This is a genomic window from Labrys sp. Lb11, from assembly GCF_057554225.1.
The window spans coordinates 227,430-285,100 of the sequence record NZ_BAAJOT010000007.1; the positions used below are offsets into that span (position 1 = coordinate 227,430).

General features: G+C 69.4%; 41 protein-coding genes and 3 pseudogenes (2 of these 44 cut by a window edge). 21 read left to right on the plus strand and 23 right to left on the minus strand.

The genetic code is table 11. From position 1 onward, the window contains the following. Positions 1–690, minus strand: partial view of an alpha/beta hydrolase-fold protein gene (locus tag AC27L4_RS26100; protein ID WP_487145461.1) — the 5' portion only. 420 nt of this gene lie to the left of the window's left edge; only the first 690 of its 1,110 coding nucleotides appear in the window; its start codon is at positions 688–690; its stop codon lies beyond the left edge, outside the window. Positions 691–1,220: 530 nt separating this feature from the next. On the opposite strand from AC27L4_RS26100, the gene AC27L4_RS26105 reads away from it, so the two are divergent. After that, positions 1,221–9,854, plus strand: a complete 8,634-nt coding sequence (locus AC27L4_RS26105; protein ID WP_487145462.1) for an Ig-like domain-containing protein — start codon at positions 1,221–1,223, stop codon at positions 9,852–9,854. A 259-nt stretch (positions 9,855–10,113) separates the two neighbouring features. Next, entirely contained in the window at positions 10,114–11,040 is a 927-nt protein-coding gene (locus AC27L4_RS26110; RefSeq protein ID WP_487145464.1) for a class I SAM-dependent methyltransferase, read from the plus strand. A gap of 192 nt (positions 11,041–11,232) precedes the next feature. On the opposite strand, the gene AC27L4_RS26115 is transcribed toward AC27L4_RS26110, so the two are convergent. From AC27L4_RS26115 to AC27L4_RS26135, 5 genes are all read right to left on the minus strand, one after another. Beyond that, on the minus strand, positions 11,233–12,654 hold the full coding sequence (locus AC27L4_RS26115; protein ID WP_487145465.1) for a MaoC/PaaZ C-terminal domain-containing protein: 1,422 nt from the start codon (positions 12,652–12,654) through the stop codon (positions 11,233–11,235). Positions 12,655–12,667: 13 nt separating this feature from the next. Further along, positions 12,668–13,765 carry a WcbI family polysaccharide biosynthesis putative acetyltransferase gene (locus AC27L4_RS26120; protein ID WP_487145466.1) on the minus strand — a complete coding sequence of 366 codons (1,098 nt, stop codon included), beginning with the start codon at positions 13,763–13,765 and terminating at the stop codon, positions 12,668–12,670. A gap of 198 nt (positions 13,766–13,963) precedes the next feature. Next, positions 13,964–14,215, minus strand: coding sequence for an acyl carrier protein (locus AC27L4_RS26125; protein WP_487145468.1), 252 nt, complete (start codon positions 14,213–14,215; stop codon positions 13,964–13,966). Further along, positions 14,208–16,052, minus strand: a complete 1,845-nt coding sequence (locus AC27L4_RS26130; protein ID WP_487145469.1) for an HAD-IIIC family phosphatase — start codon at positions 16,050–16,052, stop codon at positions 14,208–14,210. Before AC27L4_RS26130 ends, AC27L4_RS26125 begins: the two co-directional genes overlap by 8 nt. Positions 16,053–16,422: 370 nt before the next feature. After that, positions 16,423–17,316: a LysR family transcriptional regulator gene (locus tag AC27L4_RS26135; RefSeq protein WP_487145470.1), complete on the minus strand. Its 894-nt coding sequence runs from the start codon at positions 17,314–17,316 to the stop codon at positions 16,423–16,425. A 97-nt stretch (positions 17,317–17,413) separates the two neighbouring features. Between AC27L4_RS26135 and AC27L4_RS26140 the strand changes: the two genes are divergently transcribed. Further along, the gene (locus AC27L4_RS26140) at positions 17,414–18,421 is read left to right on the plus strand and encodes an NAD(P)H-binding protein (RefSeq protein WP_487145472.1); all 1,008 of its coding nucleotides are present in this window, start codon (positions 17,414–17,416) and stop codon (positions 18,419–18,421) included. Between the two features lie 49 nt (positions 18,422–18,470). Here the strand turns inward: AC27L4_RS26140 and AC27L4_RS26145 are convergent, their stop codons facing one another. Continuing rightward, on the minus strand, positions 18,471–18,731 hold the full coding sequence (locus AC27L4_RS26145; protein ID WP_487145473.1) for a PepSY domain-containing protein: 261 nt from the start codon (positions 18,729–18,731) through the stop codon (positions 18,471–18,473). Between the two features lie 244 nt (positions 18,732–18,975). On the opposite strand from AC27L4_RS26145, the gene AC27L4_RS26150 reads away from it, so the two are divergent. Both AC27L4_RS26150 and AC27L4_RS26155 read left to right on the plus strand, forming a co-directional pair. Then, the gene (locus AC27L4_RS26150) at positions 18,976–20,160 is read left to right on the plus strand and encodes an NADH-quinone oxidoreductase subunit D (RefSeq protein ID WP_487145474.1); all 1,185 of its coding nucleotides are present in this window, start codon (positions 18,976–18,978) and stop codon (positions 20,158–20,160) included. After that, the gene (locus AC27L4_RS26155) at positions 20,157–20,582 is read left to right on the plus strand and encodes a hypothetical protein (RefSeq protein WP_487145475.1); all 426 of its coding nucleotides are present in this window, start codon (positions 20,157–20,159) and stop codon (positions 20,580–20,582) included. The genes AC27L4_RS26150 and AC27L4_RS26155 overlap by 4 nt, the downstream gene beginning before the upstream one ends. Here AC27L4_RS26155 and AC27L4_RS26160 read toward each other — a convergent pair. The 4 genes from AC27L4_RS26160 to AC27L4_RS26175 form a co-directional block, all read right to left on the minus strand. Further along, entirely contained in the window at positions 20,579–21,235 is a 657-nt protein-coding gene (locus AC27L4_RS26160; protein ID WP_487145674.1) for an amino acid ABC transporter permease, read from the minus strand. The two genes, AC27L4_RS26155 and AC27L4_RS26160, sit on opposite strands and share 4 nt — an antisense overlap. Beyond that, positions 21,232–21,897 carry an amino acid ABC transporter permease gene (locus tag AC27L4_RS26165; protein WP_487145476.1) on the minus strand — a complete coding sequence of 222 codons (666 nt, stop codon included), beginning with the start codon at positions 21,895–21,897 and terminating at the stop codon, positions 21,232–21,234. The genes AC27L4_RS26160 and AC27L4_RS26165 overlap by 4 nt, the downstream gene beginning before the upstream one ends. Positions 21,898–21,901: 4 nt before the next feature. Beyond that, positions 21,902–22,660 carry a transporter substrate-binding domain-containing protein gene (locus AC27L4_RS26170; protein ID WP_487145675.1) on the minus strand — a complete coding sequence of 253 codons (759 nt, stop codon included), beginning with the start codon at positions 22,658–22,660 and terminating at the stop codon, positions 21,902–21,904. Between the two features lie 232 nt (positions 22,661–22,892). Next, positions 22,893–23,750, minus strand: coding sequence for a LysR substrate-binding domain-containing protein (locus tag AC27L4_RS26175; protein ID WP_487145477.1), 858 nt, complete (start codon positions 23,748–23,750; stop codon positions 22,893–22,895). Between the two features lie 182 nt (positions 23,751–23,932). Between AC27L4_RS26175 and AC27L4_RS26180 the strand changes: the two genes are divergently transcribed. Continuing rightward, on the plus strand, positions 23,933–24,604 hold the full coding sequence (locus AC27L4_RS26180; RefSeq protein ID WP_487145478.1) for a response regulator: 672 nt from the start codon (positions 23,933–23,935) through the stop codon (positions 24,602–24,604). Then, on the plus strand, positions 24,597–25,976 hold the full coding sequence (locus AC27L4_RS26185; protein ID WP_487145480.1) for a sensor histidine kinase: 1,380 nt from the start codon (positions 24,597–24,599) through the stop codon (positions 25,974–25,976). The genes AC27L4_RS26180 and AC27L4_RS26185 overlap by 8 nt, the downstream gene beginning before the upstream one ends. Before the next feature lie 248 nt (positions 25,977–26,224). Here the strand turns inward: AC27L4_RS26185 and AC27L4_RS26190 are convergent, their stop codons facing one another. The 3 genes from AC27L4_RS26190 to AC27L4_RS26200 all read right to left on the minus strand — a co-directional run bounded on the left by AC27L4_RS26190 (position 26,225) and on the right by AC27L4_RS26200 (position 29,260). After that, positions 26,225–27,100: an ABC transporter permease gene (locus AC27L4_RS26190; RefSeq protein ID WP_487145481.1), complete on the minus strand. Its 876-nt coding sequence runs from the start codon at positions 27,098–27,100 to the stop codon at positions 26,225–26,227. 11 nt (positions 27,101–27,111) lie between these two features. Beyond that, positions 27,112–27,936 (minus strand): ABC transporter ATP-binding protein, encoded by an 825-nt coding sequence (locus AC27L4_RS26195; protein ID WP_487145483.1) that lies wholly within the window; start codon positions 27,934–27,936, stop codon positions 27,112–27,114. A 325-nt stretch (positions 27,937–28,261) separates the two neighbouring features. Then, positions 28,262–29,260 (minus strand): ABC transporter substrate-binding protein, encoded by a 999-nt coding sequence (locus tag AC27L4_RS26200; RefSeq protein ID WP_487145484.1) that lies wholly within the window; start codon positions 29,258–29,260, stop codon positions 28,262–28,264. A gap of 240 nt (positions 29,261–29,500) precedes the next feature. Here AC27L4_RS26200 and AC27L4_RS26205 point away from each other — a divergent pair, with 240 nt between their 5' ends. The 3 genes from AC27L4_RS26205 to AC27L4_RS26215 all read left to right on the plus strand — a co-directional run bounded on the left by AC27L4_RS26205 (position 29,501) and on the right by AC27L4_RS26215 (position 31,815). Next, positions 29,501–30,022, plus strand: a complete 522-nt coding sequence (locus tag AC27L4_RS26205; protein WP_487145485.1) for an L-2-amino-thiazoline-4-carboxylic acid hydrolase — start codon at positions 29,501–29,503, stop codon at positions 30,020–30,022. A 328-nt stretch (positions 30,023–30,350) separates the two neighbouring features. Next, the gene (locus AC27L4_RS26210) at positions 30,351–31,100 is read left to right on the plus strand and encodes a carbonic anhydrase (RefSeq protein ID WP_487145487.1); all 750 of its coding nucleotides are present in this window, start codon (positions 30,351–30,353) and stop codon (positions 31,098–31,100) included. Positions 31,101–31,353: 253 nt separating this feature from the next. Then, positions 31,354–31,815 carry a hypothetical protein gene (locus AC27L4_RS26215; protein ID WP_487145488.1) on the plus strand — a complete coding sequence of 154 codons (462 nt, stop codon included), beginning with the start codon at positions 31,354–31,356 and terminating at the stop codon, positions 31,813–31,815. Positions 31,816–32,184: 369 nt separating this feature from the next. On the opposite strand, the gene AC27L4_RS26220 is transcribed toward AC27L4_RS26215, so the two are convergent. Further along, a complete protein-coding gene (locus tag AC27L4_RS26220; RefSeq protein WP_487145489.1) occupies positions 32,185–34,230 on the minus strand; it encodes a transcriptional regulator in 2,046 nt (681 codons plus the stop codon). A 272-nt stretch (positions 34,231–34,502) separates the two neighbouring features. Here AC27L4_RS26220 and AC27L4_RS26225 point away from each other — a divergent pair, with 272 nt between their 5' ends. The 5 genes and pseudogenes from AC27L4_RS26225 to AC27L4_RS26245 all read left to right on the plus strand — a co-directional run. Further along, entirely contained in the window at positions 34,503–36,560 is a 2,058-nt protein-coding gene (locus tag AC27L4_RS26225; RefSeq protein ID WP_487145490.1) for a calcium-binding protein, read from the plus strand. Positions 36,561–36,956: 396 nt separating this feature from the next. After that, positions 36,957–38,036: a Dyp-type peroxidase gene (locus AC27L4_RS26230; RefSeq protein WP_487145491.1), complete on the plus strand. Its 1,080-nt coding sequence runs from the start codon at positions 36,957–36,959 to the stop codon at positions 38,034–38,036. Next, positions 38,029–38,835 (plus strand): family 1 encapsulin nanocompartment shell protein, encoded by an 807-nt coding sequence (locus AC27L4_RS26235; RefSeq protein ID WP_487145492.1) that lies wholly within the window; start codon positions 38,029–38,031, stop codon positions 38,833–38,835. The genes AC27L4_RS26230 and AC27L4_RS26235 overlap by 8 nt, the downstream gene beginning before the upstream one ends. Positions 38,836–39,438: 603 nt before the next feature. Then, positions 39,439–39,657, plus strand: a pseudogene (locus AC27L4_RS26240) (Dyp-type peroxidase domain-containing protein); the annotation flags it as partial. A gap of 944 nt (positions 39,658–40,601) precedes the next feature. Then, positions 40,602–40,934, plus strand: a pseudogene (locus AC27L4_RS26245) (Dyp-type peroxidase domain-containing protein); the annotation flags it as partial. Between the two features lie 777 nt (positions 40,935–41,711). Here AC27L4_RS26245 and AC27L4_RS26250 read toward each other — a convergent pair. Both AC27L4_RS26250 and AC27L4_RS26255 read right to left on the minus strand, forming a co-directional pair. After that, on the minus strand, positions 41,712–43,244 hold the full coding sequence (locus tag AC27L4_RS26250; RefSeq protein ID WP_487145493.1) for a transglycosylase SLT domain-containing protein: 1,533 nt from the start codon (positions 43,242–43,244) through the stop codon (positions 41,712–41,714). A gap of 131 nt (positions 43,245–43,375) precedes the next feature. Beyond that, the gene (locus AC27L4_RS26255) at positions 43,376–45,097 is read right to left on the minus strand and encodes a heparinase II/III domain-containing protein (RefSeq protein ID WP_487145494.1); all 1,722 of its coding nucleotides are present in this window, start codon (positions 45,095–45,097) and stop codon (positions 43,376–43,378) included. Positions 45,098–45,372: 275 nt separating this feature from the next. On the opposite strand from AC27L4_RS26255, the gene AC27L4_RS26260 reads away from it, so the two are divergent. Then, on the plus strand, positions 45,373–47,082 hold the full coding sequence (locus AC27L4_RS26260) for a caspase family protein (RefSeq protein ID WP_487145495.1): 1,710 nt from the start codon (positions 45,373–45,375) through the stop codon (positions 47,080–47,082). A gap of 192 nt (positions 47,083–47,274) precedes the next feature. Then, a pseudogene (locus AC27L4_RS26265) lies at positions 47,275–48,025 on the plus strand (uracil-DNA glycosylase family protein). 51 nt (positions 48,026–48,076) lie between these two features. Here AC27L4_RS26265 and AC27L4_RS26270 read toward each other — a convergent pair. Further along, on the minus strand, positions 48,077–49,207 hold the full coding sequence (locus AC27L4_RS26270) for a hypothetical protein (protein ID WP_487145496.1): 1,131 nt from the start codon (positions 49,205–49,207) through the stop codon (positions 48,077–48,079). Between the two features lie 151 nt (positions 49,208–49,358). On the opposite strand from AC27L4_RS26270, the gene AC27L4_RS26275 reads away from it, so the two are divergent. Continuing rightward, positions 49,359–50,468 carry a radical SAM/SPASM domain-containing protein gene (locus tag AC27L4_RS26275; RefSeq protein ID WP_487145498.1) on the plus strand — a complete coding sequence of 370 codons (1,110 nt, stop codon included), beginning with the start codon at positions 49,359–49,361 and terminating at the stop codon, positions 50,466–50,468. Positions 50,469–50,626: 158 nt separating this feature from the next. Here the strand turns inward: AC27L4_RS26275 and AC27L4_RS26280 are convergent, their stop codons facing one another. The 3 genes from AC27L4_RS26280 to AC27L4_RS26290 all read right to left on the minus strand — a co-directional run bounded on the left by AC27L4_RS26280 (position 50,627) and on the right by AC27L4_RS26290 (position 54,533). Further along, on the minus strand, positions 50,627–50,842 hold the full coding sequence (locus AC27L4_RS26280) for a hypothetical protein (RefSeq protein ID WP_487145499.1): 216 nt from the start codon (positions 50,840–50,842) through the stop codon (positions 50,627–50,629). 335 nt (positions 50,843–51,177) lie between these two features. After that, the gene (locus tag AC27L4_RS26285) at positions 51,178–53,463 is read right to left on the minus strand and encodes a heavy metal translocating P-type ATPase (RefSeq protein WP_487145500.1); all 2,286 of its coding nucleotides are present in this window, start codon (positions 53,461–53,463) and stop codon (positions 51,178–51,180) included. An 89-nt stretch (positions 53,464–53,552) separates the two neighbouring features. Continuing rightward, positions 53,553–54,533: an arsenic resistance protein gene (locus tag AC27L4_RS26290; RefSeq protein WP_487145502.1), complete on the minus strand. Its 981-nt coding sequence runs from the start codon at positions 54,531–54,533 to the stop codon at positions 53,553–53,555. Between the two features lie 131 nt (positions 54,534–54,664). Here AC27L4_RS26290 and AC27L4_RS26295 point away from each other — a divergent pair, with 131 nt between their 5' ends. Continuing rightward, positions 54,665–55,090: a MerR family transcriptional regulator gene (locus tag AC27L4_RS26295; protein WP_487145504.1), complete on the plus strand. Its 426-nt coding sequence runs from the start codon at positions 54,665–54,667 to the stop codon at positions 55,088–55,090. Positions 55,091–55,237: 147 nt separating this feature from the next. Here AC27L4_RS26295 and AC27L4_RS26300 read toward each other — a convergent pair whose 3' ends face one another. Further along, positions 55,238–55,681, minus strand: coding sequence for a DUF3597 domain-containing protein (locus tag AC27L4_RS26300; RefSeq protein WP_487145505.1), 444 nt, complete (start codon positions 55,679–55,681; stop codon positions 55,238–55,240). A gap of 370 nt (positions 55,682–56,051) precedes the next feature. On the opposite strand from AC27L4_RS26300, the gene AC27L4_RS26305 reads away from it, so the two are divergent. Then, positions 56,052–56,885, plus strand: a complete 834-nt coding sequence (locus tag AC27L4_RS26305; RefSeq protein WP_487145506.1) for a PhzF family phenazine biosynthesis protein — start codon at positions 56,052–56,054, stop codon at positions 56,883–56,885. A 10-nt stretch (positions 56,886–56,895) separates the two neighbouring features. Here the strand turns inward: AC27L4_RS26305 and AC27L4_RS26310 are convergent, their stop codons facing one another. Continuing rightward, positions 56,896–57,264, minus strand: a complete 369-nt coding sequence (locus AC27L4_RS26310) for an antibiotic biosynthesis monooxygenase family protein (RefSeq protein WP_487145508.1) — start codon at positions 57,262–57,264, stop codon at positions 56,896–56,898. Positions 57,265–57,369: 105 nt separating this feature from the next. Between AC27L4_RS26310 and AC27L4_RS26315 the strand changes: the two genes are divergently transcribed. Further along, a protein-coding gene (locus AC27L4_RS26315) for a MarR family winged helix-turn-helix transcriptional regulator (protein WP_487145510.1) crosses the window boundary here: on the plus strand, positions 57,370–57,671 show its 5' portion. The gene runs 187 nt beyond the window's last position; only the first 302 of its 489 coding nucleotides appear in the window; the start codon lies at positions 57,370–57,372; its stop codon lies beyond the right edge, outside the window.

Below are 57,671 nucleotides of genomic sequence, written 5' to 3' on the forward strand. Positions count from 1 at the left end.
TTCGCGGTCCACGGCGATCGCGTTCGGCCCGAAGAACAGGCGCCGCCGGTCCTCCGGGGCGAAATCCTCCGGGATCAGGCCGGGCATGTCGGCTTCGGCGCCGGGCATCACCACGACCATCGGCACGATGCGCTCCTCCGCCAGGAGGTTGTCGAGAATCTGGGGAGCCCGCCCCTGCCTGACCCAGCTCTCCACGGTGTCGCCGAAGCCGTGATAGAGGAACAGCACCGGCAGGGGCGCGGCGGCCTCCTCGTAGCCCGGCGGCGTGTAGACCAGGATCGTCCGCTCCGATCCGAGCGCGGCCGAGTGCAATGCCAGGCTGCGCACCTGCCCGTGCGCCACCGCGCGCTCGTCCAGGATGCCGCCCGGCACCAGGATCAGGCTGGTCTCGACATGGCGCTGCGGCTTGACCAGCGCGCGGCCGGTGTCGATGCTGCGAAAGCCGTCGACGTCGAACCAGTACTCGTAGAGATCCGGCGCAACCGGGCCCACCGTGACTCCCCACGCCCCGTCCCCATCCCGCGCCATGGCCGTGAACCCGTCGCCCGAGCGGTTCGCCGCCGGGAAGAACACCGCAACCCGTCGTGCCGACGGCGCATGCAGGCGGAAATGGACGCGCCCTTCTCCATCCACCCAGGTATAGGCGCGGCTCGACGGCGGAAGGGGCGAGGAGGAAAAGGTTGGGGCCAAGGGCATCGTTCCGGTGATGTCGGAGCCTAAGCAGCTTCCGCCGGCTTCCGCCATGCTTGATTTGCATCTTGCGACCCGAGATCGACGCGGCCCGAACCGGCAGGCCCGGGCGGAGCCGGGGAACCGTCTCGCCGCCCGGCGAAGCTCCGCGGCCGAAGAGTGCCTCCTGATCTTCGCCACTCCACGGCATGGCGAGAATGGCCGAGGACGTCGAACGCCGGGTGCGGGTGCCTTCCCATCACCCGGGCCACGTCGTGAATACATGGCGGCTTGGCCGGACGTGCCGGGTCTCGGCGACTGCATCATCCAAATGAAGGAGGTGCATGGCGCCGCTCCGATCTATCATGGAACGCTACGTCAATACGGGGCGCAGCACGCGACGGGGCCACCGTCTGCCGTCTTGGCCGAGCCAAGGGCGGGACGCATCGGGAAATTTGCGCGACACGAGAAAGCCATGTCCGATCTCGCGAGGATCGAAGGACAGTGGCGAACTCCAATGGATAATGACTCTGACGGATCGGGGGGTTCGAATGGCCAATTCTCCAGATCATATCGTGGTCGTGTTTGAAGAAAACCACGGATACTCGGAAATAATCGGAAATCCTGACGCACCATACATCAATGCCCTGGCCCTTCAGGGTACGTCATTCACCAATTTTCACGCCATTGCCCACCCGAGTCAGCCGAATTACTTTGCCGTATTCACGGGCTCGACGCAAGGCGTCACGACGGACGGCACCTTCTTCTTTCCGACAGTGACAACGCTGGGAGGCGAGCTGGCACAAGCGGGGCGCAGCTTTCTCGGCTATGCCGAATTCGAACGGGATCGCGATCATGATCCCTGGGAGAGCTTTGGCGACTCGCAGAACATGGGGCGGGATTTCAGCCAGTTCCCGACCGATTTCAGCACGCTGCCGACCGTCTCCTTCGTCGTCCCCAATGTCGACAACGACATGCACAACGGCACCATTGCCCAGGGGGATCAATGGCTCAGCGCCAATATCAGCGCCTATGCAAATTGGGCGACGACCCATAACAGCATTCTGGTCCTCACCTTCGACGAAGACGGCGGCACGACCAGCAATCACATCACGACGGTCGTCTTCGGCGCGGGCGTCGGGGCGGGACAGAACAGCCAGCTCCTCGACCTCTACAGCCTGCTGCATACGATCGAAACCATGTACAACCTGCCGGCCCTGGGCTCGAGCGGCACCGCGCCGATCATGACCTTCGCGCCGGTGAGCGGCGCGCCGATGGCGATCACGACGGCCGCGGACGACGTGGGGCCTGTCATCGGGGACGTGGCGAGCGGCGGCGTGACCGACGACACCCGGCCGACGGTGCGCATCAGCCTGGCCGGGACCGATGCCGCGGACGGTTCCACCGTGCAGCTATACAACGGCGGCTCAGCACTCGGAAATCCGCTGACCCTGACGGCCGCCGACATCAGCAACGGTTTCGTCGATATCACCACGCCCGCGCTCAGCAACGGGGTGACCTATAGCCTGAGCGCGACGTTGACGAGCGCGGGAGGAACCACCGGCGGCTCCTCGATCTATGTGGTCACCATCGACACCGTGGCGAACGCGCCGACCAACCTCGATCTCGCGGCGGAAGACGACACCGGCGTGAGCCCGACCGACAACGTCACCTCGAAGAGCTCCGGGCTGACGATCAGCGGCAGCGCCGAGACCGGCGCGACCGTGACGCTATTCGACGACGCCAACGACAACGGCGTGCGCGACGGCGCCGAGGCGATCCTCGGCACCGCCGTCGCGGCCGGCGGCGCCTTCACCACGGACATCGCGCTCGCGGTGGGCCTGCACCATGTGCGCGCCGTCCAGACCGACCGTGCCGGCAATGTCAGCGCCGCCTCGGCGGCCTTGGACCTGACGATCGAGGCGGCGCCGACGCAGGTCGACGTGCGGGTGTCGGCCGGTTCGGACGACGCCGAGGAGCAGCGCTCGACCGGCCAGATGTATCTGGGCAGCAGCGACCTGGAGCTGACCAACGATGTCGACTATTGGGGCGTGCAGACGGTCGGCGTGCGCTTCGCCGGCCTCGACATCCCGCCCGGCGCGGTCATCACGGCGGCGTGGATCCAGTTCACCGCCCATGAGCGCCAATCCGACGCCACCACGCTGACCATCAAGGCGCAGGCCTCGCTCAACGCCGCGACCTTCACGTCGACGACCGGCAACGTCTCGAGCCGGCCGACCACGGCCAGCACGGTGACCTGGTCGCCGGACGCATGGACGGTGGTCGGAGAGAGCGGGCTGGTGGAAAGGACCGCCGACCTGTCGCAACTCGTGCAGGAAGTGGTGTCGCAGACCGGCTGGTCCGCCGGCAATGCGCTCGCCTTCATCATCGCAGGCGATGGCCACCGCACCGCGAATGCCTTCGAGTCGGGCGCGGCGACGGCGCCGCTGCTGCATATCGAGTACACGCTGCCCGGCGCCAGCGCTCCGACCAGCCTGGATCTGGCGGCGGCCGACGACACGGGCGTGAGCCAGATCGACAATGTGACGTCGCAGACGTCCGGCCTGACGATCAGCGGCATTGCGCAGACCGGCGCGACGGTGACGCTGTTCGACGACGCCAACAACAACGGCGTGCGCGACGGCGCCGAGGTGGTCCTCGGCACCGTCATCGCGGCCGGCGGCGCCTTCGCCACGGATATCGCCCTGGCGGAGGGCCTGCACCATGTCCGCGCCGTCCAGACCGATACGGGAGGCCATGTCAGCAGCGCCTCGACGGCGCTGGACATCACCATCGACACGACGCCGCCCGCGGCGCCGGCGGCCCTCGTCCTCGCCGCGGCCGACGACACGGGCGCCAGCCAGACCGACCACATCACCAGGACCACGACCGGGCTGACGATCAGCGGCAGCGCCGAGACCGGCGCGACGGTGACGCTGTTCGACGACGCCAACGACAACGGCGTGCGCGACGGCGCCGAGGCGACCCTCGGGACGGTTGTCGCGGCCGGCGGCGCCTTCACCACGGACATCACCCTGGCGGAGGGCCTGCACCATGTCCGCGCCGTCCAGACCGATACGGCCGGCAATGTCGGCACCGCCTCGGCGACGCTGGACATCACCATCGACACGACGCCCCCCGCGGCGCCGGCGGCCCTCGACCTCGCGGCGGAGGACGACACCGGCGCGAGCAACACCGACAACGTCACCGCGCAGACCTCCGGGCTGACGATCAGCGGCAGCGCCGAGACCGGCGCGACGGTGACGCTGTTCGACGACGCCAACGACAACGGCGTGCGCGACGGCGCCGAGGCGATCCTCGGGATGGTTGTCGCAGCCGGCGGCGCCTTCACCACCGACATCGCCCTGGCGGAGGGCCTGCACCATGTCCGCGCCTTCGCAACCGATCTCGCCGGCAATGTGGGCAGCGCCTCGGCGGCGCTGGATGTGACAATCGTCGCAAGTCCCGTGGCGGCGCCGACCAACCTCGATCTCGCCGCGGCCGACGACACGGGCGCGAGCCAGACCGACAATGTGACGTCGCAAACGTCCGGCTTGACGATCGGCGGCAGCGCGCAGACCGACGCGACGGTGACGCTGTTCGACGACGCCAACGACAACGGCGTGCGCGACGGCGCCGAGGCGGTCCTCGGGACGGTTGTCGCAGCCGGCGGCGCCTTCACCACGGACATCGCCCTGGCGGAGGGACTGCACCATGTCCGCGCCTTCCAGACCGATACGGCGGGCAATGTCAGCAGCGCCTCGACGGCGCTGGACATCACCATCGACACCGTGGCGAACGCGCCGACCAACCTCGATCTCGCGGCGGAAGACGACACCGGCGTGAGCCCGAGCGACAACGTCACCTCGAAGACCTCCGGGCTGACGATCAGCGGCAGCGCCGAGACCGGCGCGACCGTGACGCTGTTCGACGACGCCAACGACAACGGCGCGCGCGACGGCGCCGAGGCGATCCTCGGCACCGCCGTCGCGGCCGGCGGCGCCTTCACCACGGACATCGCGCTCGCGGTGGGCCTGCACCATGTGCGCGCCGTCCAGACCGACCGTGCCGGCAATGTCAGCGCCGCCTCGGCGGCGCTGGACCTGACGATCGAGGCGGCGCCGACGCAGGTCGACGTGCGGGTGTCGGCCGGTTCGGACGACGCCGAGGAGCAGCGCTCGACCGGCCAGATGTATCTGGGCAGCAGCGACCTGGAGCTGACCAACGATGTCGACTATTGGGGCGTGCAGACGGTCGGCGTGCGCTTCGCCGGCCTCGACATCCCGCCCGGCGCGGTCATCACGGCGGCGTGGATCCAGTTCACCGCCCATGAGCGCCAATCCGACGCCACCACGCTGACCATCAAGGCGCAGGCCTCGCTCAACGCCGCGACCTTCACGTCGACGACCGGCAACGTCTCGAGCCGGCCGACCACGGCCAGCACGGTGACCTGGTCGCCGGACGCATGGACGGTGGTCGGAGAGAGCGGGCTGGTGGAAAGGACCGCCGACCTGTCGCAACTCGTGCAGGAAGTGGTGTCGCAGACCGGCTGGTCCGCCGGCAATGCGCTCGCCTTCATCATCGCAGGCGATGGCCACCGCACCGCGAATGCCTTCGAGTCGGGCGCGGCGACGGCGCCGCTGCTGCATATCGAGTACACGCTGCCCGGCGCCAGCGCTCCGACCAGCCTGGATCTGGCGGCGGCCGACGACACGGGCGTGAGCCAGATCGACAATGTGACGTCGCAGACGTCCGGCCTGACGATCAGCGGCATTGCGCAGACCGGCGCGACGGTGACGCTGTTCGACGACGCCAACAACAACGGCGTGCGCGACGGCGCCGAGGTGGTCCTCGGCACCGTCATCGCGGCCGGCGGCGCCTTCGCCACGGATATCGCCCTGGCGGAGGGCCTGCACCATGTCCGTGCCGTCCAGACCGATACGGGAGGCCATGTCAGCAGCGCCTCGACGGCGCTGGACATCACCATCGACACGACGCCGCCCGCGGCGCCGGCGGCCCTCGTCCTCGCCGCGGCCGACGACACGGGCGTCAGCCAGACCGACCACATCACCAGGACCACGACCGGGCTGACGATCAGCGGCAGCGTCGAGACCGGCGCGACGGTGACGCTGTTCGACGACGCCAACGACAATGGCGTGCGCGACGGCGCCGAGGCGGTCCTCGGGACGGTTGTCGCGGCCGGCGGCGCCTTCACCACGGATATCGCCCTGGCGGAGGGCCTGCACCACGTCCGCGCCGTCCAGACCGATACGGCCGGCAATGTCGGCACCGCCTCGGCGGCGCTGGACATCACCATCGACACGACGCCGCCCGCGGCGCCGGCAGCCCTCGACCTCGCGGCGGAGGACGACACCGGCGCGAGCAACACCGACAACATCACCAGGGCTACGACCGGCCTGACGATCAGCGGCAGCGCCGAGACCGGCGCGACGGTGACGCTGTTCGACGACGCCAACGACAATGGCGTGCGCGACGGCGCCGAGGCGATCCTCGGGACGGTTGTCGCGGCCGGCGGCGCCTTCACCACGGACATCGCCCTGGCGGAGGGCCTGCACCACGTCCGCGCCGTCCAGACCGATACGGCCGGCAATGTCGGCACCGCCTCGGCGGCGGTGGACATCACCATCGACACGACGCCCCCCGCGGCGCCGGCGGCCCTCGACCTCGCGGCGGAGGACGACACCGGCGCGAGCAACACCGACAACGTCACCGCGCAGACCTCCGGGCTGACGATCAGCGGCAGCGCCGAGACCGGCGCGACGGTGACGCTGTTCGACGACGCCAACGACAACGGCGTGCGCGACGGCGCCGAGGCGGTCCTCGGGACGGTTATCGCAGCCGGCGGCGCCTTCACCACGGACATCGCCCTGGCGGAGGGCCTGCACCACGTCCGCGCCTTCGCAACCGATCTCGCCGGCAATGTCGGCACCGCCTCGGCGGCGCTGGACATCACCATCGACACGACGCCGCCCGCGGCGCCGGCAGCCCTCGACCTCGCGGCGGAGGACGACACCGGCGCGAGCAACACCGACAACATCACCAGGGCTACGACCGGCCTGACGATCAGCGGCAGCGCCGAGACCGGTGCGACGGTGACGCTGTTCGACGACGCCAACGACAACGGCGTGCGCGACGGCGCCGAGGCGATCCTCGGGACGGTTGTCGCGGCCGGCGGCGCCTTCACCACGGACATCGCCCTGGCAGAGGGCCTGCACCACGTCCGCGCCGTCCAGACCGATACGGCCGGCAATGTCGGCAGCGCCTCGGCGGCGGTGGACATCACCATCGACACGACGCCGCCCGCGGCGCCGGCAGCCCTCGACCTCGCGGCGGAGGACGACACCGGCGCGAGCAACACCGACAACATCACCAGGGCTACGACCGGCCTGACGATCAGCGGCAGCGCCGAGACCGGCGCGACGGTGACGCTGTTCGACGACGCCAACAACAACGGCGTGCGCGACGGCGCCGAGGTGGTCCTCGGCACCGTCGTCGCGGCCGCCGGCGCCTTCACCACGGACATCGCCCTGGCGGAGGGCCTGCACCATGTCCGCGCCGTCCAGACCGATACGGCCGGCAATGTCGGCACCGCCTCGGCGACGCTGGACATCACCATCGACACGCCGCCGCCCGCGGCGCCGGCGAGCCTCGATCTCGCCGCGGAAGATGACACCGGCGCGAGCAACACCGACAACGTCACCGCGCAGACCTCCGGGCTGACGATCAGTGGAGACGCGGAAAGCGGATCGACCATCACCCTCTTCGACGATGCCAACGACGACGGCGTGCGCGACGGCGCCGAGGCGATCCTCGGCACCGCCGTCGCGGCCGGCGGCGCCTTCACCACGGATATTGCCCTCGCAGAGGGCGTGCATCACGTCCGCGCCTTCGCAACGGATCTCGCCGGCAATGTCAGCGCCGCCTCGGCGGCACTGGATGTGACGATCATCGCAAGTCCTGTGGCGGCGCCGACCAATCTCGCCCTCGCCGCGGAGGATGATACGGGCGCGAGCCAGATCGACAACGTGACCGCACAAACCTCCGGGTTGACGATCAGCGGCGTCGCCGCGACCGGCGCGACTGTCACGCTGTTCGACGATACCAACAACAACGGCCTGCGCGATGGTTCCGAGGCCGTGCTCGGCACCGCCCTTGCGGTGAGCGACGCCTTCACGATCGACGTCGCCCTTGCAGCGGGGCTGCACCATGTCCGCGCCTTCCAGACCGACACGGCGGGCAATGTCAGCGGCACCTCGACGGCGCTGGACCTGACCATCGACACGACGGCCCCCGTGACGCCCGCGAGCCTCGACCTCGCCGCCGCCGACGACACGGGCGCGAGCCAGGTCGACAACATCACCGGGAACACGACCGCGCTGACGATCAGCGGCAGCGGGGAAACCGGCGCAACGATCACCTTGTTCGACGACGCCAACGACAACGGTCTGCGCGACGGCGCCGAGGCGATCCTCGGCATCGCCGTCGCGGCCGGCGGCGCCTTCGCCACGGACATCGCGCTCGGTGAGGGCCTGCATCACGTCCGCGCGTTCGAGATGGATCTCGCCGGCAATATCAGTGGCGTCTCAGCGGCCCTGGACATCACCGTCGACACGACGGCCCCCGCGGCTCCCGCGAGCCTCGACCTCGCCGCCGCCGACGACACGGGCGCGAGCCAGGTCGACAACATCACCGGGAACACGACCGCGCTGACGATCAGCAGCAGCGGGGAAACCGGCGCGACGGTGACGCTGTTCGACGACGCCAACGACAACGGCGTGCGCGACGGCGCCGAGGCGATCCTCGGCACCGCCGTCGCGGCCGGCGGCGCCTTCATCACGGATATCGCCCTCGCAGAGGGCGTGCATCACGTCCGTGCCTTCGCAACCGATCTCGCGGGCAATGCCAGCAACGCCTCCGCGGCGTTGGACATCACGGTCGACACGACGACTCCCGCAGCCCCCGTGAGCCTCGATCTCGCCGCGGCCGACGACACCGGCGCGAGCAACACCGACAACGTCACCAGGAACACGACCGGCCTGACGGTCAGCGGCGGGGCCGAGACCGGCGCGACGGTGACGCTGTTCGACGATGCCAACAACAACGGCGTGCGCAATGGTTCCGAGGCGATCCTCGGCACCGCCGTCGCGGCAGGTGGCGCCTTCACCATGGATATCGCGCTGGCGACGGGTCTGCACCATGTGCGCGCCTTCCAGACCGACCTTGCCGGCAATGTCAGCGCCGCCTCGGCGGCGCTGGACCTGACCATCGACACGACGGCGCCCACGACACCCGCGAGCCTCGATCTCGCCGCCGCCGACGATACGGGCTCAAGCCAGACCGACAACATCACCAGGACCACGACCGCGCTGACGATCAGCGGCAGCGGGGAAACCGGCGCGACGGTCACCTTGTTCGACGACGCCAACAACAACGGCGTGCGCGACGGCGCCGAGGCGATCCTCGGCGCCGCCGTCGCAGCCGGCGGCGCCTTCACCATGGACATCACCCTTGGTGAGGGCCTGCATCACGTCCGCGCCTTCGCAACCGATCTCGCGGGCAATACCGGCGGCAACTCGTCCGCGCTCAACATCACGGTCGATACGACGGCGCCGACGCCGGCCTTCGCCACGGAGTCGATCGACTCACGCAACAGGGTAACCCTGGCCGGGACATCGGAAGCGGCCAGCACCGTGACGATCCGCGACGGCACGACCTCGCTCGGCTCGACAACCGCGAACGGCAGCGGTGCCTTCAGCTTCACCACGGCTGCGCTGGCGAACACGGTCCACGTGTTCCAGGCGACCGCGACCGACGCAGCGGGAAACGCCGGAACGTCGGCGCTCGCCGTCATCGGATCCACCGGCAATGATACGCTGAGCGGCGGCTCGGGCAATGATCTCTATCTCGGACACGGCGGAACCGATACGTTCGCGTTCAACTCCGCCGCCTTCGGCAAGGACACGATCACCGATTTCCAGGCGGCCGGCACGGGCCACGACCTCATCCGGTTCGACCACACCGTCTTCGCCGATTTCAGCCAGGTGCAGAGCCATGCCGCTCAAGTCGGGTCCGACCTGATCATCACGCTCGACCCGAGCGATACGATCAAGCTGACCGGTGTCACATTGGCCAGCCTGACGGCCGGCGACTTCGTGTTCGTGTAGAGAATCGGAGCCGAGAGCCTGACCAAAGGTCGGCCGGTTGAGGGGCGCCCGAGCGAATCCGGTCGCCCCTCGGTCCGGCTCCGGGATTTCGCGCAGCCGGCTGTCGTCGAAGACCGGCACGGCATGGCCCCCCGGCGCAACATGGCGCTGATCGCGGCCGCGACGCCAGCTCCTCACGTTGCGTCCCTTGCGCCAGGGCATTGGGTCATCTACCGTGGCGACTCGGTAGTCATGCGTCCCAATCCATTAGGACAGATCAATGATACCTGATATCAATCAAGATATTGCGCCGAAGCTGTCTCGTCTTCTCGAAGTTCAGCTGTCAGTCACGCCTCAACAGGAAAAATTTCTTCGCCGGCGGTTTGAAAACCTGAGTGAATCCGAGATTGCCAGCCTGGAGTCCCTTGCGGGCCATGTCACAGCCTTGATCGATGGCGACGAGATCCGTCATGCGGAGGACTATGACTGGATCTGCAAGACGATGCTGGAGGAAGAATATCACTTCCGCAGAACCGGCAGCTACCGCGTATCGGCTTTCGATGAGGCCTATCGCGACGTGTACTCCCGCAAGGAGTACATGACCCATTACATGAATGGCCTTCTTCTGACACAGCTATGGTGGAGCAATCACGCCAACAGCATCATCTTTTACCGCGACAACTTCCTTCCCGGCAACAAGGAAGGCTACTCGCATCTCGAAATCGGCCCCGGCCACGGCCTGTTCCTCTACCTGGCGGCATCCGACCCCCGTGCCGGCTCGGTCCGCGGCTGGGAGATCTCGCAGGCTTCGCTCAACATCACCGCCGAGGCCCTTGGCCTGCTCGGCCTGACGCGCCTGCCCAAGCTGGAGCTGCAGAACTTCCTGGACGGCGCCACGGGCCAGTTCGACAGCGTGGTCCTGAGCGAGGTTCTCGAGCATATCGAGGATCCGCACAACGCCCTGAGGATGCTGCGCAAGCTGCTCACGCCGGACGGCCGGCTGTTCCTGCACGTGCCGATCAACAGCCCGGCGCCCGATCACCTGTTCAACCCGGAGACGACGGAGGCCATGGAACGGTTCGTCGTCGACGCCGGCTACAAGATCATCGAGAGCGCCTTCTTCCCGGCGACGAACCAGACGCTGGACGCCGCGCGCCGCAAGAAGCTGACGATCTCCAGCATCTTCATCGCGCAACGGGCCGACTGACGTCTCCGGGCCCCGGCGGCCGGAGCCAGCCTGGAAACGCGCGGGGGTGAGCGGGAGCCCGACCGAAGATCGGTCGGCTCCGAGATGGCGGCGCCTTCGAGAACCGGAGCGCAGCGGACTTGGGGTCCGCGAGCACCGGAAGCACGGAAGGCGCCGTCGGTTCGCCGTCGTGGCAAGGTTCCGGACGAGGTCTCAGGCCGCCGGCTCCAGCGCCCGCATCTCCCGCACCAGCGGCAGCATGACATCGAGCGCCGGCAGCGCCGCGGTGGCCACGACGCTGGCGGTCTGGTCCGTCACCATGCGTGGTAGCCGCCGGCTCAGGACCTGGAGGCCGCCCGCAGGCCGGTTGAGGCGTCGGCACAGGGCCTCGCCTGCGGCCTTGGCCATGGCATATTCGGTGAAATCGGGCGAATCCTCGTCGATGAACACGGTCGAAGGATAGAAGGCGCTCAGGGACCGCCCCTCGGCCGCCAGGTTCCGGCACAACTCGTGGAAGCCATCCACATAGAACGCGACGAATGTCCGGAACAGGCCTGGCTCGTACACCTGCTCCTTGCCCTGGTAGATTCGGCCCGTGGCGAAGTAATAGAGCTGGTTGATGTCCGGCTTGTCCTGAACCTGCGCCTCGAACGGGGCCGTCGCATCATAGCGCAGCGTGTCGCACTGGCCACCGAAGGCTTCGATCTCCGCCGCCAGTCGCAAAGCCTCGGCCTGACCGACGGCATAGGTCACGATCACGCGGCCGCCCCCCGCGGCGATGATCTTGGCCGTGACTTCGCCCAGCCCACGCGATCCGCCGATGATCAGGGCTCGTACGCCGGCGAACTCCCCTGGACTGACCCGCTCGGCCACCGAGGCGAGGCCCGGCTGCGGTACCGGCGGATGCCGCGAGAACGCCTCGACCTCCCCGGCGAGCCCGCCGCCGGCCACCTCCATCCGCACCAGGCGGAACCGCTCGTCGACCGACGTCACCCGGTACGACACCGGCCCACCCCGATCGACGAACGCCACCCGGGCCACGCCGAAGATCGAATGCAGGCCGGGACAATCCATCCCGACCAGGCGCGACAAGGCCGCCAGCGCCTGCACCCGCGCCCCGCCCAGGGCCCCGGCGGCGGCCGGGAAGGCGGCGGCGATCTCGGCCTGCCGCACCGCATGATCGAGGACGCCGCCGAGGCCGGCAAGTTCGCCGAGCGCCAGTTCGCGCGGGGCCGAGGCCGCCGCGATGCGCGCGGGTTCCGCGGCTGCGACCGCGGGCGGCGGCGCCGAGCCGAGCGGGACGCGCACCGTCGCGACGGTCGCCGATCGCGCCACGATCCGGATCTGCGCCTCGGCCTCGGTGCGACGAGCCAGGACGCAGGTGACGGCGTCGCCCACATAGACCGGCTTGGCGAAGCGCACCTGCACGCCGCTCGCCGCCGCCAGCACGGGCTGCCGCGCTTCCAGCGCATCGAGCGCCCACAGCAGGGTGTGGATGCCGTGGACGACCGGCGCCCCCATCTGGGTGCGGCGGGCGGCCACCGGATCCATGTGCATCGGGTTGATGTCGCCGGACAGGCGCGCGAAGCGAGCCTGGTCGTCGGGAGAAAAAATCCGGCTTGCGAACGGGTCCATGCGTCATCCGCCCTCAATTGCCCACTGGGGAAACCTCGTCCTCGTCGACCGTCCGCACCAGCTTCGCCCTCTCCGCCGCAGCCTTGGGGAAGAAGTCGCGCCTGATCCAGTGCGGCATGTACAGATAGCTGACACGGCCGATGAGCGTGTCATGGTCCCCGGATTCGAGCACGAGCACCGGCGTGTCGCCGCGGCTGGCGTCATCTTGCGCCAGCCCGAACACGACACCGTGCTTCCGGACCGGGAAGAGTTGGTCGGCAGAGAGTTTCACGGAGGAACCGCTCACGCCCTTGATGACGGTGTCCGTCGTCGCCTCATAGTAGGAGATTTCCCGGGAACCATAGAAATACAACTTCAGATATTGTCTCAGGGACAGAATGCGACCGTTCTTGAAGATGTTCGTCCGCTGATACTCGCTGTCCCGAAAGCGGAGCCCGAGGGCCCGGCTGGTCCCGGGCAGGATCGGATCCTTGTAGCCGGGCTGCACCTCCTCGGTACGCCAGTAGAACGAGGGGTCGATCCGGATGCCGGTCTGCTCGGCGATCTGGCGGATGATCTCGTGATAGAGGGCGCCGGCCGGATGCATCGTCGTCAGGAACAGCCGGGCATGGCGGTAGTTCTGCTCGATGAACGGCGCGATCTTCACCTGGACCTCGCCGAACTCCTCCGTCCGCGTCGCTACCGCCGTCGAGTTCTCCGCATTGGCCAGGACATTGGCCGGCACGTGCTCCTCGACGATGAAGTCCTCGAAGTCCTCGAACCGCTCGTACTCCGCCGCGACCTTGAACAGCGCTGGATAGTGCCATGTCGACGCGGCGCCGAAGCCGCCCTTGGCTATGCCGGGGAAATATCCCCGCCACTCCGGCAGAGGGAAGCTGATCGTCCTTACGCCGATACCCCTGCAGACTTCGACGAGCTTCTCCGTGTTCCAGCGCGGCCGGGTAAACAGCGGATTGTAGATGACGAAATCATAATTCTTGAGGATTTCGTATGGAAAATCCTTGTCGCTCTGGATCAGCTTGTAGTTGTTGATGAGTTCCGTTTCAATTGGCGGCCCGTACTGGATCAGGACGCGGCGGACCGCGCCGATCTGGCAGGCGCCATAGAACAAGATCTTGACCATCCCCCCTCCGACACTTCGCACGTCCCGAGCCTGCAGACCGTTTGAAAGCCCCGGGGCGGCCGATCCGGCGGGCTGCTCGCGCCCTGGCCGTCATCGATCCTGCCGCCCGCATCGGTGGCCGTCGCCTCGCGCCATGGTGCGCGCCCCGCTCGCCGGCTCCCCGGCGCGGGATTGCCGGACGGACGGCTAGGCGGATGCGCCCTGCTTGTCCTGGATCATCTTCACGAGTTCGCCGACATCGCGGACCGCCTCGACCTCGGACGTCTTGAACTTGACGCCGAAGCGCTTTTCAGCAGCCAGCACGATATTGATGTGATTGAAGGAATCCCAGTCCTCGATGTCCTTGGCGGTCGTGCTCGGCGCGAGGCGAATGTCGTCGTCCCCGAACACGTCGATGAAAATCTCGTTGAGCTGGGCATAGACTTCGGCATCAGTCATGGCTGGCGTCTCCCTGGATGGCCATGTGGACTTGGTGGGGAACGAACGCCTCCAGGCCCAGCTCCGATCGCTGGCCGCCGGCCGGATCTTCCCCCACCACGGAAAAGCCGAGCCGGACATAGTGATCCCTGACCATGGCGTTCTTCGCCGTCGGACGATATTCGCCGACGAGCCGGGTGGCGCCGGCCCGCCGGGCCTCCTCGACCAGCACGTTCAGCATTGCCTCCTCGACCTTGCGGCCGAGGACGCGGCAGCTCATGAGCCAGGTGTCGATGACGCATTCGCCGGGGCGCTGCGGGTCCAGCATGCCGATGGCGACGGCGATCATCCCGTTGTCGCCGAAGCGGTCGGCGAGGCGGAACTGCAGGCCGAAGCAGCGGGGATCGCGCATGATCGCCACGACCTCGTCCTCGGTGTAGCGGCGCGTGGTCAGATTGAACTGGTTGGTCTTGTTGATGAGCTGGACGATGCGCTGCAGCCCGACCGGATCGAACCGGCGCCAGGCGAGCCGCATGTCGAGGGCTCGCAGATAGGCCTCCATGTCCGTCGCCTGTTCCTTCAGCGACTCGCGGGCCAGGTTGGAGCGGTACTGCCCCGTCCGCTCCCGATCCTCCTCGGTGACGGCGAGGGCCTCGAAATAGCCGGCATCGGCCAGGCAGCCCGGGACCAGCCCCGGATCCTCGGGAACCTCCGGAACCCGGACCATCGGCAACTCCTGGCGCACCAGGTTGCGCTCGAACGGGTTGTCGTCGACGAAGACGAGGGACTCCAGGCCGATGTTGAGCTGCCGGGCGATGGCGCGCAGGTTCGTCGCCTTGTCGGTCCAGTTCGCCACGAAGGCCGAGATGTCCTCGCGCCGCAGCACCATTTCCGGGTGGCGCTCGAAGGCCGCAAGCGCGTTCGCCTCGTCGTTCTTCGAGCAGACCGCCAGGATGACGCCGCGCCGCGCCAGTTCCCTGGCATAGGCCTGGACCTCGGCAAAGGCCTCGCCGAGAGCGCTGCCCTGGCCGAGCACGATGCCTTCCAGGCCGTCATCGCCGATCACGCCGCCCCAGATCGTGTTGTCGAGATCGAGGACCAGGCACTTGGCCGACAGGCCGGCGCGGGCGGCAAGGAGCCTGGCGAGCAGCTCGCCATACATGGGCGCCGCCGACGGACTGACTTCCTGCTTGGCGCGATGCCAGAAGACCGGGTCGTGCCAGGCGCCGAGGCCGTCCCGGGCGACCCGGGCGTCGATGGCGAGAATGCTGACACCGGCCGCGTCGGCCCGCCGGCGGATCCCGCCGTTGACCGCGTCGACCAGCGTGGCGCCGGCCCCCGGCAGCCGATGCTCGTTGCTGCCGAGCAGCGGGTTGAACACCGGCAGGAGAGTCTGCTGGTAGACGGGACAGGCGAAGGCCTCCTTCGCCAGGCGCCAGCAGTCGCCGAGGCGGCCGAGCGCCTCCTCGACCACGGCCGATGCCTGGTCGTCCTGGAGCGCCGCATTCGCCGCGCCGAGGAGGTGGCGCGAGTCGAGCGCCAGCAGGACGGCGTTGGGCCGGAAGGCGTGCAGGTTCGAGCTTCGGTCCGCCAGTTCCTGCAGGTACTGGCCGTAATCGGCCTCATAGAGCCCGGCCCACAGCCCCCGGCGCAGGGCCGCCACGCGGATGGAGGGCAGGAGATGCGTCGCCGTCGAGGAGCTCAGGATCGCCAGCGACACGGTGTTGGCGGCGGCGGACGCCGGCGGCCCTCCGGGAAACCGGCGCCGCAGGACGGCATCGAGCCGGTTGACGGTGAGGAAGTCCAGATTGGAGTTCGACAGCCGGCGCAGTTCCAGCCAAGCCTCGTCGTCCGCCAACTCGGCGGCGCGCTTCAGGTCTTCTCGCCACCCAGGGATGCTAGGGAGCCATGGCTGATCGAAAGGGACCATCGGTTCATGCAAATCCTTCGGAGGGCACCGATGCGACGGCGAATCGAACTCGCCCCCGCAGGCGATCCGGATCGAGTCCGGACCGAAGATTATCAACTCGAAAGGCCAATCAATACTTTAGGAAAAACCTTGAACAGAACGGGAAATAACCCACAATGCGATATTCGATCGTGGAATACCCCCCGTACTCCCGTCCGTACATCCTAGACACGCCGCAACGGAACGTCAAGGCACGGGCCGGTGGTGGCGAACATGCCGCGTCGCGGGCCGGTCCGGAGCTCTCCATGCCGCCCTGCCGTCAGCCGTCGACATGGCGGCGCAGGCCGGCGACCAGGGCGTCGAAGACGGCGCGGCAGCGCGGCGTCGAACGCAGATCCTCGTGCATCGCCACCGCGGCCGGCAGCGCCGGGGCGAAGGCTTCCGGCAGCACCCGCACCAGGTCAGGCTCGCGCCGCGCCAATGCGACCTGGCAGATGCCGATGCCGAACCCGGCCCGGATCGCCGCCATCTGGGCAATGTCGCTGTCGGTGCGCAGGGCGAAATGCACCGCCTCGAAGCCGGGCATGCGCCGGCGCATGCTGCGGATCGCCGGGGTCTCGCGGTCGAAGCCGACCAGGCTGTGCCCCGCCAGCGCTGCCAGGTTCGGCGGCACGCCGCAGCGGTCGAGATAGCGCCGATGGGCGTGCAGGCCGAGGGTGACCGTGCCGACCCGCTGCACCAGCAGCGCCTCCTGTGCCGGCTCGGTCATGCGCACGGCGATGTCGGCGTCGCGGCGCAGCAGGTTGTCGACGGCGTTGGAAAGCATGAGCTCGATCTCCAGCGCCGGGTGCCGCTCGCGCAGCTCCGCCAGGATCGGCGGCAGCACTTCGGCGCCGACGATTTCGCTGGCGCTGACCCGCACCGTGCCGCCGACGGCGTGGCCCTGGCCGGAGGCGGTACGCAGCAGCGCCGAGGCCGCCGCCGCCAGCGCCTCGGCATGGGGCTGCAAGGCCAGCGCCGCCTCCGTCGCGACAAGGCCGCGCTGCGAGCGCAGGAACAGCTCGAACCCGATCCTTTCCTCCAGCGCGTCGATATGGCGGCCGACGGTGGGCTGGGTGAGGCCGAGCGCCCGCGCCGCGCCCAGCAGCGATCCCTCCCGCAGCACGGCGAGGAAGCTTCGGTAGAGGTCCCAGCTCGGATCCGGCCTGTTCATCGATTTCAGTATAGCAACCCCAGGAATTTCGACAATTTCGTTTAGCCGGGCCGGCGGGCATGCTCGCGTCATCCTCACTCGCCCAACGGAGCCTCCCATGACAGCCCTGCGCATCGCCCTGGTCCTCGGCGCCACCGGCGGCATCGGCGGCGAAGTCGCCCGCCGCCTCGCATCCCGCGGCTGGACCGTCCGCGCCCTCCACCGCAATCCCGCCGGTCTCGCCGCCGGCCATGCCGGCGCCGGGCTCGCCTGGCTCCGGGGCGACGCCCTGTCGGCGCGCGACGTCGCCGCGGCGGCCGAGGGCGCCGCCGTCATCGTGCATGCGGTCAACCCGCCGGGCTACCGCAACTGGGGCGAGCTGGTGCTGCCGATGCTCGACAACACCATCGCCGCCGCCAGGGCCGGCGGCGCCCGCATCCTGCTGCCCGGCACGGTCTACAATTACGGGCCGGACGCTCTGCCCGACCTCGACGAGGCGTCGCCGCAGAACCCGGCCACCCGTAAGGGCCTTATCCGCGCCGAGATGGAGCGGCGCCTGCGGGCTGCCTCAAACGAAGGCGCCAGGGCGCTGATCGTGCGTGCCGGAGATTTCTTCGGCCCCAGGGCCGGCAACAGCTGGTTCTCGCAGGGCCTCGTCAGGCCGGGACGGCCGGTGGCGGCGGTCAGCGATCCCGGCCGCCCCGGCATCGGCCACCAATGGGCCTATCTGCCGGACGTGGCCGAAACCATGGTGCAATTGCTGGAGCGCGAGGACAGGCTCGCCGCCTTCGCCGCCTTCCACATCGACGGCCACTGGGACGCCGACGGCACCGGCATGATCGCCGCCATCCGGCGCGTGGTCGGCGATCCCGCCCTGAAGCGGCGGACCTTCCCCTGGCCGCTGGTGCGGCTCGCCGCGCCGGTCGTGCCGCTGTTCCGCGAACTCGCGGAGATGCGCTACCTCTGGCAGCAACCGGTGCGCCTGAGCAATGCCCGCCTCCTGGCCGAGCTCGGCACCGAGCCGCACACGCCGCTCGACGAAGCCGTGCGCGCCACCCTGACCGGTCTCGGCTGCCTGCCCGGCGCCCTCCCCGCCGCGAACGGAGGCACGGCGCACGCGGCCTGAGGCTGCGCGGACGGCGACATGAGCAGGCGCTCAGGCCACCGGCCACCGCCTACTTCGCGTTGCCGGAGACCGGATCGATGTTGATCTCGACCTTCGCCTTGTCGGACGTGAAGTAGGTGACCGTGTAGTAGCCGCTCCCGGACCATTCGACATCGCCGACATAGAGGAACTTGTCGCGTCCCTCGACTTTCGCAACGAGCTGCGAGAGCTTCATGGCGTTGCCGGGAGGCGCGGCCGTCGACGTGCTCTGCGCGAAGGCGCCTGCTCCGCTGATCGCGAGGGCGGCGAGTGCCAGGAGGATCGGTCTCATCCTTGGTCTCCAGGAACGTTTCGACGAACGTTTCGACCATCATCCAATCGCCGGCATGGCCGTAGAGTTCCCACGGCCGGCCGCGGGCGGGGATCCCGCCAGTTTCATCGAATGATCACATCCGCAACAGGAGATGGCCGGATTTCGGCACTAGGGTTTCTGAACACGCATTCCCGGCAGGCCGATCGGCCGCCGTAGGGCGGGAGGGCGCTCGCAGCCGGCTCCGCGCATCGGAGGGATTGCCATGGCCGAAGGCGCAATCCGCAACTTCTCCATCAATTTCGGTCCGCAGCATCCGGCGGCGCACGGCGTGCTGCGGCTCATCCTCGAGCTCGACGGCGAGGTGGTCGAGCGGACCGACGCGCATATCGGCCTGCTGCATCGCGGCACCGAGAAGCTGATCGAGGCCAGGACCTACCTGCAAGCCATCCCCTATTTCGATCGGCTCGACTATGTCGCGCCGATGAACCAGGAGCACGCCTACTGCCTGGCGATCGAGCGGCTGCTCGGGCTGGAGGTGCCCAGGCGCGGCCAGCTGATCCGCGTGCTCTATTGCGAGATCGGCCGCCTGCTGTCGCACCTGCTCAACGTCACGACGCAGGCGATGGACGTCGGCGCCCTCACCCCGCCGCTGTGGGGCTTCGAGGAGCGCGAGAAGCTGATGATCTTCTACGAGCGCGCCTCGGGCAGCCGCATGCATGCGGCCTATTTCCGCCCGGGCGGCGTACACCAGGACCTGCCGCCCGAGCTGATCGACGACATCGAGGCGTTCTGCGATCCTTTCCTCAAGGTCTGCGACGACCTGGAGGGCCTGCTCACCGACAACCGCATCTTCAAGCAGCGCAATGTCGACATCGGCGTGGTGTCGCTGGACGATGCCTGGGCCTGGGGTTTTTCGGGCGTGATGGTGCGCGGCTCGGGCGCGGCCTGGGACCTGCGCAAGGCCCAGCCCTACGAGTGCTATGCCGAGCTCGACTTCGACATCCCGATCGGCAGGAACGGCGACTGCTACGACCGCTATCACATCCGCATGGAGGAGATGCGCCAGTCGGTGCGGATCATGAAGCAGTGCGTGGCCCTGCTGCGCACCACCGCCGGGCCTGTCTCCAACACCGACAACAAGGTGGTGCCGCCCAAGCGCGGCGAGATGAAGCGCTCGATGGAAGCGCTGATCCACCATTTCAAGCTCTACACCGAGGGCTATCACGTGCCGGCGGGCGAGGTCTATGCCGCCGTCGAGGCGCCGAAGGGCGAGTTCGGCGTCTATCTCGTTTCCGACGGCACCAACCGGCCCTATCGCTGCAAGATCCGCGCGCCCTCCTTCGCCCATCTCCAGGCGATCGATGTCCTCTCCCGCAAGCACATGCTCGCCGACATCTCCGCCATCATCGGCTCGCTCGACATCGTCTTCGGGGAGATCGATCGATGAGGCCGCATCGCCCCCCGCGCCCCGGGAGGCACGCGGCCGGCCGCGGCCGCACGGGCGGCGAGCTGCATCCCGCCGCGGTGCGGCTGATCGTCGTCCTGGCAGTCTGGTTCCTGGCTTCGATCTGGCTCTTCTTCGGCGGTCCGCCGGAGACGGACGATCTCCTCGCCGTCGTCACCGGCTTCGTCTGCGTGGCCACCGGCCTGACGCTCCTGGCCCGATCGGCAGGCCGCCGCTTCGGGGAAGACGAGGGGCCGCCGGCCAAGAGCACCATCTTCGGCGACCGGCTGCATGGCGACTTCGAGAGCGCGACCGGCCGGGACCGGAGCGCGACCACACTCGTCGAAATCCTGATTCCCCTGGCCGCCGTCGCGTTCGGCGCCACCGCCATCGGCCTCGCCTTCCTCGTCGCGTCGTCCAGCTAGGCGGTGCGCGGCGTCCCGGCCCGGCGCTCCAGCATCTTGGCATAGCGCGTCAGCGGGAAGCACAGCACGAAATAGATCAGGGCGACGAAGCCGTAGACCGTGAACGGCTCGAAGGTGGCGTTGTTGATGGCGTTGGCGGTGCGCAGCAATTCCTCGAAGCCGATGATCGAGGTCAGCGCCGTGCTCTTGACCAGCTGGACCAGGAAGCCGACCGTCGGGGCGCGGGTGATGGCGAAGGCCTGGGGCAGCACGATCAGGCGCAGCTGCAGCATCAGATGCAGGCCGAGGCTCGCCCCCGCATCCCACTGTCCCCTGGGGAGCGCCTCGACGCCGCTGCGCCAGATCTCGGCGAGATAGGCGCTGGCGCACAGCGTCAGGCCGATCACCGCCGCCGACCACGGCTCGATGCGGATGCCGAGCATCGGCAGGCCGAAGAACACCAGGAAGAGCTGCAGCAGGAGCGGCGTGCCCTGGAACAGGGCGATGTAGTATTCCGCCGCCTTGCTCAGCCAGCGGCGCTTGTCGATGCGCGCCAGCAGCACGGCGAGCCCGACCACCCCGCCGCAGACGAAGGCGACGGCCGAGAGCAGCGCCGTCCACCGGGCGGCGAGCAGCAGGTTGCGGACGATGTCCCACAGGGTGAAGTCCATCAGGCGGCTCCCCCGAGATAGCGGCGGCCGCCGGCGACCATCAGCCGCCGGAGCACGATGCTGAGGCCGAGATAGATCAGCGTCACCACCAGATAGGTCTCGAAGGCCCGGAAGGTGCGGGCCTGCAGCACGTCGGCCTCGTAGGTCAGCTCGCGCACGGCGATCTGCGACACCGCCGCCGACTCCAGCATCATGATCACCACCTGGCTGGTCAGGGCCGGGAAGATCACCTTGAGCGCCTGCGGCAGCACGATCTTCACGAACACCTGGCGCGGCCGCAACCCCAGGGCCTGCCCGGCCTCGCGCTGGCCCGCGGGCACGGCGTCGAGGCCGGCGCCGACGATCTCCGTGCCGTAGGCGGCCAGGTTGACGGTCATCGCCAGGATGGCGGAGACGACCGGGTCGAGCCTGAGGCCGAGGCTGGGCAGCCCGAAGAAGATGAAGAACAGCTGCACCAGGAACGGCGTGTTGCGGATCAGCTCGACATAGGCGTCGACCGCATGGCGGACGGCGGCGTTGCGGCTGCGCCTGCCGGCGGCGCCGATGACGCTCAGCACCGTCCCGAGGGCCGCGGACACGACGATCAGCAGGATCGTCATGGCCGCGCCGCGCCCGATCAACCGGACGGCGTCACCGAGCCAACTGAAGTCGAGGCCGTGGCCCACGGGCTCAGTCCTTCAGATCCTTGGGGTCGAGCGGCTTCTTCAGCCAGGTCTCGGAGATCTTGTTCAGCGTGCCGTCGGCCAGCATTTTGCCGATGGCCTCGTCGAGCGCCTGCTTCAGGCGGGGCTCGTCCTTGTTGAGGCCGATATGGTCCGGCGAGGTCAGGAGCTGGAACTTCTGCTCGGGCTTGAGCTCGGTCTGGCGGGCCAGCACCTGCGAGCCGACGTCGTTGCCCACCACCATCAGCTGGGTCTGGCCGGACAGGAAGGCCTGGATCACCGAATTGTAGTTGTCGAAGCGCCGGATGTCGGCGGAGGCCGGCGCCACCTTGGTCAGCGAGGTGTCCTCCAGCGTGCCGCGGTTGACGGCGATGGTCTTGTCGGCGAGATCGTCCTGGCCCGTCACCTTGAGCGCGGCCGGACCGATCACCGCGATGTAGTAGGGCGCATAGGCGGCGGTGAAGTCGATCACCTTCTCGCGCTCGGCGCTGTAGCCGACGCTGAGCAGCAGGTCGACGCGATGCTCGGTGAGATAGGGGATGCGGTTCTGGCCGGTGACCGGCACGAGGTTGAGCTTGACCTTGAGGCTGTCGGCCAGGACCTGCGCCACGTCGATGTCGTAGCCCTTCAGGCTCATGTCGGCGCTGACCGAGGAGAAGGGCGGGAAGTCGCCGAACACGCCGACATTGAGCACGCCGGCCTTGGCGATGTCGTCGAGGGCGTCGGCGCGCGCCGCCTCCAGGCCGGAGCCGAGGCCGGCCAGCATGGCGAGGGCGGCGATGGAAGAGCGGATGATCGAGGATGGCTTCACGGCTGTTCTCCCGTTGCAGGCAGTCTTGCGGTCGTCGGCGCCGTTTCGGAGCCCCCGCCCTCTCGCGCGCGCCCGACCTTGCTTGGGCGCGAGTCCTAGTGCGCGCGGGGCCGGCGGGAGAAGCGTGGTAATCGTCGCGAGGGTATCAGGATTCCTTATACCGCCGCGTCGCGCCATCGCCGGCCTCTCAGCTCCGGCCGAATTCGCTGTGGCGGACGATGAAGTCCGCCAGGTAGCGCGCCTCCTCCGGCGCGCTGCCGCGGGCATAGAGCCCGATGTCGATGCGCACCGGGGCCGGCAGGTCGGCCGCGCGGTCGAGCACGCGGCAGTCCTCGGGGATGGTGGCGGCGATCATCGGGCCGATGCCGATGCCCACCCGCACCGCCGTGACCATGGCCACCAGCGTCGAGGCCTCGCAGACCAGGTTCCATCGCACATTGCGGCCCGACAGCGCCGCGACCGCCGGCGCCCGCCACGGGCATGATTCCTCGAACATGATGATCGGCAGCGGCGCATCGGTGTTGACGGCGATGTCGGAGCGCGCCGCCCAGAGCAGTTGCTCGCTCCACACCAGCATCGGCTTGCGGTTGAGCCGGCTGGCGTCGCAGACCACGACGTCGAGCTTGTCGTTCTCGAACATGGCGGCGAGGCGCCGGTTCGCCTCGACGATGATGTCGATGTCGACCTTGGGGTTCTGGTCGCGGAAGGCCTTGAGGATGTCGATCAGCCGCGTCGCAGCGAAATCCTCCACCACGCCGAGCCGGACGCGCCCCTCGATATGCCTGCCGTTGAGGCGCTTGCCGATCTCCTGGCTCAGCGTCAGGATCTCGCGGGCATAGGGCACCAGCAGCACGCCGTTGGCGGTCAGGTCCAGCCCCTTGGTCGAACGCTCGAACAGGTCCGAGCCGATCAGGCCTTCGAGCTTGCGGATCTGCATGCTCACCGCCGCCTGGGTGCGGTTGAGCGAGGCCGCCGCGCCGTTCACCGTGCCGATCTCGGCGACGCTGAGGAAGGCACGCAGCAGATGAGGATCGAGATCGGCCATTGGCCGATGTTACAGCAGGAATGCTGGCGGGCAACCGTCGACGCGAAGCAAGCGGAGCGGCGCGACGCCCGGCGGGCGGGCAGGATTCCGCCCCCCGGACCGGCCATCCGCGCCGATCGTCTTTCAAAACGCGGGCCGAGACGCCATGCTGACGTCCCGAGCCGCGGAAACGACGAGGACGAATGCGCATCCTGCTGGTCGAGGACAATGCCGATCTGGCCGAATGGCTCGGCCGCCTGCTGCGCAAGAGCCGCTACGTCGTCGACTGCGTCGGCGACGGGGCCGAGGCCGACGCCGCGCTCGCGACGCAGTCCTACGACCTCGTCATTCTCGACATGGCCCTGCCGGAGCTGGGCGGCCTGGAGGTGCTGCGCCGGTTCCGGGCGCGCCGCGGCATGGCGCCGGTGATCATCCTCACCGCCAGCGACGCCGTATCCAGCCGCATCGCCGGGCTCGATGCCGGCGCCGACGACTATCTCGTCAAGCCGTTCGATCCTTTGGAGCTGGAGGCGCGCATCCGCGCCCAGTTGCGCCGCCGCCAGGCCGACCGCGCCGCGCGCCTGGCCTTCGGCCCGCTGGCGCTGGAGACGGACACGCGCCAGTTCACGCTGGCGGACGTGCCCCTGCCCCTGACCCAGCGCGAGCATGCGGTGCTGGAGGCGCTGCTGCTGGCCGCCGGCCGGGTCGTGTCGAAGAGCGCGCTGACCGAGACCGTGTTCGGGCTGGACGACGACGCCACCGACAACGCCATCGAGATCCACGTCCACAGGGTGCGCAAGAAGCTCGACGGCAGCGGCGTCGCCATCGGTACCCTGCGCGGCCTCGGCTACGCCCTGAGAAAGAGCGATGGCTAGGAGTCTGCGCGCCGAGCTGCTCGGCTGGCTCTTGCTGCCGCTGGCCGGGCTGGTGCTGTTCAACGGCTGGACCGCGCATCGCAGCGCCGTGACGATCGCCAACCTGGTCCTGGACCGGACGCTGCTGGCCTCGGCCCGGGTGATCGCCGAGCAGGTCAAGGAGACGGACGGTCAGGTCGAGGCGCTGATCCCGCCCTCCGCGCTGGAGATGTTCGCCTCGCCCGACCGGGACAGGGTGATCTACCGCGTGCTGGCGCCCTCGGGCGAGCTGATCGCCGGCTTCCCGGACATCCCGTCCCCGCCTGCGCCGCCGGCCGACCTCCAGCCGGTCTATTTCGACACGCGGTTCCGCGTCGACCCCGTCCGCGCCGTGGCGCTGGCCCAGCCCGTGGTCTCGCGGCGGACGGACGGCAACGCGCTGGTCGTCGTCGCCGCGACGCTTCGCGGCCGCGACCGGATGGTGACCGAGCTCTGGCTCCGGTCGCTGCGCGACCAGGCCCTGCTCGTCGGCATCGCGGCGCTGCTGGCCCTGTTCGGCCTGCATCGGGGGCTGGCGCCGCTGCTGCGCCTGCGCAGCGCCCTGATGTCGCGCGATCCGGCCTCGCTGCAGCCGCTCGAGCGCGAGGAGGTCCAGAGCGAGCTGCAGCCCCTGATCGACGCCCTGAACCAGGCCTTCGCCCGGGTCGGCAGCTATATCGCGCTGCAGCGGCGCTTCGTGGCCGACGCCTCGCACCAATTGCGCACGCCGCTGGCGGTGCTCAAGACGCAGACGGCCGTCGGCCTCCGGGACACCGACCCGACGGCCGGGGCCGAGACGCTGGCGGCGATCGACGGCGGCATCGACGCGATGACGCGGCTGGTGAACCAGCTCCTGGTCCTGGCGCGGGCCGAGCCCGGCGGTGCGGCCCTGCGCAAGGAGAGCGTCGACTTCGCCGCCGTCACCCGCGCCGCGCTGGAAGGCCTCGCCGCGATCGCCTTCGACCGGAGGATCGACCTCGCCTTCGAGGACGGCGAGGGCCCGTTCGCGCTGCACGGCCATGTGACGCTGCTGCGCGAGCTGGTGGTCAACCTGGTGGAGAACGCGCTGCGCTACACGCCGGAGGGCGGCGCCGTCACCGTGATGCTGACGCGCGGGAGCGACGCGCTGCGCCTTGTCGTCGAGGACACCGGCCCGGGCATCCCGGAGGCCGAGCGCGAGCGCGTCTTCGAGCGCTTCCACCGCCTCGCGGGCAGCGCTGTCGAGGGCACCGGCCTGGGGCTGGCGATCGTCAGGGAGATCGTCGCGGCCCATGACGGCCGCATCGCCCTTTCCGACCGCTCACCCCCGCCGGGCCTTCGCGTCGAGGTGGAGCTGCCGGCCGGGGCGCGGTGACACAGAGCAGGATAAGGCACTGGGGCCCTCTCCGCCGAAGGCGGGGAGGGTGGCGCCGCGAAGCGGCGACGGGAGGGGTGTGGTCCGCAAGTCTCGACCTCTGAATGGACCTGCATGACCATCGTGCCGGCCGAACACGGACTTGCACTTGCGGACCCACACCCCATCCGTCAATCCTTCGGATTGACCCCTTCCCCGCTTCGCGGGGAAGGCTTTTTGCATCCCTTTCCGGAACCGTGCGTCGCGCCTCAGTGCGCGTCCTGCAGCGGGGCTGGCCGCCAGGTCGCCAGCCGGTTCTCGACGAAGGTCATCAGGTACTCCGCCGCCAGCGCCACGACCATGATCACGACGATGGCGGCATACATGCCGGCGGCGTCGAAGGTGCCCTTGGCGATGTTGATCAGCAGGCCGATGCCGTGGCGCGAGCCGACGAACTCGCCCACGATGGCGCCGATGATGGCAAAGCCGAAGCTGACATGGAGCGAGGCGAAGATCCAGCTCATGGCCGAGGGGATCACCACCGCTCGGGTCAGCTGCCAGTTCCGCGCGCCGAGGATCTGGGCGTTGGCCATCAGGTTGCGGTCGGCCTCGCGCACGCCCTGGAACGCGTTGGCGAAGACGACGAAGAACACCATCACGAAGGCCAGCGCCACCTTGGAGGCGAGGCCGAGCCCGAAGACCATGATGAAGATCGGCGCCAGCACCACGCGCGGCACCGAATTGATCACCTTGATGTAGATGGAGAAGATGTCGGCCAGCATGCGGTTGCGGCCCAGCGCGATGCCCACGACGATGCCGGCGACCGAGCCGAAGGCGAAGCCGAGCAGGGCCTCCTCCATCGTCACCCACAGATGCAGCCAGAGCGGCCCTTCCGAGGTGCCATCGATCGTCCACTCGACCAGGCGGCTCCAGATCGCGGTCGGGCGCGAGAAGAAGAACTCGTCGATCAGGCCGGTGCGCGCGCCGAGTTCCCAGCCGCCGAGCAGGACGATCAGGATGGCCCAGCGCCAGAACAGCACGGTGCGCCGGCGATGGCGCGCGGCCCTGGCGGCCGCGGCCTCGATCTCGGCGTCGGAGGTCCCGGGGCGGAAGAGCGGAACGGTGGCGGAAGCTGCGTCGGTCATATCCCCTCTCCTCAGGCTGCGATGGCTTCGTCGCGCGCGGCGCCGCGCTCGACCTCGTCGCGCAGGTCGTCCCAGATCGTCCGCGACAGCGCGATGAAGTCCTCCTGGTAGCGGATCTCGCTGACGACGCGCGGGCGCGGCAGGTGGACGGGATAGACCGACTTGACGGTCGCCGGGCCGGAGGTCAGCACATAGACCTTGTCGGCGAGCGCGATCGCCTCCTCCAGGTCGTGGGTCACGAAGATCACCGAGGCCTTCGCCTCCGACCACAGCCCGAGCAGCACCTCGTGCATGATCACCCGCGTCTGCACGTCGAGCGCCGAGAACGGCTCGTCCATCAGCAGCACCTGCGGCTCGTTGATGAAGGTCTGGGCCAGCGCCACGCGCTTGCGCATGCCGCCGGAGAGCTGGTGCGGATACTTGCTCTCATGGCCGCCGAGATGGACGCGCTTCAGCCAGTCGCGCGCCTTGGCATAGGCCTCGGCGCGCGGCTTGCCGCGGAACAGCGGCCCGGCGACGACGTTGTCGATGACGCTGCGCCATGGAAAGAGCGCGTCGGTCTGGAAGGCGAAGCCGATGCGCGGGTCGATGCCCTCGACCGGGCCGCCGAACAGCCGGACCTCGCCGCTCGAGGGCCGGGCGAGGCCGGTGACGAGGTTGAGCGTGGTCGACTTGCCGCAGCCGGTCGGCCCGACCACGGCGACGAACTCGCCGCGGGCCACGCTCATCGAGAAGTCGCGGATCGCCGTCATCGACTTGCCGTCGGGCGTGACGAAGCGGCGGCTGACATTGATCAGCTCGACGGCAGGGCTCTCGCCGGCCTCGATTGCGGACATGGGACCTCCTTCGCCGCGTCGGCGGCGTGATCGAGGGGGATGGAATGGCGGCGTCTGGACAATCGGGCGGCAGCTCAGGCGCCGTTCGAGAACAGATGCTTCACATCTGGGTCGCGTGGTCATCCTGTGGGCGAGACGCGCCCCATGTCGGACATGTCGCGACGCTTGCGTCTTCCCTCCCCCTTGCTGGGAGGGATAAGGGGTGGGGGTCGTGGAGGACAGGACGAGCCCTACGACATGGACCCCCACCCCGATCCCCTCCCCGCAAGGGGGAGGAGATCGGCAGGCGTTGCGCCTGAAGCACTGAATTCCAGCACACCGCCCCTCACTTCGCGTTCTTGACGAACTCCGTCGTGTAGGTCTTCGACAGGTCGATCTGCTTGCCCTTGACGTTCTTGGAGAAGGAGGAGAGCACGGCGAGCACCGTCTCCGGGCCGCCCTCGGGCATCACGCCGTCGGCCGTGAACATCTCCTTGCCGGCGGCGAGGGCCTTCACATAGGCCTCCTTGTTGCCGACATAGTAGTCCTTCGGCATCTTGTCGGCGATCTCTTCGGCGCTGTGGGTGTTGATGTACTTCAGCGTCTTGACGAAGGCGTTGGCGAGCTTCTGCACGATCGGCTTGTTGGCCTCGACCCAGGCGGTCTGCATGTAGAGCGACGCGGCCGGATAGGTGCCGCCGAGCGCTTCCTTGGTCTTCTCGATGGTGCGCATGTCGACGAGGACGCGGGCTTCGCCGGTCGAGAGCAGGCGCGAGATGGTCGGCTCGGTGGTCATGCCGGCCTCGATCTTGTCCTGCTGCATGGCGGCGATGAAGGTGGCGCCGGCGCCGACCGGCACCGAGGTGAAGTCGCCGGTCTGCACGCCGGACTTCATCATCAGGTACTGGGTCAGGAAGTTGGTCGAGGAGCCGAGCCCGGTCACGCCCAGGTTCTTGCCCTTCAGGTCGGCCATCGACTTCACGTCGGCCTGCTTGGTCGAAACCAGCTCGACCTCGCCCGGCGCCTGGCTGAACTGGACGACCGACATGATGAACTTGCCCTTCGCCTGCAGGTCGATGGCGTGGTCGTAGAAGCCGACGACGCCCTGGACCGCGCCGGACAGCATCTCGTTCTCGGCGTCGACGCCCGCGGCCTCGTTCAGGAGCTCGACGTCGAGGCCCTCGTCCTTGAAGTAGCCGAGGCTCTCGGCCAGCTTGGCCGGCAGGTAGATCTGCTTCTCGTAGCCGCCGACCATGATGGTGACCTTGTCGGCGGCCGGCGCCGCGCCAGCCCCGGCGAGAAGGGCCGCGAGGGCAAGGGATGTGGTGAGGATGCGCGCGCGCATGGGCCGTCTCCTTGATTGCTGTCCTCCCGCGTCCGGTCCCCCTTTTCGGCGGGCTTCGTGGACGCGACGGCCCCGCGTTAGCGCGCCAAGCTTTCACCAAGCTTTCAGGCCCGGGTCGCAAGGGTGTGCCGGCGCGCTTCGCGTCGGGCGAGGCGCCCGGCCCCGGACTCCACAGCCGGATTGCGGTAGAAGAGAGACGGCCGGAGCGCCGGACCGGCGCCAACAGCAGAGGCGAGGACCATGAGCGAAACCACCGGAGGCGCCGCCCCGACCGAGGGCGAGATCGGCATCCTCGAGCGCCGGCGGATCGAGGCCGGCGTCATCGCGCCGATCTACGAGGCGATGCGCGAGGAGTTCGGCGAGGCCCGGGCGCAGGCGGTGCTGGAGCGGGCGATCCGCCGCGCCGCCATCGACGCCGGCCGCGGCTTCGCCGCCCGCACGCCCGGCGGCACCAGCCTGCGCAGCTTCCAGGAGCTGCAGGCGCTGTGGACCAGGGACGACGCGCTCACCGTCGAGGTGGTGACCGCCACCGACCGGCGCTTCGACTACAACGTCCACCGCTGCCGCTACGCCGAGACCTATCGCGAGATGGGCCTCGGGGCGATCGGCCACCTGCTCTCCTGCAACCGCGACGGCGCCTTCTGCCAGGGCTACGACCCGCGCATCAGGCTGACCCGCACCCAGACCCTGATGGGAGGCGCCAGCCATTGCGACTTCCGCTACGAGATGGTGGAGGCGAAGGAGGACGAGGGCAAGGCGTAGAGGCGCGGGCGGCGGCCGCGCCGGCTTCCGACCGGAGCCTCGAACCGGTCGGCCCGACGGCTGCTCCCGGCAATCCGGCGTCCCGCAGGGCGTCGCCAGGGGCTGCCGCCGACCCCGGAGCGCAGGTCGCGCCCGGGACTTGGCGGCCGTGGCGAAAGCCGGGGCGCGGTTCCACGACCCTGCCTCCTCGAGCCCCGAGCCTGGCGAGCGCCGCGCTCGGCTGCACATGGGTGCGGATCGCGTCAGCCGCCGGAATGCGCGCAACTTTCGCCCACCCGAGGCTCGCGCTCTGCTATCCTGCCGCATCTCGAACCCGGGAGGGGATTCCATGGCCTTGAATAGGCGCGGCTTTCTCGCGGGCGCCCTCGCCTGCCCGGTTTGCGCGGGCCTGGCGCGGGCCAGGGAGCCCGCCCACTGGACCTATGAGGGCCACGGCGGGGCGGCGCATTGGGGCGAGCTCGACAAGACGTTCAAGGCCTGCGCCGTCGGCTCGGAGCAATCGCCGCTCGATCTCTCCGGTCCGATCGAAGCCAGGATCGGCGCTCTCGACGTGACCTGGCAGCCGGAAGCCTATTCGATCGCCAACAACGGCCACACGATCCAGGCCGATGTCTCGGGCAGGAGCAGCCTCTCGTTCGAGGGCCGGACTTACGAGCTCAAGCAGTTTCACTTCCACACGCCGAGCGAGCATGCCGTCGACGGCAAGCGCACGGATATGGAAGCGCATTTCGTCCATGCCGACGGTTCGGGCAGGCTGCTCGTCCTGGGCGTTTTCATGCGCGCCGGCGCAAGGCATGACGGTTTCGCGGCGGTCATGGCCGCCGCGCCGAGGCGCGAGGGCGCCGGGACGCTGCCGGCGCCCGTGGACCCCGCGTCCTTCCTGCCGAAGGAGCGTACGCGCTACCGCTACGAAGGCTCGCTGACCACGCCGCCCTGCGCGGAAGTCGTGGACTGGAACGTCTTCGCCCAGCCGATCGAGGTCGACGCCGCCGACATCGCCGCGTTCAAGGCTCTCTTCCCCATGAACGCCCGGCCCCTGCAGGCACCCAACCGTCGCTTCGTGCTGAAAGGCGGCTGACGCCGGCCGAGCACCGTGAGCCTGGGCGGCGCGCATCACCCTCGCGGACGATCGTCTCGCCTGCGAGAGTGATGGCGCGCTCCCGCGGCAAGGGGTATGATCGCCGAGCACGTCGCCCGATGGCAACGGGCACGCGGCACGAAAGGGGGGCGGTGACGATCAGGGAGGACGTGTCATGCATGCAAGGACAGCTTGCCTCTTATGTGCGTTGGCTCTGGTTTTTCCTTCCGCTGCCGCCGCGCAGCAAAAGCAGATGACGGACAAGGAACTCCTCGCAAGACTTGCCGGCGCGGCGCCGGCGCGGGTCCTGGCGGACGCGACGGTCCTGAACATGGACGCGAGCGGGGAGATGAAAGCCGTCCGCAAGGGCACCAATGGCTGGACGTGCTTGGACCCGGGCAGCGCTCCGATGTGCGCCGACGCGGGCGCGATGGAATGGGCCAAGGCCTGGCAATCCAAGGGCCCCGCGCCGCAGAAGCTTGGCTTCATCTACATGCTGCGCGGCGACAACGGCGCCAGCAATACCGACCCCTACGCCAAGGGGAAGACCGCCGACAACCATTGGATCAAGACCGGGGCTCACGTCATGATCGTCGGCGCCGAAGCCAGGGACATGCTGCAAGGCTATCCGCGCGATCCCGACCCGGACCCGACCAAACCCTATGTGATGTGGGCCGGCACGCCCTATGAGCACCTCATGCTGCCGGTGAAATGACCGGGGGCGCCGAAGAGCGCCAGGGATCGGCGGCGGCGGCTTCGCAGGGGCCCAGCCACGCCGGCGCCCGACGACGTCCGATCGTGTCCTCGTCGGCGCGCCCGAGACGCCGCGCTCGCTCCGGCCCGAGGAGAGAGCCGTGCCGGGCATGAGAGGCATGAACGTCCTTTTCCCGGCGTGACGGTCACGCCGGGGATGCGGGCGGGGAAACCGGCGTGACGGGCCGCAGGCGCCGGCGCGCCTCATGACTGCGCTCGGCGGCCGGCGGAGGACGGGGCCGTCCGGGCGGCAGCCACGCGCCCCCGGTTCGCGGTCCAATTGTCCCGATCGCAGACAAGGCAAACCGTTCCGGCATGCCGTCGTTCCAGGTCACTCCACGCCGATGCGCTTCGCACCGTGTCGGAACAGTTTTTGGTCCTCGCGCGCAAACTGCATCGCGGTGAAGAGATCGTCGATGCGGTAGTCGGGGCGCGCGGCGTAGACTGCCGCCATGTGGGCGCGGGCCCCGTCCAGCCGGCCCGCCAGCGCCAGGCAGAAGGCGGCGATAGCCAGGCTGTGGGCGTGGGCATTGGGACGGCTGGCCGCCTTCATGCCCCACTCGGCCGCTTCATCGAACCGTTGCAGTCGCGCCAGCGCCATCGCGCGTGAGGCGAGCATTCCGAAAAGGAGCGGGTCGAACGGGCTCAGGTGCCGCGAGTGGTCGGAGGACGCGATGGCCGCGTGCGGGTCGCCGCCCCGCGCGTGGACGAAGGCGAGCATGTAATGGCCGAGGGCGAAGTTGGGGCTGATGTCGATCGCCTGCTCCAGCTCGATGATGGACTGGTCCTGGCGGCCACGCAGCCAGAGAGCCCGGCCCATCGCCCAGTGCGCGGCGGGATCGCGATCGTCGACCATCAGGCTTTGTCCTGCGGTCTCGAAAGCCCGGTCGATTTCCGGCTCACGCCTCCCCCAGCCTTGGAAGGCGCTCTGGAAATGCGTGAAGGACAAGCCGGCGAAGGCCCGCGCGAAGGTGGGATCGAGCCGCACCGCGGCCTCGAAAAAATGCCGGGCCCGCTCGTTCTCGGCTTGATTGAACCGGTACATGTGCCACAGGCCGCGGTGATGAGCCTCCCACGCGTCCAGCGAGCTCGGGGGCTTCAGGATCGCGCGGTTGCGCTCGATCATCTCGATCTCGCTGGCGATGGACGCGACGATCCTGTTGCCGATCTCGTCGAGCACGAGGAAGGTGTCGTCCAGCTTCAGATTGAAAACCTCCGCCCAGACGATGTGGGCCGTGTGCGCCTCGGCGAGCTCGACGGTCACGGCAAGGCGCTTTCCCTGCCGGTGCAGCGATCCGCCGACAACGTAGTCGACGTTCAACATCCGGCCGGCTGCCTCCGGACCGATGCACCGCTCGTGCAGGGCAAAGACCGTACCCTGGGCGATGACCAAAAGGGTCCGCAGCTTGGCGAGCCGGGTGATGACGTCGTGGGCGAGGCCGTCGGCAGCCCCGCCGCCGATCCCCGTCGCCGGGTTGCGATCGACGAACGGCATCACCGCGATCGAGGCACGGCGGCGCGCCACCGTCCCGGCGCCGGCATGGCCGCTGCTCGATTCGGGCGCCGGCACAGGCGCAACGGCCTGAACCCGTGGCGCATTGTCCGCCTGCCCGCGCGCGGCCTGCCACAAGGCGCGGATCGGGGCGTGGTCGAGACCTTCGGCCTCGAACAGCCGCGCCGTCGCCGCGAGGTGCTCCTCGCCTTCCCTCATCCGGCCACGCCGGGACAGCGCGTTCAGAAGGATCTCGTGCACGCGCTGATCGAATGGGGCAAGCTCGAGCCACTCCGCCAGATATTTGACCGCTTCGTCATCGCCGACGCGTCCGACGAGACGCTCCAGAAGCACGGCGCGACAGCCGCGGAACCTGCGCCGCTGCGCGATGAGCCAGCTGTTGAAGGCCGGGCTGCGGTCGATCTCCAGGCCTTCGAGAACGTCTCCGGCGAACATTGCGGCCAGCGTTCGAAGCCGCCCGGCATCGACCGCCTCGATGTCTTCCTGGACAGCCCGGGCGACCTCGATCGCGTCGACGAGGCAGTCCGCCAGATCAAGCCTGACGGTGTCCGACTCGGTTTGAACCCTTCGCCGGGCCGGCTCGTCGACGAGCCCCCTGATCTTGCTCAGGCACCAGCGAAGCTCGCCTCTCGGATCGTCGGCGACGTCCCAGAGCAGGTCGCAAAGCTGGCTGCGCGTCACGGCATGCGGCGCGAGCGCCAGATAGGCGAACAGCGCGCGCACCTTGCGCGATGCGGGCAGCGCGAGCCTGACGCCGCCGCGGCTGATCGTCAGCGGCCCGAGCAGGCGCACCTCGATCGCGGGGGCGCCGTCGGCCCGGCTCGCTCGGCTCGATTCCACGGGCAGTTCCGCGCCGACTTCCACGCTGCCCCCCACGGCTGGCCGCTAAGTTGAAATCGCGATCACCGCGCCCATGCGGCACCGGATCCGGCCGTCGCCTTGGCGCGGCGAGGCGGCACTATAGCAGAACGACCGTCCGAATGGAGACCATCCGGCGGGCCCGACGTCCACTGCTGCGGGAACGGAAATCCGCGTGCCGACGGCCGCCGACCCGAGTGCGGTCGAGGCGCGACGGCACGGCGCATGGTCCCCGGGCGACCATGCGGCCGCCGGCACCCATCTGACAGGAGACAAGCATGCCCATCGGACGTATCGGACCGGAATTCCTCGTCAACTCCACGCCAACAGGCCGCCAGAGCGCTCCAGCCGTCACGCCGCTCGCGGACGGGCGTTTCGTCATGGCATGGGCCTCCGACGACGGCAGCGACGGCGCGGGGTCCTGCATTCGCGCCCGGCTCTACAACGCCGACGGCAGCGACTTCGGCATCGACTTCCTCGTCAACTCGACGACCGCCGGCGGCCAGTACGAGCCGTCGGTGACGGCGCTGGCGGATGGCCGCTTCGTGATGACCTGGACGTCCGAAGATCCCGGGGACGGTTCGCAGCGCTGCATCCGTGCCCGCGTTTTCGACGCCGACGGCAGCGCCTTGGGCGACGACTTCATTGTCAACTCCACGGCCACCGGCTACCAATTTTCCCCCACGGTGACAGCGCTCGCGGACGGGCGCCTCGTGATGACCTGGACGTCCGACGATACCGGCGACGGTTCGAAGGATTGCATCCGTGCCCGCATCTTCAATGGCGACGGCAGCGCGGCCGGCAAGGACTTCATCGTCAACTCCACAGGCACGGGCGATCAAGGCTATTCGTCGGTGACGGCGCTGGCGGATGGTCGCTTCGTCGTGACATGGGAATCGGAGGATCCCGGCGACGGCTCAGGCGATTGCGTTCGCGCCCGCATCTACAACGCCGACGGCAGCGCGGCCGGCAAAGATTTCATCGTCAATTCAACGACGGAGGGTGATCAGGCGGGAACGTCGATCACCGCGCTGGCGGACGGCCGCTTCGTCGTGACATGGGACTCGGACGATCCCGGCGATGGCTCGGGCTATTGCGTTCGCGGCCGCGTCTTCAACGGCGACGGAAGCGCTGCGGGCCAGGACTTCATCGTCAACACCATGACCTTGGGCAGTCAAACTTATCCTTCGGTAACGGCGCTGGCGGACGGCCGCTTCGTGGTGACGTGGGAGTCCAGCGGCAGCGACGGCTCGGGGTTCGGCATTTGCGCTCGCCTCTACAACGCCGACGGCAGCCCGGCCGGAAACGACTTCGTCGTCAACACGACGACAATGAACAACCAGATCCAGTCCGCGGTGACAGCGCTTGCGGACGGCCGCTTCGTGGTCACGTGGGAGTCCGACATCGGCGACGGCTCGCAGAGCTGCATCCACTCGCAGGTGTTCGATCCCACCGTGTTCGTCGGCACCGCGGGCGCCGACACCTGGCGGGGCGGGAGTTTCGCCGACCACATCTACGGCAGCATGGGCGCCGACACCCTCTCCGGCCTCGGCGGCAACGATACGATCAACGGCGACAGCGGCGATGACAGGATTGACGGCGGCACGGGCAACGACCGGCTGCAGGGCGGCACCGGCGATGACAAGATCGACGGCGGCGCCGGCAACGACACGCTCATCGGCGGCACCGGCAACGACACGCTTAACGGCGGCGCCGGCGACGACGTCTATTATGTCGACAGCCTCGGTGACGTGGTGAGCGAAGCGGCCGCGGCCGGCACCGACACGATCCACTCGACCGTCAGCTACTCGCTGGCCGGCCGCTACGTCGAGACGCTCCTCCTCGACGGGCCGGCCGCCATCAACGCCACCGGCAACAGCCAGGCCAACATCATCACCGGCAATGCCGGCGCCAACATCATCCAGGGCCTCGGCGGCGACGACACGCTCAGCGGCGGCGGCGGCGCCGACCGGTTGATCGGCGGCGCCGGCCACGACGACCTGACCGGCGGCACCGGCGCGGACCGCTTCGTCTTCCAGGCGCTCGGCGACAGCACCGTCGCCATCGCGGGGCGGGACGTGATCAAGGACTTCAGCCAGGCCCAGCTCGACAAGATCGACATCTCGGGCATCGACGCCAACACCGCGGTCGGCGGCGACCAGGCCTTCAGCTTCATCGGCACCGGTGCCTTCACCCACCATGCCGGCGAGCTGCGCTATGCGGTGTCCGGCGGCAGCGCGATCGTCTATGGCGACGTCAACGGCGACGGCACGGCGGACTTTTCCGTCTACGTCGCCAACATCACCGCGCTGGCCGCCGGCGAGTTCATCCTGTAGCGCGCTGCGGGATCGAGGCGAAGACCTCCTCCGCCCGCCCGGCGGAGGAGGGCTTTCGAATTACGACGCCGTTTTGCCCAGTCCGTGATCGCGATCCGCTGGGCCTGTCGGAGCTCGAGCCGATCAGCCCGAGACGCCCCGGGACTCCCGCACGCCGTTTCCCGTCCCCTGTCACGCAGCCTGGGAAGGCCCGCCCGGAGCCGGCGAAGCGCCCGCGACCGTTGCCCCGGCCCGGCCCGACGCCCGCCCTTGCCGCGGCGCCGCCCATGCAGATCCCATCTCGCGCAAATCCTCCGGATCTGCAATCCTGCGGCGGCTGCGGCATCCCTCCCCGCAGCCGCCTGGTCCGGGCGACCGGTCGGGGCGTCGAAGTCAGGAATGCGGAACGGATCGCCGATGGCTGCCAGCTCGCTCCCCGCCACCCCGCAACCGGTCGTGGCGAAGCTCACGCGGGCGGCCATCTTCCTGGTCGTGACCATCGATCCCGGCGCGGGGCCCGAGACGGCGGTGCGCGCCCTGTGCGCCGATCTCCCGGCGCTGCTGCGCGCCATCGGCTTCCGCGACCTGGAGGGCAGGCTCTCCTGCGTCGCGGCCTTCGGCTCCGCCGCCTGGGACCGGCTGTTCGGCGCCGGCCCGAGGCCGCGGGAGCTGCACCCCTTCCCCGAGATCCGCGGCAAGCACCATGCGGTCTCGACGCCGGGCGACATCCTCTTCCACATCCGCGCCGCCCGGATGGATCTGTGCTTCGAGCTGGCGACGCAGATCATGGCCCGCCTCGACGGCGCGGTCTCGACGGTCGACGAGGTGCACGGCTTCAACTATTTCGACGATCGCGACCTGATCGGCTTCGTCGACGGCACCGAGAACCCGGTCGACGAGGACGCGGTCAGGGCCGCCGTCATCGGCGAGGAGGATCCTGCCTTCGCCGGCGGCAGCTATGTCGTCGTGCAGAAATACCTGCATGACCTCAAGCGCTGGGACGCGGTGCCGGTGTCCGAGCAGGAGCGCATTGTCGGCCGGCACAAGCTCTCCGACATCGAGCTGGACGACGCGGTCAAGCCGAGCTACGCCCACAACGCCCTGACGACGATCGTCGAGAACGGCGAGCAGCTCGAGATCCTTCGCGACAACATGCCGTTCGGCAATCCCGGGACCGGCGAGTTCGGCACCTATTTCATCGGCTATGCCCGCTCCCCGCGCCGGATCGAGCAGATGCTCGAGAACATGTTCATCGGGCGTCCGCCCGGAAACTACGACCGGCTGCTCGATTTCAGCCGCGCGGTGACGGGGACGCTGTTCTTCGTGCCCTCCGCCACGTTCCTGGAGGCCGTCGCGCCGGAAACTGCCCCCACGCCGCCGCCGGCCAGCCCGCCCGAGGCGGAGCCGGGCGCGGAAGGCCCGGCCCGCAAGCGCTCGTCGCCGGGCGATGGCTCGCTCGGCATCGGATCCCTGAAGAATGAGGCCGGACATGAATAACCTGCATCGGGACCTTGCCCCCATCTCCGACAGCGCCTGGGCCGAGATCGAGGAAGAGGCGACCCGCACGCTCAAGCGCCATCTTGCGGCGCGGCGCGTCGTCGATGTCGTCGGCCCGCAGGGGCTCGCCTTCTCCGCCGTGGGGACCGGGCATGTCCGGCCGATCCAGGGGCCGTCCGAGGGCGTCCAGTCCGTGCAGCGCGAGGTCAAGCCGCTGGTCGAGCTGCGCGTGCCTTTCGAGCTGTCGCGCCAGGCCATCGACGATGTCGAGCGCGGCGCCGCCGATTCCGACTGGGCCCCGGTGAAGGAGGCGGCGCGCAGGATCGCCTTCGCCGAGGACCGCTCGGTCTTCGAGGGCTATGCCGCGGCCGGCATCCAGGGCATCCGCGAGGCCTGCAGCAATCCGGCCGTGCCGCTGCCCGCCAATGTGAAGGGCTATTCGGACGCCGTGGCGCGGGCGGTCGGCGATTTGCGGCTGGCCGGCGTCGACGGCCCCTATGCCCTGGTGCTGGGCGGGAAGGCTTACACCGCGGTGAGCGGCGGCAGCGACGACGGCTACCCGCTCTTCCACCACATCGAGCGCATCGTCGACGGCGGCGTCATCTGGGCGCCGGCGCTCGAAGGCGGCTTCGTGCTGTCCACGCGCGGCGGCGATTTCGAGCTGGACATCGGCCAGGACCTGTCGATCGGCTATCTCGGCCATTCCGGCACCAGCGTGACGCTCTACCTGCAGGAGAGCCTCACCTTCCGGGTGCTGACGACGGAAGCGGCCGTCGTCCTCGCGCTTCCGGCGAAATAGGCGGCGCGGTCCGCCTCGACGGTCCGGACGCCCGTCCCGCAAACGACGCGGGCCCACAGGGGAAGCCCCCTCGGCGGCGCATCCGGCGGCGGCCGAGGCGCGGTGCCCGGCCGCGGCATCGGGCAAGGACCGTGTCGGCCGGCGCCGCGCCGGGCGCGACCTCGTCTCCAATGTCGTCGATCCCCGGGCCGCCAGCGACAAGACCCAATATGTCTACGACGCCAAGGACCGCCTGATCACCCGGACCGATCCCCTGGCGCATGACGACACGGTCGGTAGCTATGACGGCTTCGACAATCCGCTGACGACGACGGACCGCAAGGGTCAGGCCGCGACCTGCACCTACGACGCCCTGGGCCGGGTCGCCACGGCGGTCCTGGCCGACGGCCACAGCCTCGCCTACACCTGGGACGCCTGACCTCGGAAACGGTGAGCCAGGGCTCCCTCATCCTCGGCGCCGTCACCTACACCTACGACAACGCCGACCGCCGGGCGACGATGGACGTGCCCGAGCAGGCGCAGGTGGTCTATGCCTTCGACAATGCGGACCGTCTGACGGCCGTCACCCAGGGGACCTCGGTCGTCAGCTTCGGCTATGACGCGGTGCGCGCCCTGCGCGCCAATCTCCCGGCGCTGCTGCGCGCCGTCGGCTTCCGCGACCTGGAGGGCAGGCTCTCCTGCGTCGCGGCCTTCGGCTCCGCCGCCTGGGACCGGCTGTTCGGCGCCGGCCCGAGGCCGCGGGAGCTGCACCCCTTCCCCGAGATCCGCGGCAAGCACCATGCGGTCTCGACGCCGGGCGACATCCTCTTCCACATCCGCGCCGACCGATCCGAATGGACAAGCACCAATGAAAGGTCCCATGTCACTTCCCCTTGGAAGGGCAGAGAAACGCTTCTTGGAAATTTGTCACAAAATTCCTGCGCATGAATTCATTGAACCTTATGGAGGCGGGCGGATCTGTTTCTATAAATGCCCTTTTACTATAGAATTTGAGTATCGCGGCTCCTTCTGCCCCGACACTATGCCGAGAGGGAAATTTCAATGATCCACCGACTATCGAAGAGAGAAATAAATGTATTACAAAAGATACAGTCATACATCTCCGACGAAAAACTATTCATCGGTAAATTTTACTATTTCTTGGGGCACTCGCTCGTACAATTTTATTCTACAATAGATGATAATTTATATCTTGCAGATATTGTATTGTTTAATGTATCCAGGCATCAAAACTGCGATGAGATCTCCAATCCCAATAAACCACTCAATGTAACAAATTTTAAAATTCTAAAATCGGATCCACTTGGCAGAAAGGGACTTTCGTTTGAATTTAACGACAAAATCATTTCTAAAAAATACAACATATACTTCGACGATATTGCGTTTTACGCAAGAGATCGAAAATTGTGAGACGCTATTAATGAAAGCAGAGCATCACCTGTAGACTGCCCCTCTTGTGCGATAGAGACGTTTAGGGTGATAGGGCTCATCGGAGGCTCGTGTCCGACAAGCCCAAGCTCACGACAAGCGGTTTCTCATCCTCCTCCACGCAGACGCAGAACGCACCCCGGAAACCGGCGGGGTACCGACCGCCGCAACATGGCCCGACGCCCACTCCTGTCGCGGCACCGCGGATACAGATCCCATCTCGCGCAAATCCTCCGGATCTGCAATCCTGCGGCGGCTGCGGCATCCCCCTCCCCGCAGCAGCAGGTTCCGGGCGACCGGCCCGGATGTCGAAGTCAGGAATGCGGAACGGATCGCCGATGGCTGCCAGCTCGCTCCCCGCCACCCCGCAACCGGTCGTGGCGAAGCTCACGCGGGCGGCCATCTTCCTGGTCGTGACCATCGATCCCGGCGCGGGGCCCGAGACGGCGGTGCGCGCCCTGTGCGCCGATCTCCCGGCGCTGCTGCGCGCCGTCGGCTTCCGCGACCTGGAGGGCAGGCTCTCCTGCGTCGCGGCCTTCGGCTCCGCCGCCTGGGACCGGCTGTTCGGCGCCGGCCCGAGGCCGCGGGAGCTGCACCCCTTCCCCGAGATCCGCGGCAAGCACCATGCGGTCTCGACGCCGGGCGACATCCTCTTCCACATCCGCGCCGCCCGATCCGAATGGACAAGCACCAATGAAAGGTCCCATGTCAATTCCCCTTGGAAGGGCAGAGAAACGCTTCTTGGAAATTTGTCACAAAATTCCTGCGCATGAATTCATTGAACCTTATGGAGGCGGGCGGATCTGTTTCTATAAATACCCTTTTACTATAGAATTTGAGTATCGCGGCTCCTTCTGCCCCGACACTATGCCGAGAGGGAAATTTCAATGATCCACCGACTATCGAAGAGAGAAATAAATGTATTACAAAAGATACAGTCATATATCTCCGACGAAAAACTATTCATCGGTAAATTTTACTATTTCTTGCGGCACTCGCTCGTACAATTTTATTCTATAATAAATGACAATTTATATCTTACAGATATTGTATTATTCAATGTATCTAGGCATCAAAACTGCGTTACTAAATATATTATACCCATAGCAAATGAAAATTCACTCTCAACCTATATTTCATCTGAATAGTTTCGCGATAAATATCAAAAAATTGACTCTCGATACATAGAGAAATTATTTAAATACGCGCAGAGTTTGCATTCAACGGATGCGACTACGGTAGGGCAATTTGCGGACGCATTGCCTGGCTTCGAGACGGGCAGCATCACAAGTTTGCGATTACGGGCCCACAGGGGAAGCCCCCTCGGCGGCGCATCCGGCGACGGCCGAGGCGCGGTGCCCGGCCGCGGCATCGGGCAAGGACCGTGTCGGCCAACCCCGGCGCCGCGCCGGGCGCGGCCTTGACCAATCCGGCGACAGCCTCGGCGCCTATGGCTCCGTCGGCGCGACCAGGGCCGTCTTCAAAAGGTTCGGCAGCACGCCCCGGCGCTTGGCCTCGTAATAATAGCCGCTGGCATAGAGCGAGACGGCGCGGTCCTCGTTGCCGCGGGCCACGCGCCAGGCATTGGCGAGATAGGCGACGCCATAGGTGAGGTTGGTGTCGGCGTCGAGCAGGCCCGGGCCGCCGCCGCGATAGCCCATGCCGCGGGCGGTATCGACCCGGATCTGCATCAGGCCCCAATAGGGACCGTTGCGGACCTTCGGATTGAAGCGGCTCTCGCGCAGCACCACGCGTCGGACCAGGCTCTCCGGCACCTTGTAGCGCTGGGCGTGGCGGACGATCAGTGCTTCGACCGTCTCTGGGACAGGCGCTGCCGCGGGCGCCGGCACTTCGACCACCGCCAGCTTCGCCGGGACGGCGACCGGTTCGGCCGGAACGGCCTGGAGCGAGACCGGCTTGACGGTCGCCACCAGCCTGGCCGGCACGGCGGTGGGCAGGCCAGGCGCCATGGCCATGGCGGCAGCCACCGGCTTGGTGATCGTCACCACGCGCCTGGCCGGCTGGGCGGCAGGCTGGGCCGGCGCCGCGACCATAGCCTCCGCCGGCTTCACGGCGACGCCGGGCTTCACCGCGGCGGCAGGCTTTGCGGCCGGGGCCGGCCCGGCGACCGACCCCGGCTTGGCGCCCTTGCCGGCCTGCTTGTTCGGATCGGCGACCATCTCGGCCGCGGGAGGCAGGAGAGCTGCCGCCTGCAGAGCCGGATGGATCGGCGGCTCGCCTTGGGTTGCGGCCGGAACCGCCGCCGGCGCTGCGGCCGGCTGGGGTGGAGCGGCCGCGACAACGGGCTCGGCCGGTGCCGCCTTGGCTGCGCCTCGCCTGGCCTTCGCGACCGGCTTGCCGGGCTTGCCGGCAGGCGCAGCGGCTGCCGGCACATCGGCGGATGCCAGCGTCGCGGCCGGCTTTGCCGGAACGGCGGCAGGCGCTCCGGGGACCGCCGCGACCGCAGGCTCGGCCGGCGCCGCCTTGGCCGCGGCCCGCCGGGCCTTCGCGACCGGCTTGCCGGGCCTGCCGGCCGGCTCGGCCGCTGCCGGCGCATCGGCGGACGCGAGCGTGGCGGCCGGCTTTGCCGGAACGACGGCAGGCGTGCCGGGGACCGCTGCGACCGCAGGCCCGGCCGGCGCCGCCTTGGCCGCAGCCCGCCTGGCTTTCGCCACCGGCTTGCCGAGCTTGCCGGCCGGCTCGATGACCGCCGGTTTCGCGTCTTGCGCCGCCCGCATGGCCGGCGCGGCCTCGGGATCGGCGGAGGCAGCCGCCTCCGCAGGCCCGGCCGAAGCCGGCGCCTTCTTCTTCCTGGCAGCCGCTCTCTTGGCGGCCGCCGCCGGCTTGGCAGCCTCCACGACCGGCTCCGCCGGGGCCACGATGGCGTCGACCGCAGCCTGCTTGGCAGCGGCCTGGGCGGCCATGGCGGGGGCACCGGCACCGGCCAGGAGCAGGCCGGCAAGGGAGAGCCGAAGCAGCATGGAGGGACCTTCCGCGTCGTGATCGTTGACATGGACATACAGGCTTTGGGCGTTTTCGCCAACCCGGGCCGACCGCGCCCTTGGAAAACCGCCGCTGCTTCGCCCGATTCCCGACGTCCCCCCGCCGCCTCTCAGCCCCCGATCGGCCACGCCGCCAGCCCCGGCAGGCGGGCCGCGGCGGCCTCCCCGGCCGCCGGATCGACCGAGAACACGGCGCGGATCCGCAGGCCCTGCGCCGGCACGGCGAAGCTCGCCGCGAGCCGGGTGAAGCCGGCATTGGACGCCTCGCCCGGCGGCGAGGGCACCGCCGCCGCCCGCAGCGCCGCGCCGGCCGGCCCGGCCCAGCGCAGGCCGAGCGTCTCGCCGCCGAGGCTCAGTTCCGCGTCGCGGCCGTCGCAGGTCACGGCCGCACGGGTGTGGATGCGCCAGTCCGCCGCCACCGGCCCAGCCTCGGGCCGGCGCGGCGCCAACTCGTCGACGACCACCGCATGCCGCCCCTCGACCAGGGCGAAGCCGCGCCGGTGGTGCAGCGGCGAGGCCGGATCGTCGATCTCGAGCACCGCCGCGGCGAAGGCCTCGCCGGAGGAGAGGCCGAGGCAGGGCGCCGTCGCCGCCAGTGACTGGTTGGCCGCGCCGGCCAGCACGATGTTGTGCGCCGCCGTGCCGGTACGCAGATAGCCGAAGCGGCGGGCCGGGTCGAAATAGCCGGGCAGCGCATAATCGTCCCGGCCGAGATCCCAGACGAAGCGCCGGCCCCGCGCCTCGAGCACGAAGCTGCCGAGATCGAGATGGGCGTGGTTGGCGTCGTTGCGCCCGCCCCGGATCGCCAGATGCAGCGCCTCGCCGCCCCGGCCCGCCTGCAGCACGGCGATGCCGGCCGTCTCGAACAGCGTCGCGGCCGGCTGCGGCGGGGCGGCGCCGCCAGCCGGCGCGAACCAGACGAGGTCGAAGGGATGCGGCTCGCCCGGCGCCGCGTGCTGCCAGGCCGCCGCGGCCGGGTCGCCGGACTTCAGGGCCAGCCAGCCGAGCGCCGGGCAGCGATCGGGCTCGGGGAGGTTGTCGCCATAGTCGAAGGCGAGGCCGGACGGGCCGGTGACGGCGCGTCCGAAACGCCAGGCCTGCGCCAGGCCGGCCGCGCGGCCGAGCCCGCGCGTGTCGAGGCCGGCCTCCTCCAGCGCCGCCACGGCGAAGGCGGCATAGCGCGTGGCATATTCCCAATAGCCCGGCCCCTCGGCCCAGCCGCCGTCCGGCGCATAGCCGGCTAAGCCTCCGGCCAGGGCGGCCGCGGCGCGCTCCAGCACCGCCTGGCACAGGGCCGGCGCGGCCGCGCGCAGGGCGAGCGCGGCGACGATCAGCCCGCCGCAGCACACGATGGTCCAGTTGTGCCGCGCCCCGACCCAGAAGGCCGGCGCCTCCAGCGCCGCCAGGCCCGGCTCCAGCCCGAGGCGGATGATCGCCGCATCGACCTGCCGGCGCTCGGCTCCCGTCATCCCCGCCTGGAACCAGTCGCGCCCGAGCGCGACGCCGGCCATCATCTCGGCGGTGTCGAGGAAATGCGCCGGGTTCCAGTCGTCGAAGCCGGCGGCGGCCAGGAGCTCGTCGATCCCCCGGCGCCGACAGGCCGGCCGGCCCTCGATCATCCAGGCGACGCCGAGCACGTGCACGCGCTCGGCCAGGGTCCGGCTGGCCGGCAGCATCACCGCCCGGCCGGGCTCGTAGGCCGGCGCCACCAGGGGCTCGCGCCGCAGGGCCTCGGCCCGCGCCAGGACCGCCTCGGCGAAGCGGCGCGCCGCCGGGTCGGAGGCGACCAACCGGCGCAGCCGGTCGACGCCGCCATGCCGCAGGTACATCATGGCCCGGACGCAGCGGCGGGCCGTCCGCCCGGCCGTCCCCCGGCTCGGCGAAGCAGCACCCGCATCGGTCCGGCGTCAAGGACGGTCAAGGCTGGTCCCGGCAAGCAGAACCCGGATTAGCCGGCCTCGCCGCCGGCCTGTCAACCGCCGTCCGGCCGTTGCCGCATCCCGGCAATGCGCATAGTCTCGACATTCGCGTCACACGCATTCCCGGGATCCGGTCGCCGTCGCAGTGCGGGCCGGCGGATGTCGGGGAGGCGAGCCCGGAGGATCCCATGCTTGCGCGACGGCATGCCGGCTGCGTCCATCGGCCCCTGGCGGCCGCGCTGCTCGGCCTCGGCCTCTGCCTCGCCGCGCTGTCCGCCTCGGCCGAGACCGGCAAGCGGCTCGCCTTCGTCGTCGGCAACTCGGCCTATGCCGCGCTGCCGCGCCTCAAGAACGCCCTCGCCGACGCCCAGCTGATCGGCACGTCGCTGACCGCCATCGGTTTCGACGTGCAGATGGCGCAGGACACCTCGAAGAGCGACCTGGAGCGCGCGCTGATCGCCTTCCGCAACAAGATCGGCCCCGGCGACACCGTGGTGATCTATTATGCCGGCCACGGGCTGCAGGCCTCGGACGAGAACTACCTGATCCCGGTCGACGCCAGGCTGACCGACGCCATGGACCTGCCGCTGACCGCGGTGTCGGCCCGGCAGATCCTCGACCTGTTCGAGCGGACCAGCGCCGGGGCGATCATCTTCATCCTCGACGCCTGCCGCGACAACCCTTTCGCCGCCGGCGGCCCGAAGAACCGCTCCATCGCCAACGGGGATTCGATCGCCCGCGGCCTGGCGCGGATCAGCAGCAAGCACACCGGCACGCTGATCGCGTTCTCGACCTCGCCCGGCGACGTCGCCCAGGACGGCGCCGGCCGGAACAGCCCCTATTCGGAGGCGTTGGCGGCGGCGCTGCACGCGCCGGGCCAGTCGATCGAGGCGGTGTTCAAGGCGACGCGGGCCCGCGTCGTCGAGGAGACCAAGGGCCGCCAGGTGCCGTGGGAGAACTCGTCGCTGGTGCAGGACATCGTGCTCCTGCCCAAGCCGGGCGAGCCGGAGGCGGTCAAGCCCAGCCCCTGCGACCTGGCGGCGGCGCACCCCTCCGACCCCGAGCGCGTCGGACCGAGCGTCGACTATGGCAGCCTCGACCCGCAGGTCGCCATTCCCGCCTGCGAGCAGGCGGTCGCCGCCGAGCCCGGCAACATGCGCTACAAGGCGCTGCTGGCCCGCGCCCTCGACAAGGCCGGGCGCGGCGAGGAGGCCAAGGCCCTGAACGAGGTCGGCATGGCGGCCGGCTATCTCGGCGCCTACCACAACATGGGCAACCTCTACCGCAAGGGGCTCGGTGTCCCCAAGGACCTGGCGAAGGCGTTCGAGCTCTACCGCTACGCCGCCGAGCGCGGCCACCCGGAAGACCAGTTCAACGTCGGCTTCATGTACATGCAGGGCAGCGGCGTCGGCCTCGACTACAAGGCGGCGCGCACCTGGCTCGACAAGGCCACGGCCCAGAACTGGGCCACCGCCTTCGACAAGATCGGCCTGCTCTACCTCAACGGCTGGGGCGTCAAGAAGGATCCGGCCAAGGCCTTCGCCCAGTTCCAGAAGGGCGCCAATCTCGGCGACCCCTATTCGATGGTGAACACGGCCAACAGCTACAAGGACGGCGTCGGCGTCAAGCAGGACTTCGGGAAGGCGCACGACCTCTACATGCAGGCGGCGCGGCTCGGGGTCTCCTCGGCCTATGTCAATCTCGGCCTGCTCAGCGCCGCCGGCCAGGGCACGGCGCGCGACCTGGTCGAGGCAGCCTTCTGGTTCACCCTGGCCTCGCGCGAGGGCCAGGACTTCGCCCAGCAGCAATTGCAGGCCGTCAACGCCAGTCTCTCCGACGCCGAGAAGGAGGAGGTGCGCCGGCGCCTGGACGAATGGACGCGCCAGCGCTTCGGCTGAGGCGGACGAAGGCCGCGGCCGATCGCCGTCGACGGCGAGGGGGCACGACGATGTGGCCGCATCCGGGGGCGTGCCCGGCGGGGCGATCCTCTATCCCGCGGCGCGACGGGCCGACGCCCGGCAGCCGATCGACCCCGGTTCGGCGTAGCGTGACGGCCCCGCCACGGCGCGGGGATGCGAGCGAGGAAGACCATGACATCCGCTTCCGGTGCGGCCGGCGCCGCCGAACCGCTCGACGCCCTATTGAGCGCCATCCGCGCCTGCCGGGTCTGCCGCGACCAGCCGCGTTACGGCAAGCCGCTCGACCACGAGCCGCGGCCGATCGTCCAGGTCTCCCGGACAGCCCGGATCTGCATCGCCGGCCAGGCCCCCGGAACCCGGGTGCACGCTAGAGCAAAGCGCGTTTTGGCGGAAACGCGCGTTGCTCTAACTCCTTGTTTCGACGCGTCTTTGCGACTTGACGCGATTCCGTCAAATCGCAAAACGCTTTAGCGGCCGTCCGTTCAGCGATCCGTCCGGAGTCCGCCTCAGGCAATGGCTGGGAATAGAGGAAGACGCATTCTACGATCCAGCCAGGATCGCGATCCTCCCCATGGGCTTCTGCTTCCCGGGGCTGAGCCCGAGCGGCAGCGACCTGCCTCCCCGCCGGGAATGCGCGGAAATCTGGCGGGCGAGGCTGTTCGCGCACCTGCCGAAGCTGGAGCTGCTGCTGGCCGTCGGCGGCCACGCCCAGCGATGGCATTTCGGGCCGGCCGTCGCCCGGCAGGGCGTCGACGAGACCGTCCGGCTCTGGCGCAGGATCTACCGGGCCGATCCGGCGCTGCGCAGGCTGCCGCTGCCGCATCCGTCCTGGCGCAACAGCGGATGGCTCAAGCGCAATCCCTGGTTCGAGGCCGACCTGCTCCCGGTGCTGCGGGCGGACATGCGCGAACTGCTGTCCTGAGCCGGTCGCGTGCGGCGGCGTGGCTTCGCCGCCGAGCCGACCCGGGCGCACTCACCCCCCTCGCCCGCGGGCGAGCGCCGCGATGATCCCGGCAACGGCGTCGGCGCCGTTCGACCAGGCAAGGGTGCGGCAGCGGGCGGCGATGTCGGCGCGCGCTGCCGGGTCGAGCAGCCGTTCGACCAGGCGGCCGGCGCGGGCAAGATCGTGGTCGCGGCGCAGGACGAGGCCGCGTCCGGTCTCCTCCGCCCAGAGGGCCCGATTGAGCTGGACATCCATCTCCGGCGCTTCGTTCGGCACGAACAGGGTCGGGACCGCGCCCAGAATCGCCTCGTGGAAGGCGTTGTAGCCGGCGGCCGAGACGGCGGCGTCGAAGGCGCGGCTATAGCGGAAGCTCGGGAACAGGCGGATGACGCGGTGGCGCGGCCCGAGCGGCGCCCCCTCCCCGCCACCGGCGGCGATCGGCGAGCGGATCTCGACCAGCATCGTCCCCGGCCGCGCCAGGATCGCCGCGGCGAGGGCCTGCCTGACGCCGCTCATGTCGAAATTGCTGCCTCCGCCGAGCTGCAGGGCGACGACCTCGGCCGCCTCCGGCAGGCCCAGCGCCCGGCGGGCCGCGGCCCGCTCGAGCCGCTCCTCCGGCGCGACATGCAGCACCGGCGCCACCCGCACGACCTCGCCCCGCCGCGCCCGCGTCGGCCCGTGGTCGAAATCCTCGGCCAGGTCCGCCGGCTCCACCACGGTGTCGAAGCGGTCGGCGAGGTCGAGGAACGGCCGGTGCTCCTCCCGCCACATCGCCCGCCGCACCCAGACCGAGCCGACCTTGCGATGCCGCGCCAGCGTCTCGACCACGCCGCCGAACACCGCCGTCGCGTCGTAGGCGAACACGGCCGGACGCAGGTGGCGCAGCAAGAGCCCGATCTCGTCGGCCAGGAACGGATTCCAGGCCTCGGCGTCGAGCCCGATGGCGTCGTGATGCGGTACGAAGAACGTCGCCATCCCTTCGGCCCGCGGCACCGAGGCCGCATAGGACATGGTCAGGAACCGCGGCTGCAGCTCCGGCGGCAAGCGGCGCGCCGTTGCCATCTGCCGGCAGAGATGGCCGAGCCCCACCCCGTTCGACGACGCGAACAGGACGCTGCGGCCGTCCGCGGCCGATCGATGCGGCGTCGGGGGCAGCGGCATGCCCGGGCGGACCTCCCTTGTCATCGCCGCATGGTTAGCATCACGCCGACACAAGTAAATCGCCGCGGCGGCGCGCCGGGCCGGCCCTACCCATATGGACGGCCGTCGGGCATAGTCGGCCATGGCCGGATGCGGCCGGTCGGGGACCGCCATGGGCGACGGCTTCAAGGAGCACGACAAGAGCCTGAACGTCGAGCGCAACCTCGCCGGCCGGTTCTGCGAGCGTCCCTTCGAGCTGATCGAGATCCACCGCGAGTTCCAGGCCTTCGCCTGCTGCCCGAGCTGGCTGCCGACCGTGATCGGCAATTGCGAGACGGCCGACCTGATGACGGTGTGGAACTCGCCGCAGGCCCAGGCCGTCCGCGCCGGCATCCTCGACGGCAGCTTCCGCCATTGCGACCACCGGGAATGTCCGCGCATCCAGGCCGGCGACCTGCCGCGCGTCGCCGATCTCTCGCCGCGCCACCGCCGCATCCACGAGCAGGGCATGGTGGTGCTCGACCGCCCGCCCTCGCAATTCGCCCTGTGCTACGACGAATCCTGCAACCTGTCCTGCCCGAGCTGCCGCGCCGAGCGGATCATGGACGTCGCCGGGCCGGGCTTCGAGCGCAAGATCCGCTTCACCGACCGGCTGATCGCCGATGTGCTGCGCCATGCCCGCGACCAGGCCGTCTGGCTCAGGGTCACCGGCTCGGGCGATCCGATCGCCTCGAAAGTGTTCCGCCACCTGCTCACCCGTCTCGACGGGCGTCGGCTGCCGAACCTCAAGGTGGTGCTGCAGACCAATGCGGTGATGCTGACGCCCAAGGTCTGGGAGGAGATGAGCGGCCTGCACGGCAACATCCACGCCATCTCCGTGTCGATCGACGCGGCGAGCGAGGCCGTCTATGCGCGTACCCGCCGGCTCGGCAACTGGCGGCAATTGCTGGACAATCTCGGCTTCATCGCCACGCTGGCCGAGTGCGACCTGATCAAGCGCGTCGACTGCAACTTCGTCGTCCAGACCGAGAACTATCGGGAGATGGGCGATTTCGTCGACCTGTGCCGCAGCTTCGGCGTCGTCGACACCATCTTCTTCAGCCTGGTCAACGACTGGGGCACATGGTCGCCGGCCGACTATGCCCGCCAATGCATCTGGAAGACCGACCATCCCGAATTCGCGGCCTTCCTGGAGGCGCTGCGCGATCCCCGCCTCGATGATCCGGCCGTCGACCTCGGCAACCTGACGGACTATCGCGAGCACGCCTTCGCGGTCGGGTAGAGTTGTCGGACGGGGACGAGGCGGACATTCAGCCGCCGGCCGCCCGGCTTGCCGGGGATCACCGGGCGGAACCGCGGAGCGGCGACATAGCACCACGGCCCGCCGCGTCGTCGCCGCCTGCCGGCGTGAGCCCCTCGCCGGGATCGGGGACGCCCGCCTCAGTAGTTGCGCGAGCCGCCGCCGCGGGCATCGTCGCGGGACAGGGTCGGATCCGGCACGATCCTCTTGACCTTGGCGTGACGCTTGTCGACCCGCGTCTGGTCCGGCCGCTGGAGCTCCGGCCGGCCTGCGCTGGTTTCGCAGCCGGTCAGCAGGGCCGAGGAGGACAGCAGTGCGGCGATGGACGCGATCTTGGCGAAAATGAATTTCGACATGGCAAGAGTCCGGCCCAGTCCTGATCTTCCGCCCCGTCCGTAAGGTAGATCATGGAACCGCACTTTTTTCAACGGCGATAACGCAGCTGCCGCGAGCGGCGCGTCCTGGATTCCCGTACGGAGCGCCGCCGATGTGCAGGACGGACCGCGCCCGGCTGTTCGCGCCGAAGCCCGCGCATAGAGCAAAGCGCGTTTTGGTGGAAACGCTCGTTGCTCTAACTTCTTGTTTCGACGCGTCTTTGCGACTTGACGCGAGTCCGTCAAGTCGCAAAACGCTTTGGGGCCGGCTTCTCCGGCCGGCGGTCCCGTCCCTGTGGAATGCGCCGGAACCGCCCTCACCGCCCCCTGACGCGCAGCAGGCGCATGGCGTTGGCCGTCACCAGCACGGTGGCGCCGGTGTCGGCCAGGATGGCCGGCCACAGGCCGGTGACGCCGATCACCGTGGTCACCAGGAACACCGCCTTCAGGCCGAGCGCGATGGTGATGTTCTGGCGGATGTTGGCCATGGTCCGGCGCGACAGGTCGACCATACCGGCGATGTCGCCGACGCGGCCGTGCAGCACCGCGGCGTCGGCGGTCTCCAGCGCCACGTCGGTGCCCCCGCCCATGGCGATGCCGACATCGGCGGCCGCCAGCGCCGGCGCGTCGTTGATGCCGTCGCCGACCTTGGCGACGATCTTGCCGGCGTCCTGCAGCTCGCGGACGATGCGCTGCTTGTCCTGCGGCATCAGCTCGGCCCGCACCGCGATGCCGAGCGTCCTGCCGATCGCCTCGGCGGTCCGCCGGTTGTCGCCGGTGAGCATGACGATGGCGACGCCGGCCTCCTTCAGCGCCCGGACCCCGGCGACCGCGTCGGGGCGCGGCTCGTCGCGCATGGCGATCAGCCCGGCCGCCGCGCCGCCGGCCAGCAGCACCGACACGGTCTTGCCCTCGTCGTTGAGGCCGTCGACCGCCCGGCCGAGCTCGGCCGGCAGCGCCGCGCGCTCGGCCGCCGCCTTGGGCGAGCCGAGGAACAGTTCGATGCCGTCGAGCGTGCCGGTCACGCCCTTGCCGCCGACCGCAGCGGCATTGTCGGCCGCGCGGATCGCCATGCCGCGCGCCGCCGCCTCGGCCAGGATCGCCTTGGCCAGGGGATGGCTGGAGCCCTGCTCCAGCGCCGCCGCCAGCCGCAGCACCTCGCCGGCGTCGCGGCCGGCCGGGACGATGTCGGTGACCTTGGGCCTGCCCTCGGTCAGCGTGCCGGTCTTGTCCATGGCCGCGGCCGTGATCCGCCCGAGCGTCTCCAGCACGGCGCCGCCCTTCATCAGGAGGCCGCACCGGGCACCCGAGGACAAGGCCGAGGTGATGGCTGCCGGCGTCGAGATCACCAGGGCGCAGGGACAGCCGATCAGCAGCACCGCCAGGCCCTTGTAGATCCAGCCGATCCAGTCGCCGCCGAAGGCGAGCGGCGGCACCACCGCGACGAGCGCGCCCGCCACCAGCACGCCGGGCGTATAGACACGCGAGAAGCGATCGATGAAGCGTTCGGTCGGTGCCTTGGAGTCCTGCGCCTCCTCGACCAGCCGCACCACCCGGGCGATGGTGTTGTCCTCGGCCGCCGCGGTGACGGTGATGCGCAGGGCCGCCTCGCCGTTGACCGTGCCGGCGAAGACCGGATCGCCGGCGCCCTTGCGCACCGGCGTGCTCTCGCCGGTGACGGGCGCCTCGTCGACCGCGCTCTCGCCGGAGAGCACGGTGCCGTCGGCCGGGATGCGGTCGCCGGGACGGACCAGGATGACGGCGCCCACCTGGAGGCTCGCCGCCGGCATCTCGCGCAGCGCGCCCGCCTCCTCGACCAGGGCCGTGCTCGGCACCAGGGCCGTGAGGCCCTTGATGCCGGCGCGGGCCTTGCCGGCGGCGACGCCCTCCAGGAGTTCGCCGACCAGGAACAGGAAGACGACGGCGGCCGCCTCCTCGCCGGCGCCGATGATCACGGCGCCGACCGCGGCGATGGTCATCAGGCTCTCGATGGTGAAGGGCATACCGTTGATCGCCGCCATCCAGGCGCGGCGGGCGATCGGCACCAGGCCGACCAGCATGGCGACGATGAAGGCCCAAGGGGCGATGCCGGGCACGAGATGGCCGACGCCCCAGGCCAGCGCCAGCGCCGCGCCGGCGCCGATGGTCAGGCGGCCCTTGCCGGTGGCCCACCAGCGTCCGTCGGTCGGGCCATGATCGTGGCCGTGCAGCCCGGCGGCCGCCGCGGCCGCCTCGCGCCCGCGGTCGTGCCCGGCATGGTCGCGGTCGCCGTGGCCGTGGTCGCGGCAGCCGGGGCCATGATCGGCATGGTCGTGCCTGTGGCCGTGGTCGTCGCCACGGTCCGGAGCCGGTGGGGCCGCAGGTGCGACAGGCGCCCGGCCCGGCAACGGCAGGACCGTGTAGCCGAGCCCGCGCACCGTCTTCTCGATGACGCCGAGATCGACTTCGTCGTCATGGCTGACCGTCATCGTGCCGGCGGTCACCGAGACCAGCACATCCTCGACGCCGCGCATCCGGCGCACGGCCGTGTCGATCTTGGCCACGCAGGACGCGCAGTCCATGCCTTCGACCCGGTAGCGGACCCTGCCTGCTGCTGTCGCCATGGGACATCTCCTTGGACTCCGGCAGCCGGCCTACATCCTCCAGCGGCTGGAGGAGCAAGCAAAAAATGCGCCTCGATTTCGGTCGGCTCTCAGGCCGTCCGCGGCGGGACGGCATCCGCTGCGCCGAGCCTCGGCACCAGGCGCACATAGACCAGCTCGCTCATCAGCTCGACCAGCGTCTGCGTGACGATGATCGCCGGAAGGAGCGGCAGGGCCCCCGGCACGGCAAGGCCCAGGGGCAGCACCACGAGCGAATTGCGCGTCGCGCCGCTGAACGCCACCGCACGGCCGGCCGGCGCATCCAGCCGGAACAGGCGTCCGACGCCCCATCCGATGCAGGGCGCCAGGATCGCGAAGCCGACATAGATCGGAATGACCGTCAGCGTCCCGCCGATGGCCGGGCCGAGCTGCGGCACGACCGCCGCGACGACGATGAAGAGGACGAGCGCGGTGGCGGGCACCGGCATGAGGCCGAGCGCCGAGGCGAGCTGTGCTCCCGCCGCGCTGCGGGCGGCCCACATCTGCAGGAGAGCCGCCAGCGCGAGGGGGGTTGCGATCAGCCACAGGAAGGCATCGAGGAACGGTCCGGCCTGCACCAGTCCGGCGGCGCCCGCCCCGAGAGCCCAGTCGAGGTAGACCGGAAGCAGCAGCATCTGCACGATCAGCAGGACCGGCGTCGCGGCGAGCAGCAGGCGGGCGTCGGCGCCGCCGAGATGGGAAAAGGTGACGACGTAGTCGACGCAGGGCGCCAGCAGGACGAGCAGGACGCCCAGCCGGATCAGCGGATCCTCGGGGAGGAACCAGGACAGGAGCGCGACGAGCGCCGGCACCGCCGCGAAGTTCGTCACCATCAGGGCGGCGAGGAAGCGGATGCGCCTGAAGGCCTGGCCGAGCTCGGCCAGCGGCACCTGCAGGAAGGTGACGAAGAGCATCAGCGCCAGGGCGGGATTGATGCCGCCTTCCAGCGCGCGCGTTCCGGGCGTCATCGACGCGACCAGCGCCGCCGTCGCCACCGCAACGAGATAGATCGTGACCTGCCGGTTCTCGAGACGCTCGCGGAGTTCGGACAAGCTCGTTCCTTTCGACGTCGGTCGCAGACGAATGCGGGAGCCACACGCGTCCCGCAAGTGCGTTCGGGCGCGCCTTGCGTCCCACGGCATCGGCCCTACATTCTCCAGCGACTGGAGGAGCCAAGCGAACCATGACCGACGGGAACGCAGCCATCGGCGAGGCCGCCCGGTTGAGCGGCGTCAAGGTGCCGACCATCCGCTACTACGAGCAGATCGGCCTGCTGCCGGCGCCGCCGCGCACCGAGGGCAATCGCCGCCTCTACGACGCCGGCGACATCAGGCGGCTGGCTTTCATCCGCCATGCGCGCGAGCTCGGCTTCGATATCGAGGCGATCCGCACCCTGCTGACCCTGCAGGACGATCCCGGCCAGTCCTGCGCGGCGGCGGACGCGGTGGCACGCAGCCGCCTCGTCGAGGTCGAGCAGCGCATCGCCAGCCTGCAGGCCCTCAAGCAGGAGCTCGATCGCATGCTGCACGGCTGCGCCCATGGCCGGGTCGACGAATGCCGCGTCATCGAGATCCTCGCCGACCACGGCAAGTGCCGGCATCATCACTGAACGGAGGAGGCCGGATCCGGCGATCCCAGGCGTCGCCAGCCGATCTTCGCGGTACGGCCCGAGGCGCGGGGCCGGCCGGTCCGGCGGCCGCGGGCCCCATCCCGGCGGCATGCGGCGCGGCGGCCGGGGCCGCGCCGCCTGCCGTCGTCAGTTGCGCAGGCTGTCCGGCACCTTGCCGCCGTTCTCGGCCAGCTTCTGCATCACCTGCTTGTGCAGCCAGACGTTCATTGCCGCCGAATCATTGGTGTCGCCGGTGTAGTGGAGCTCATGGGCCAGCTCCTTGCGCGCCGCCAGGCCGGAGTCGAGGCCGAGCAGCTTCATCAGATCGACGATCGACTGGCGCCAGTTGAGCGTCTGGCCGGCCTTGGCGGCCATGGCCGTCAGCACGGCTTCGACGTCGACGGGAGCGGCAGGCGCCGATGCGGGGGCGGCCGGGGCCGCCGGAGCCTGAGCGGGCGCAGCCGGCGCGGGCGAGGCAGGGACCACGGATGCCTGGGTCGGCGCAGATATGGTCTGGGTCGCCGGCTCGGGCGCGGCCGGAGCCGCGGCGTGGCCGAAGATCTTCTCCTTGATCGACGCAAAGATTCCCATGTGCCTCTCCTTGATCACTGCTCTCGGCCGGTGCCCGGGCGCCCCGGTCGGATGCGCTGCGGCGGCCCGCCGGCGACGCGCTTTCCGGGGAAAGCAGGCCGCTGACGCAGCCTATTGCAGCATGGATGCGCCGGAATGACAAAACCCGGCGGCATTGCAGCACAGCCGAGGACAGATCCCGGAGGTCGACGTAAAGGAGTCCGGTTTCACCCGGTCTTCGCCGGCGACGGCGCCCTCGAGCGTAGCGCCCACGTGCTGCGGCTGACGGAGAGAACGGTCTTCGACGCGATGCCGCGGGAGCATCTGGAGGCGCAGCCGCCGGGACGATAGGATCGGCGCCGACTTTCCCTCCTGCCAAGGCGAGGTTGCCATGGACGTCCTGCGGATCGCGGCCTTCTCGGAAGGCGATGCCGGCGGCAACCCGGCCGGCGTGGTCGTCGCCGGCCAGATGCCCGATCCGGCGGCCATGCAGGCCGTTGCCGCCGAGGTCGGCTTCTCCGAAACCGCCTTCGCCGCGCCGGCGGAAGACGGCTGGCGCGTGCGCTATTTCTCGCCGACCGCCGAAGTGCCGTTCTGCGGCCACGCCACCATCGCGCTCGGCGCCGCCCTCGCCCTGCGGCAGGGCGACGGCGTCTTCGCCCTCAGGCTCAACCAGGCCGACATCACGGTCGAGGGGTGGCGGCGCGGCGAAACCCTGGCGGCGGCCCTGCAATCGCCGCCGACGAGCAACCGGCCGGCACCGCCCGCGGCCGTGGCCGAGGCCCTGGCGCTGTTCGGCTACACCTCCGCCGACCTCGACGCCGCCATCCCGCCGGCGCGGATCCACGGCGGAGCCGACCACCTCGTCCTGGCGCTGGCCTCGCGCCGGGCTCTCGCCGCCATGACCTATGCGTTCGAGCCCATGCGCGCCCTGATGCGGCGCGAGGGCTGGATCACCATCCTCCTCGCCCATGCGCAGACGCCGCGCCTGTTCCACGCCCGCAATCCCTTCGCCTGGGGCGGGGTCTACGAGGATCCGGCCACCGGCGCCGCGACGGCGGCCCTGGCCGGCTACCTCGACGACCTCGGCTGGCCGCATGGCGGCGCGATCGAGGTGATCCAGGGCGAGGACATGGGCGTGCGCTCGCGCCTGCATGCCGAGATCCCGTCGGGGCGCGGCGCCTCGATCCGGGTTTCCGGCACGGCCCGGCTGATGACCGCGTAGGAGACGGGCGCTAGGCCACGCAGATGCCGGGCACCGCGACCGTGCGGAAGAGATGCGGCATGGCCACCGCCGAGCCCGGATAGGCCGAGAGGCTCGCCTGGAACTCGGGGTGGCTGAACGCGGCGCGGAAGGCCTGCGTCGTCTCCCAGACCGCGGTGTTGAGATAGGCGCAGCTGTCGCCGACGGCCCGATGCAGCTGCGTCGCGATGAAGCCCGGCTGGCGCTTCATGAACGCGGCGTCGGCCTGCCAGGCGGCCAGGAAGGCCGGCTCGTCGGCAGCGTCGAGGGTGAACACGTTCGCCAGCGTGACAGGGCCGGCCTCGACGGCGAGCTGACGGGCGATGGGACAGGCCGGATCGAGCGGACGCAGCTGCAGCATGACAACCTCCCTCGTATCGTCCAATATGGCACCATGACGCCAATATGAACTTATGAAACCAAATCACATTGACATCATGATGTCAATTTCGTTTCATGCAGCTCAATGACCGAGATCCAGCGAAGCGCCGCCGGCGATGCCCTGACCGGCCTCATCCTCGACCTGTTCCGGGTCAACAGCCGCATGCTGACCGCCGGCGACCGGCTGGTGGCCGGCCTCGGGCTGACCAGCGCCCGCTGGCAGATCCTCGGCGCCATCGTCGCCGCCGACCGCCCGCAGCCCGTCGCCTGGCTCGCCCGCGACATGGGCGGCAACCGCCAGAACGTGCAGCGCATCGTCAACGACCTCTACGAGGACGGCATCGTCGCCTTCCTGCCCAACCCGCACCATCGCCGGGCTCATCTCGT

Bases quoted from the DNA above. Each gene is read 5' to 3' on its own strand.
- AC27L4_RS26105 (WP_487145462.1), top strand. From the start codon at position 1,221: ATGGCCAATTCTCCAGATCATATCGTGGTCGTGTTTGAAGAAAACCAC.
- AC27L4_RS26110 (WP_487145464.1), top strand. From the start codon at position 10,114: ATGATACCTGATATCAATCAAGATATTGCGCCGAAGCTGTCTCGTCTT.
- AC27L4_RS26115 (WP_487145465.1), bottom strand. From the start codon at position 12,654: ATGGACCCGTTCGCAAGCCGGATTTTTTCTCCCGACGACCAGGCTCGC.
- AC27L4_RS26125 (WP_487145468.1), bottom strand. From the start codon at position 14,215: ATGACTGATGCCGAAGTCTATGCCCAGCTCAACGAGATTTTCATCGAC.
- AC27L4_RS26135 (WP_487145470.1), bottom strand. From the start codon at position 17,316: ATGAACAGGCCGGATCCGAGCTGGGACCTCTACCGAAGCTTCCTCGCC.
- AC27L4_RS26140 (WP_487145472.1), top strand. From the start codon at position 17,414: ATGACAGCCCTGCGCATCGCCCTGGTCCTCGGCGCCACCGGCGGCATC.
- AC27L4_RS26145 (WP_487145473.1), bottom strand. From the start codon at position 18,731: ATGAGACCGATCCTCCTGGCACTCGCCGCCCTCGCGATCAGCGGAGCA.
- AC27L4_RS26150 (WP_487145474.1), top strand. From the start codon at position 18,976: ATGGCCGAAGGCGCAATCCGCAACTTCTCCATCAATTTCGGTCCGCAG.
- AC27L4_RS26155 (WP_487145475.1), top strand. From the start codon at position 20,157: ATGAGGCCGCATCGCCCCCCGCGCCCCGGGAGGCACGCGGCCGGCCGC.
- AC27L4_RS26170 (WP_487145675.1), bottom strand. From the start codon at position 22,660: ATGCTGGCCGGCCTCGGCTCCGGCCTGGAGGCGGCGCGCGCCGACGCC.
- AC27L4_RS26175 (WP_487145477.1), bottom strand. From the start codon at position 23,750: ATGGCCGATCTCGATCCTCATCTGCTGCGTGCCTTCCTCAGCGTCGCC.
- AC27L4_RS26180 (WP_487145478.1), top strand. From the start codon at position 23,933: ATGCGCATCCTGCTGGTCGAGGACAATGCCGATCTGGCCGAATGGCTC.
- AC27L4_RS26185 (WP_487145480.1), top strand. From the start codon at position 24,597: ATGGCTAGGAGTCTGCGCGCCGAGCTGCTCGGCTGGCTCTTGCTGCCG.
- AC27L4_RS26190 (WP_487145481.1), bottom strand. From the start codon at position 27,100: ATGACCGACGCAGCTTCCGCCACCGTTCCGCTCTTCCGCCCCGGGACC.
- AC27L4_RS26195 (WP_487145483.1), bottom strand. From the start codon at position 27,936: ATGTCCGCAATCGAGGCCGGCGAGAGCCCTGCCGTCGAGCTGATCAAT.
- AC27L4_RS26200 (WP_487145484.1), bottom strand. From the start codon at position 29,260: ATGCGCGCGCGCATCCTCACCACATCCCTTGCCCTCGCGGCCCTTCTC.
- AC27L4_RS26205 (WP_487145485.1), top strand. From the start codon at position 29,501: ATGAGCGAAACCACCGGAGGCGCCGCCCCGACCGAGGGCGAGATCGGC.
- AC27L4_RS26210 (WP_487145487.1), top strand. From the start codon at position 30,351: ATGGCCTTGAATAGGCGCGGCTTTCTCGCGGGCGCCCTCGCCTGCCCG.
- AC27L4_RS26215 (WP_487145488.1), top strand. From the start codon at position 31,354: ATGACGGACAAGGAACTCCTCGCAAGACTTGCCGGCGCGGCGCCGGCG.
- AC27L4_RS26225 (WP_487145490.1), top strand. From the start codon at position 34,503: ATGCCCATCGGACGTATCGGACCGGAATTCCTCGTCAACTCCACGCCA.
- AC27L4_RS26230 (WP_487145491.1), top strand. From the start codon at position 36,957: ATGGCTGCCAGCTCGCTCCCCGCCACCCCGCAACCGGTCGTGGCGAAG.
- AC27L4_RS26235 (WP_487145492.1), top strand. From the start codon at position 38,029: ATGAATAACCTGCATCGGGACCTTGCCCCCATCTCCGACAGCGCCTGG.
- AC27L4_RS26250 (WP_487145493.1), bottom strand. From the start codon at position 43,244: ATGCTGCTTCGGCTCTCCCTTGCCGGCCTGCTCCTGGCCGGTGCCGGT.
- AC27L4_RS26255 (WP_487145494.1), bottom strand. From the start codon at position 45,097: ATGATGTACCTGCGGCATGGCGGCGTCGACCGGCTGCGCCGGTTGGTC.
- AC27L4_RS26260 (WP_487145495.1), top strand. From the start codon at position 45,373: ATGCTTGCGCGACGGCATGCCGGCTGCGTCCATCGGCCCCTGGCGGCC.
- AC27L4_RS26270 (WP_487145496.1), bottom strand. From the start codon at position 49,207: ATGCCGCTGCCCCCGACGCCGCATCGATCGGCCGCGGACGGCCGCAGC.
- AC27L4_RS26275 (WP_487145498.1), top strand. From the start codon at position 49,359: ATGGGCGACGGCTTCAAGGAGCACGACAAGAGCCTGAACGTCGAGCGC.
- AC27L4_RS26280 (WP_487145499.1), bottom strand. From the start codon at position 50,842: ATGTCGAAATTCATTTTCGCCAAGATCGCGTCCATCGCCGCACTGCTG.
- AC27L4_RS26285 (WP_487145500.1), bottom strand. From the start codon at position 53,463: ATGGCGACAGCAGCAGGCAGGGTCCGCTACCGGGTCGAAGGCATGGAC.
- AC27L4_RS26295 (WP_487145504.1), top strand. From the start codon at position 54,665: ATGACCGACGGGAACGCAGCCATCGGCGAGGCCGCCCGGTTGAGCGGC.
- AC27L4_RS26300 (WP_487145505.1), bottom strand. From the start codon at position 55,681: ATGGGAATCTTTGCGTCGATCAAGGAGAAGATCTTCGGCCACGCCGCG.
- AC27L4_RS26305 (WP_487145506.1), top strand. From the start codon at position 56,052: ATGGACGTCCTGCGGATCGCGGCCTTCTCGGAAGGCGATGCCGGCGGC.
- AC27L4_RS26310 (WP_487145508.1), bottom strand. From the start codon at position 57,264: ATGCTGCAGCTGCGTCCGCTCGATCCGGCCTGTCCCATCGCCCGTCAG.